The sequence below is a fragment of the Paenibacillus sp. OT2-17 genome (genome assembly GCF_009827695.1).
Classification (GTDB): domain Bacteria; phylum Bacillota; class Bacilli; order Paenibacillales; family Paenibacillaceae; genus Paenibacillus; species Paenibacillus polymyxa_B.
The window spans coordinates 57672-115342 of record NZ_WUDQ01000002.1 but is presented as its reverse complement, the minus strand read 5'-3'; the positions used below and the strand labels follow the sequence as shown (position 1 = coordinate 115342).

General features: G+C 46.8%; 51 protein-coding genes, 1 pseudogene and 1 riboswitch (2 of these 53 cut by a window edge). Of the genes and pseudogenes, 36 read left to right on the top strand and 16 right to left on the bottom strand.

The window, feature by feature from the left end:
- Positions 1-970, top strand: the 3' portion of a protein-coding gene (locus tag GRP75_RS01690; protein ID WP_160788445.1) for a glycosyltransferase 87 family protein. Its footprint begins 791 nt before the window's first position; 970 of the gene's 1761 nt are visible here — the last part of the coding sequence; the start codon falls outside the window, past its left edge; its stop codon occupies positions 968-970.
- 131 nt (positions 971-1101) lie between these two features.
- Here GRP75_RS01690 and GRP75_RS01685 read toward each other — a convergent pair whose 3' ends face one another.
- The 4 genes from GRP75_RS01685 to GRP75_RS01670 form a co-directional block, all read right to left on the bottom strand.
- Positions 1102-1806, bottom strand: coding sequence for a Crp/Fnr family transcriptional regulator (locus GRP75_RS01685; protein ID WP_048481570.1), 705 nt, complete (start codon positions 1804-1806; stop codon positions 1102-1104).
- 61 nt (positions 1807-1867) lie between these two features.
- Positions 1868-2038, bottom strand: coding sequence for a rubredoxin (rd, locus tag GRP75_RS01680; protein ID WP_007432984.1), 171 nt, complete (start codon positions 2036-2038; stop codon positions 1868-1870).
- A gap of 2 nt (positions 2039-2040) precedes the next feature.
- Entirely contained in the window at positions 2041-3234 is a 1194-nt protein-coding gene (locus tag GRP75_RS01675) for an NAD(P)/FAD-dependent oxidoreductase (RefSeq protein ID WP_160788444.1), read from the bottom strand.
- Between the two features lie 36 nt (positions 3235-3270).
- Positions 3271-4506, bottom strand: a complete 1236-nt coding sequence (locus GRP75_RS01670; protein ID WP_160788443.1) for an FprA family A-type flavoprotein — start codon at positions 4504-4506, stop codon at positions 3271-3273.
- Positions 4507-4730: 224 nt separating this feature from the next.
- Between GRP75_RS01670 and GRP75_RS01665 the strand changes: the two genes are divergently transcribed.
- The 9 genes and pseudogenes from GRP75_RS01665 to GRP75_RS01625 all read left to right on the top strand — a co-directional run bounded on the left by GRP75_RS01665 (position 4731) and on the right by GRP75_RS01625 (position 17965).
- Positions 4731-5072, top strand: coding sequence for a cupin domain-containing protein (locus tag GRP75_RS01665; protein ID WP_025721355.1), 342 nt, complete (start codon positions 4731-4733; stop codon positions 5070-5072).
- 114 nt (positions 5073-5186) lie between these two features.
- Entirely contained in the window at positions 5187-5960 is a 774-nt protein-coding gene (locus GRP75_RS01660; RefSeq protein ID WP_028540834.1) for a class I SAM-dependent methyltransferase, read from the top strand.
- 273 nt (positions 5961-6233) lie between these two features.
- Positions 6234-7839: pseudogene (locus GRP75_RS01655) on the top strand (response regulator transcription factor).
- A complete protein-coding gene (locus GRP75_RS01650; protein WP_160788442.1) occupies positions 7836-9599 on the top strand; it encodes a sensor histidine kinase in 1764 nt (587 codons plus the stop codon). The pseudogene GRP75_RS01655 and the gene GRP75_RS01650 overlap by 4 nt, the downstream one beginning before the upstream one ends.
- A 211-nt stretch (positions 9600-9810) precedes the next feature.
- Entirely contained in the window at positions 9811-11478 is a 1668-nt protein-coding gene (locus GRP75_RS01645) for an ABC transporter substrate-binding protein (protein WP_028540827.1), read from the top strand.
- Between the two features lie 14 nt (positions 11479-11492).
- Positions 11493-12473: an ABC transporter permease gene (locus GRP75_RS01640; protein ID WP_023990911.1), complete on the top strand. Its 981-nt coding sequence runs from the start codon at positions 11493-11495 to the stop codon at positions 12471-12473.
- A gap of 630 nt (positions 12474-13103) precedes the next feature.
- Positions 13104-14027, top strand: a complete 924-nt coding sequence (locus GRP75_RS01635) for a carbohydrate ABC transporter permease (protein WP_028540826.1) — start codon at positions 13104-13106, stop codon at positions 14025-14027.
- A 61-nt stretch (positions 14028-14088) separates the two neighbouring features.
- Entirely contained in the window at positions 14089-16221 is a 2133-nt protein-coding gene (locus GRP75_RS01630; RefSeq protein ID WP_160788441.1) for an endo-1,4-beta-xylanase, read from the top strand.
- A gap of 52 nt (positions 16222-16273) precedes the next feature.
- Positions 16274-17965: a glycoside hydrolase family 43 protein gene (locus tag GRP75_RS01625; protein ID WP_160788440.1), complete on the top strand. Its 1692-nt coding sequence runs from the start codon at positions 16274-16276 to the stop codon at positions 17963-17965.
- A 121-nt stretch (positions 17966-18086) separates the two neighbouring features.
- Here the strand turns inward: GRP75_RS01625 and hxlB are convergent, their stop codons facing one another.
- Positions 18087-18644, bottom strand: coding sequence for a 6-phospho-3-hexuloisomerase (hxlB, locus tag GRP75_RS01620; RefSeq protein WP_023990908.1), 558 nt, complete (start codon positions 18642-18644; stop codon positions 18087-18089).
- 5 nt (positions 18645-18649) lie between these two features.
- On the bottom strand, positions 18650-19285 hold the full coding sequence (gene hxlA, locus GRP75_RS01615; RefSeq protein WP_013312540.1) for a 3-hexulose-6-phosphate synthase: 636 nt from the start codon (positions 19283-19285) through the stop codon (positions 18650-18652).
- Between the two features lie 562 nt (positions 19286-19847).
- Between hxlA and GRP75_RS01610 the strand changes: the two genes are divergently transcribed.
- Positions 19848-20723, top strand: a complete 876-nt coding sequence (locus GRP75_RS01610) for a DNA-binding protein (protein ID WP_076264544.1) — start codon at positions 19848-19850, stop codon at positions 20721-20723.
- A 187-nt stretch (positions 20724-20910) separates the two neighbouring features.
- On the opposite strand, the gene GRP75_RS01605 is transcribed toward GRP75_RS01610, so the two are convergent.
- Together GRP75_RS01605 and pepT are read right to left on the bottom strand one after the other, a co-directional pair.
- Complete coding sequence (locus GRP75_RS01605; protein ID WP_023990905.1) at positions 20911-21747, bottom strand: methyl-accepting chemotaxis protein; 837 nt, start codon at positions 21745-21747, stop codon at positions 20911-20913.
- Between the two features lie 200 nt (positions 21748-21947).
- A complete protein-coding gene (gene pepT, locus GRP75_RS01600; RefSeq protein ID WP_160788439.1) occupies positions 21948-23183 on the bottom strand; it encodes a peptidase T in 1236 nt (411 codons plus the stop codon).
- Positions 23184-23362: 179 nt separating this feature from the next.
- On the opposite strand from pepT, the gene GRP75_RS01595 reads away from it, so the two are divergent.
- The 5 genes from GRP75_RS01595 to gpmA all read left to right on the top strand — a co-directional run bounded on the left by GRP75_RS01595 (position 23363) and on the right by gpmA (position 29225).
- Positions 23363-24427, top strand: a complete 1065-nt coding sequence (locus GRP75_RS01595; RefSeq protein WP_160788438.1) for a LacI family DNA-binding transcriptional regulator — start codon at positions 23363-23365, stop codon at positions 24425-24427.
- A gap of 200 nt (positions 24428-24627) precedes the next feature.
- The gene (locus GRP75_RS01590) at positions 24628-26922 is read left to right on the top strand and encodes a glycoside hydrolase family 2 protein (RefSeq protein ID WP_160788437.1); all 2295 of its coding nucleotides are present in this window, start codon (positions 24628-24630) and stop codon (positions 26920-26922) included.
- A gap of 243 nt (positions 26923-27165) precedes the next feature.
- A complete protein-coding gene (locus GRP75_RS01585) occupies positions 27166-27453 on the top strand; it encodes a hypothetical protein (protein WP_160788436.1) in 288 nt (95 codons plus the stop codon).
- 147 nt (positions 27454-27600) lie between these two features.
- Positions 27601-28341, top strand: coding sequence for a Bax inhibitor-1/YccA family protein (locus GRP75_RS01580; RefSeq protein ID WP_023990900.1), 741 nt, complete (start codon positions 27601-27603; stop codon positions 28339-28341).
- 134 nt (positions 28342-28475) lie between these two features.
- Entirely contained in the window at positions 28476-29225 is a 750-nt protein-coding gene (gene gpmA / locus GRP75_RS01575) for a 2,3-diphosphoglycerate-dependent phosphoglycerate mutase (protein ID WP_013312531.1), read from the top strand.
- Between the two features lie 64 nt (positions 29226-29289).
- Here the strand turns inward: gpmA and GRP75_RS01570 are convergent, their stop codons facing one another.
- The gene (locus tag GRP75_RS01570; RefSeq protein ID WP_160788435.1) at positions 29290-30783 is read right to left on the bottom strand and encodes an alpha-amylase; all 1494 of its coding nucleotides are present in this window, start codon (positions 30781-30783) and stop codon (positions 29290-29292) included.
- A gap of 262 nt (positions 30784-31045) precedes the next feature.
- On the opposite strand from GRP75_RS01570, the gene GRP75_RS01565 reads away from it, so the two are divergent.
- Complete coding sequence (locus tag GRP75_RS01565) at positions 31046-31873, top strand: HNH endonuclease (RefSeq protein WP_160788434.1); 828 nt, start codon at positions 31046-31048, stop codon at positions 31871-31873.
- Between the two features lie 24 nt (positions 31874-31897).
- Here the strand turns inward: GRP75_RS01565 and GRP75_RS01560 are convergent, their stop codons facing one another.
- A complete protein-coding gene (locus GRP75_RS01560) occupies positions 31898-32293 on the bottom strand; it encodes a rhodanese-like domain-containing protein (protein ID WP_023990896.1) in 396 nt (131 codons plus the stop codon).
- Positions 32294-32794: 501 nt separating this feature from the next.
- On the opposite strand from GRP75_RS01560, the gene GRP75_RS01555 reads away from it, so the two are divergent.
- Both GRP75_RS01555 and GRP75_RS01550 read left to right on the top strand, forming a co-directional pair.
- Entirely contained in the window at positions 32795-33226 is a 432-nt protein-coding gene (locus tag GRP75_RS01555; RefSeq protein WP_013312528.1) for a DUF1641 domain-containing protein, read from the top strand.
- Positions 33227-33253: 27 nt separating this feature from the next.
- On the top strand, positions 33254-34435 hold the full coding sequence (locus GRP75_RS01550; protein ID WP_023990895.1) for an NAD(P)/FAD-dependent oxidoreductase: 1182 nt from the start codon (positions 33254-33256) through the stop codon (positions 34433-34435).
- Between the two features lie 104 nt (positions 34436-34539).
- Here the strand turns inward: GRP75_RS01550 and GRP75_RS01545 are convergent, their stop codons facing one another.
- Entirely contained in the window at positions 34540-35496 is a 957-nt protein-coding gene (locus GRP75_RS01545; protein ID WP_483311083.1) for a LamG-like jellyroll fold domain-containing protein, read from the bottom strand.
- A gap of 296 nt (positions 35497-35792) precedes the next feature.
- On the opposite strand from GRP75_RS01545, the gene GRP75_RS01540 reads away from it, so the two are divergent.
- Both GRP75_RS01540 and GRP75_RS01535 read left to right on the top strand, forming a co-directional pair.
- Entirely contained in the window at positions 35793-36911 is a 1119-nt protein-coding gene (locus GRP75_RS01540) for a hypothetical protein (RefSeq protein WP_160788433.1), read from the top strand.
- Between the two features lie 52 nt (positions 36912-36963).
- On the top strand, positions 36964-37749 hold the full coding sequence (locus tag GRP75_RS01535; protein ID WP_104497636.1) for a copper amine oxidase N-terminal domain-containing protein: 786 nt from the start codon (positions 36964-36966) through the stop codon (positions 37747-37749).
- A 127-nt stretch (positions 37750-37876) separates the two neighbouring features.
- On the opposite strand, the gene GRP75_RS01530 is transcribed toward GRP75_RS01535, so the two are convergent.
- Together GRP75_RS01530 and GRP75_RS01525 are read right to left on the bottom strand one after the other, a co-directional pair.
- The gene (locus GRP75_RS01530) at positions 37877-38920 is read right to left on the bottom strand and encodes a stalk domain-containing protein (RefSeq protein ID WP_160788432.1); all 1044 of its coding nucleotides are present in this window, start codon (positions 38918-38920) and stop codon (positions 37877-37879) included.
- 255 nt (positions 38921-39175) lie between these two features.
- Positions 39176-39352 carry a CsbD family protein gene (locus GRP75_RS01525; RefSeq protein ID WP_013312524.1) on the bottom strand — a complete coding sequence of 59 codons (177 nt, stop codon included), beginning with the start codon at positions 39350-39352 and terminating at the stop codon, positions 39176-39178.
- Positions 39353-39508: 156 nt separating this feature from the next.
- On the opposite strand from GRP75_RS01525, the gene GRP75_RS01520 reads away from it, so the two are divergent.
- Complete coding sequence (locus tag GRP75_RS01520; RefSeq protein WP_013312523.1) at positions 39509-40024, top strand: DUF2179 domain-containing protein; 516 nt, start codon at positions 39509-39511, stop codon at positions 40022-40024.
- Between the two features lie 120 nt (positions 40025-40144).
- Positions 40145-40357: a cold-shock protein gene (locus GRP75_RS01515; protein ID WP_025721956.1), complete on the top strand. Its 213-nt coding sequence runs from the start codon at positions 40145-40147 to the stop codon at positions 40355-40357.
- Positions 40358-40511: 154 nt separating this feature from the next.
- Here GRP75_RS01515 and GRP75_RS01510 read toward each other — a convergent pair whose 3' ends face one another.
- The 3 genes from GRP75_RS01510 to GRP75_RS01500 all read right to left on the bottom strand — a co-directional run bounded on the left by GRP75_RS01510 (position 40512) and on the right by GRP75_RS01500 (position 44111).
- Positions 40512-41525, bottom strand: coding sequence for a substrate-binding domain-containing protein (locus GRP75_RS01510; protein WP_202403930.1), 1014 nt, complete (start codon positions 41523-41525; stop codon positions 40512-40514).
- A gap of 214 nt (positions 41526-41739) precedes the next feature.
- On the bottom strand, positions 41740-42939 hold the full coding sequence (locus tag GRP75_RS01505; RefSeq protein WP_160788430.1) for a glycoside hydrolase family 130 protein: 1200 nt from the start codon (positions 42937-42939) through the stop codon (positions 41740-41742).
- Positions 42936-44111, bottom strand: coding sequence for an AGE family epimerase/isomerase (locus tag GRP75_RS01500; protein ID WP_160788429.1), 1176 nt, complete (start codon positions 44109-44111; stop codon positions 42936-42938). The genes GRP75_RS01505 and GRP75_RS01500 overlap by 4 nt, the downstream gene beginning before the upstream one ends.
- Before the next feature lie 235 nt (positions 44112-44346).
- Between GRP75_RS01500 and GRP75_RS01495 the strand changes: the two genes are divergently transcribed.
- The 13 genes from GRP75_RS01495 to GRP75_RS01440 all read left to right on the top strand — a co-directional run.
- The gene (locus tag GRP75_RS01495) at positions 44347-45669 is read left to right on the top strand and encodes an ABC transporter substrate-binding protein (protein WP_160788428.1); all 1323 of its coding nucleotides are present in this window, start codon (positions 44347-44349) and stop codon (positions 45667-45669) included.
- Positions 45670-45735: 66 nt separating this feature from the next.
- The gene (locus tag GRP75_RS01490) at positions 45736-46620 is read left to right on the top strand and encodes a carbohydrate ABC transporter permease (RefSeq protein ID WP_053326360.1); all 885 of its coding nucleotides are present in this window, start codon (positions 45736-45738) and stop codon (positions 46618-46620) included.
- 2 nt (positions 46621-46622) lie between these two features.
- Positions 46623-47456 (top strand): carbohydrate ABC transporter permease, encoded by an 834-nt coding sequence (locus tag GRP75_RS01485; RefSeq protein WP_028540810.1) that lies wholly within the window; start codon positions 46623-46625, stop codon positions 47454-47456.
- Between the two features lie 60 nt (positions 47457-47516).
- On the top strand, positions 47517-48566 hold the full coding sequence (locus tag GRP75_RS01480) for a glycoside hydrolase family 130 protein (protein ID WP_023990882.1): 1050 nt from the start codon (positions 47517-47519) through the stop codon (positions 48564-48566).
- An 11-nt stretch (positions 48567-48577) separates the two neighbouring features.
- A complete protein-coding gene (locus tag GRP75_RS01475) occupies positions 48578-49537 on the top strand; it encodes an acetylxylan esterase (RefSeq protein WP_160788427.1) in 960 nt (319 codons plus the stop codon).
- A gap of 57 nt (positions 49538-49594) precedes the next feature.
- Positions 49595-49694, top strand: a riboswitch (purine riboswitch).
- Between the two features lie 69 nt (positions 49695-49763).
- Positions 49764-50942, top strand: coding sequence for an MFS transporter (locus GRP75_RS01470; protein ID WP_160788426.1), 1179 nt, complete (start codon positions 49764-49766; stop codon positions 50940-50942).
- Between the two features lie 80 nt (positions 50943-51022).
- Positions 51023-51166: an RAxF-45 family protein gene (locus tag GRP75_RS29085; RefSeq protein ID WP_016822706.1), complete on the top strand. Its 144-nt coding sequence runs from the start codon at positions 51023-51025 to the stop codon at positions 51164-51166.
- A 103-nt stretch (positions 51167-51269) separates the two neighbouring features.
- Positions 51270-53345 (top strand): ribosomal protection-like ABC-F family protein, encoded by a 2076-nt coding sequence (gene abc-f, locus GRP75_RS01465; RefSeq protein ID WP_160788425.1) that lies wholly within the window; start codon positions 51270-51272, stop codon positions 53343-53345.
- A gap of 345 nt (positions 53346-53690) precedes the next feature.
- Entirely contained in the window at positions 53691-54419 is a 729-nt protein-coding gene (locus tag GRP75_RS01460) for an ABC transporter ATP-binding protein (RefSeq protein ID WP_023990878.1), read from the top strand.
- On the top strand, positions 54416-55216 hold the full coding sequence (locus GRP75_RS01455) for an ABC transporter permease (protein WP_160788424.1): 801 nt from the start codon (positions 54416-54418) through the stop codon (positions 55214-55216). The genes GRP75_RS01460 and GRP75_RS01455 overlap by 4 nt, the downstream gene beginning before the upstream one ends.
- A 153-nt stretch (positions 55217-55369) precedes the next feature.
- The gene (locus GRP75_RS01450; RefSeq protein WP_160788423.1) at positions 55370-56602 is read left to right on the top strand and encodes an ABC transporter substrate-binding protein; all 1233 of its coding nucleotides are present in this window, start codon (positions 55370-55372) and stop codon (positions 56600-56602) included.
- Between the two features lie 13 nt (positions 56603-56615).
- Positions 56616-57482: a carbohydrate ABC transporter permease gene (locus GRP75_RS01445; protein WP_053326352.1), complete on the top strand. Its 867-nt coding sequence runs from the start codon at positions 56616-56618 to the stop codon at positions 57480-57482.
- Positions 57482-57671: the beginning of a carbohydrate ABC transporter permease gene (locus GRP75_RS01440; RefSeq protein ID WP_023990874.1), read on the top strand. It continues 635 nt past the right edge of the window; the window shows 190 of its 825 coding nt (coding positions 1-190); the start codon lies at positions 57482-57484; its stop codon lies off the right edge, out of view. Before GRP75_RS01445 ends, GRP75_RS01440 begins: the two co-directional genes overlap by 1 nt.

Here is a 57671-nt window from a genome sequence, read left to right as displayed (position 1 = left end):
CCGGTTGGCAAGCAAACGGGTCGGCTATGGAATAAGCCTTGGATTGGCTATATTCTACGTGTTTAACCCAGCTGTATTTATCAATTCGACCTTCTGGGGGCAGGTGGATTCTTTCTTTACTATGCTGATTGTGGGCATGATTGTGCTGCTTGTGGAAAACCGGGTCGGCTGGTCCGCCGTATTGTTTACGGTAGCCGTATTGATGAAGCCGCAGGGAATTATTTATGGGCCTGTTCTGTTCTTTGAGCTGCTGAGACAACGTAAAATACAGCCTTGGCTGTTGTCCATTGGCGGTGCCGTTATGACGACCATTCTGGTCATATTACCATTTTCGTGGGGGCAGGAGCCGTTATGGCTGCTTGACCTATACAAGGGAACGGTCGGCGAGTATCCGTATGCTTCGGTGAACGCATATAATTTCTTTGCACTGATCGGTGGCAATTATACGCAGGACACTACAACATTGTTCCTGTTCAGTTACCATACATGGGGTATGATCTGCATTGTGCTGGTGACTCTGTTTACGTGGTGGATGTATATCCGCAGTCGCAAACCACAATTTGCAGCGGCAGCTGCACTGGTGCTCATTGCAGGTGTATTTACCTTCGCTTCCAGCATGCATGAACGGTACTTGTTCCCTGCGGCCGCGTTAGCTGTACTAGCGTATCTGTATTTGCGGGATCGCAGATTTTTGTGGCTTGCGGGTGGATTCAGTCTTACCATTTTCCTGAACACCTTCAATATTTTCTATAGCTCCAACTCTCGGGATCAATACGGTATTATTTTGTGTGTGACATCATTGTTGAATGTGTTGTTGTTTGGGTATTTGGTCAAAGTAGTGTGGGATTGCTCCAAATCGACCACGATTGAGACTGCTCCTTCCACAGACAGAGTTTCGCCAGAACTTCCTTCAGCGCAGCCTGCATGGGGAGCGTCTTCCCAAGGTGTAAACACGACAATTGATAGTTAGTGGAGTATAAAATATGCTAAAAAACCGCCTTTTAACGAAATGGAAGTGGTTGATAGATCAACTGCAATCCATAAGTTAAAGAAGCGGTTTTTTGTTGTCCTCATGTTAGAGTAACATTGTATCTATGTGTCTCAATCCATATATTCGTTCAGTTTCTGTACATCGCAGATGGTAATCTCTCTTGTACCCTTGCTATGAATAATCCCCAGCTGTTCAAATTTTCCGAATTTGCGACTGATGGTTTCGCGGGTGACACCCACATAATTAGCCATTTCCTCGCGTGAAAGGGGGAGGTTTATTTTAATGTAGGAACCATCCGGCTTTCCATATTTATGTCCAAGCTCAAGAATCATATAGGCGATGCGGATTTCCGGGTCTTTGGTAGCTAGGCTTTGAGCCAGGTTTTCGGTATGTGCCAAGCGTTTAGTAATGGTTTTGAGCAGCTTCAAAGAGATATCGGGATTGTTGCGGATCAACTGCTCCATATCATCCTTGGTGAGCATACAAATATCAGTATCTTTTAAGGCATACGCACTAAAGTTACTCAGCTCATCGCTGTTAAATATGTTCAACTCGCCAAAAAAATCGCCAGTTGTCAGAATGTGCAGAATTTGTTCTTTCCCCTGAGGTGTCATTTTCAGCAGCTTCACATGTCCACTTTTAATAATGTACAGCGTATCGGATGCTTGTTCCTCCACAATCAAGGCCTCGCCTTTCTGATATTTTCGGTGTCGGATCATGGAGCTGACCTTACACAAATCTTCGCAGGACAAAGAGGAAAAGATAGGCACTTTGCGGGCACAGGGCTCCTTTTCGCACTGGCAGGGGCAGGACATCTCATTCACATTCATTCACTCCATTCATAAACCGGAAACTACAGGTTATAGCACATGGTTGTTATTCTGTATCATCTATTGGGGCAAAATGACTTTGATCCTCACCACAGACTGGACAAACCCAGTCTTCTGGAAGATCCTCAAACGCTGTACCGGGCATAACGTCTTCATCGGGGTCACCGATAGCAGGATCATAAATGTATCCACAGGGCTGACATACATATTTTTTCATCTCTAGTTCTCCTTGTCATTCAAAATTTTTGTAAGCTCTGGTGCGTCCGGTTTGAGTCCCTGCATGATGGCTGTTTTGTATGGTAGTGAAGCAAGGGCATCTCCAAAGCCAATCACGCCGCAGATAGAGCCGTTTTGTATGAACATACGTGTATAAGAAGTTTGATTTTTAGTAATCAGGCTGGTGTCGCAGACTTGTTCATCTACTAGACCGATGGAAAAGAGAGGAGATTCATAGCAGTTCGAAAGGGTTACAGGGAGGGGACGCTGATAGCTGACGGATGCGCCCGCCATATTAGCGCCTGCTATTTTTCCCTGCTCCATTGCGCTTTCCCATAACCCATCTACTCTACTCTGAAATTCGGCTGCATCACCTGCTGCATAGATATTGGCGGAGCTGGTCTCCATCTGCGCATTCACCAGAATGCCTTGTCCAATATCAAGGCCGATTTGGCGAGCAAGCTCCGTATTCGGTACAATTCCGATAGAGTACACGACATGCTCGCAGGGGATAACAGAGCCGTCCTGTAGTTCCACACCTTCTACGTGATCTGTGCCTTTAATACGATTTACGCCTTGCCCAAGGTGGATCTGAGTACCCTGTTCGGTCATCCGATCGGTCAAAATAGCGGAGGCCTTTTCATCTAGCTGACGGGGGATAAGCCGATGCGAAGCTTCCAGTATGGTTACAGCATATCCTGCTTGCTGGAAGGACCATGCGGTTTCCACGCCTTGAATACCGCCCCCGATGATACATATCCGGTCTCCCTGTCGCAATTCCGCTTTAAGGCGATCCGCATCTTGTCGAAAACGAATATTGTGAACGTTCCTTAGAGAAGCCCCATCTAGCACAAGCTTACGGTTGTGAGCTCCTGTACACAGCAGTAGCTTGTCATAAGCAACGGTTTGTCCATCTATTGTTTTGATAGTACAATCCTCTGGATGTATCTCGGTTATCTTGATGCCGGAATACACATGAATTCGTTGATTGGCAAACCATTTTTCCTTTTTGATCAGAATTTTGTCGCTGTGCAAATCAGTGAATAGTCCCTTGGAAAGTTTGACTCTGTTATACGGAAAGGATGCTTCCTCCCCGTAAATAGAAATTTCGGCCAGCTCATCTTGATCTCTAATCGCTTTTGCCGCGTTGACGGCGGCAACACTGCCTCCGATAATAACGTAATGTTGGTTACCCATTCAGTATCTCTCCTATTCGCTATACGCTACTGTGTTTTAAATAACACTAAGCAGTAGATCTGAGACAAATTCAGCGGCATTTTTAATTTTCTTCACTTTTTCATCTTCTGTAGGAGAGAAACGAATACGCACCGGGAATTCCACATGGGTCATACCCGTTGATTTGATTACATCTGAAGTGCTTTGGACCTTCATATTAGTACCATTCAAGTAATCCTGTACAACTTCAATGGCTTCCCCGCTCCAGCCGTAGGAACCAAAGGCAGCAGCCAGCTTGCCTTCCAGATTCATCTTTTGCATTTGTTGCAATAGGTCTTCCAATTTGCCCGTCATGTCGGCATATTTGGTAGAGCTACCGACGAAAACAGCATCTGCTGAGGCAATACTCTTCAATATTTCCGTTTCATCCGCTTTATCCACGTCCCATAGCTCCACCTGGATTTGGTTCTCCAAAAAGCAGTCCTTCAGGATGTTTGCCATTTTTTTAGTGTTATTTTTGAGGGTGGCATAGACAATCGCTACTTTTTTATCCTCCTTGGTTTCGGTACTCATAGAGGCGTACAAATCAATAAACTTGGCAATATCATGTCGGATCGCGAAGCCGTGGGAAGGTGCAATCATCTCAATTTCCAGATCGGCAACAGCTTCGATTAATGTGCGCACATATCTGCGATGTGGATGAATAATAGCCTGATAGTATCCGATAAAGTCCTCGGTGATATCAAAACCAGCCTCATCAGCAAATAGATGCTCTACAGCCACGTGTGTACTGAAAATATCGCAAGGGAACAAGATTTTATCTTCTATACAATACGTAATCATGGTTTCTTCTGTATGCAGATAAGGAGTTTCTTTGAATAGCAGCGTTTTGCCTCCAATGTCCAGTTGATCCCCATCCTTGATTACGAGGAAGTTGCGATGCTGAAGCTTGTACATTTGTTGAATTTCCGGAACGGCAATCTCAGTGCAGACAATCGTAGCGTTCGTTGCCTTGGAAGCAAGTGCCGCCAATCCGCCCGAGTGATCTGGTTCCGTGTGATTGACGATGATATATTGAATATCCAATGGATCGATCAATTCGGTTACAGCTTCGGCAAATTCTCTACCGAACGCCATATCTACGGTATCCACAATGGTTGGTTTTCCAGTTTTCAATAGATATGCATTATAGGTTGTACCCTTTGATAGTAGAAGACGATGAAAGGGAACCTCACGATTATCAATTTTTCCTACCCAATAAATATCCTTTGCCAGCTTGAATCCAGGCTTCATATGGAATAACCTCCTGCTTGTTTTGTTTATCTAACACAATTTGATTCTAGTTGGATGTGTCGATGAAAAAGATGATTGAAATCAAATTTTTAAATATTTTAAAAGTATTTTTACTTAAATTTAGTTTTGTGATTGCAATCACAAGGCGAGCGAAATAATCCAATACAATAAAGGTATTAATCCATCTTAAGCAAATTTAATTTCAAACAGGAGCGTGAACTAATATGAAAAAATCAAACCTCATTCAATTTCAGGAATATAAAGAAGCTGCGTTTACAAAACGAATTGTGCATAAGGAAGCCGACAATGTAATTTTTATTCTCAACTTTACTCCTAATGCCGAGCTACCAACACATAATCACCCAGGAGCGAATGTATATTTGCTTGTTCTTGAAGGCAGCGGGACTGTAACTGTGAACGGCGAAGCAACGGAAGTTGTCCAAGGGGATATCATTCATGTTACGGGAGATGAGCACTTTTCCTATCGTGGCGGTGCAGAGGCGAATTCCAGTCTGCATGTAGTGTTGACCCAAACGCCAAGTGAAAGCTATGCGCAGAACATATAAAAGAGGACACAGCAGCAACATGCTCATATAAAAAAAAAGAAAATAGTTATTTTTTTTCACTCGTATTGATAATGAATATCATTATCAAATTTTAAGGAGAGGTGTTAATAGCCAATGCAGACAGTAGATTACAAACAGGTGCCAGGGCACTGGATATTAGCAAGTCTCGGTAAGCGCGTGCTTAGGCCCGGAGGGTTAAAAACAACACGTTGGATGATAGAGGGACTTGACGTAACCGGGCAGGATGAGGTTATTGAGTTTGCCCCCGGATTGGGTATAACTGCCCAAATCACACTGCGGCTTAATCCCCGTCGTTATATTGCGATTGAACAGAATGAGAAGGCGGCTTCTATCGTAAAAACGTATGCAAGCGGAGCAAACCGGGAAGTTATTATTGCCGATGCTGAACAGGTTCCGTTGCCGGATGCCTCTGCGACGGTGGTATATGGGGAAGCCATGCTGACGATGCACACAAGAGCCAAGAAAGCGCAGATTATTTCGGAAGCCAGGCGGCTTTTGAAAACGGGCGGGAAGTATGCTATTCATGAGATGTGCCTTGCTTCTAACCATATTGAGCCTGCGCTCAGAAAACAAATTTACAAGGATTTGGCTACAGCCATGAGAGTTAATGCGACACCGTTGACGGTGTCAGAGTGGGAACAGCTGCTGAAAGAGGAAGGCTTTAAGGTCGTTAAAATCTATACGGTTCCCATGCACTTATTGCATCTGCCACGTATCATTCAGGACGAGGGCTGGTTGAGATTTGGAAAAATCGCCTTTAACCTTATGCGTAACCATGCTGCCCGGACAAGGGTTATGGGTATGCGCAAGCAGTTTGTAAAGTACGCCGACCATCTGCAAGCGGTCAGTATCATCGCTGAGCGATAGCCTGAATTCACGAATAAGAGAATAATAAAAGCTTTTTACGCAATAGCAAAAAAGGAGACGAACCCACATTCAGGGATTCGTCTCCTTTTTGTATATTTGCTGCTTTGGCTTGGCTGCTGGAGTGCACATGCTTTGCACCCCTCTATTCGTCATATATTAGGTATAACGAAAATTTCCAATTTCTGATGTTTTACATTACCATAGTGACTGAGATCATTGGAATAGTTAACCAAAATAATAAAATAGGCATACTTCAAAAGGAGGAAGCGTGTTATGAAGCTGCATCGAGCCATTGTGGTGGATGATGAAACCTTTACTCGCAAAGGGCTGCTTCAACTCATGGATTGGCAAGCCTGTGGTTTTGAAATCGTAGGAGAAGCTGATAACGGTGAGGATGCGCTGGAGCTAATCAGCCGTATTCACCCGGACCTGGTCATTACCGATATTCGTATGCCTGTGCTGGACGGATTAGAGCTGATTCGGTCTGTGCTCGAACAGAGTACAGAACATCCCGCATTTATTATTTTAAGCGGCTATAGTGATTTTGCTTATGCGCAGCAGGCAATCCGCTATGGGGTTCATGATTTTATGCTTAAGCCGATTGATGAGGGTGACTTTTCGGCTACACTGCGCAAGCTGAGTGAAAGACTGCATCGTGAACAACAGAATGCACAACGATATCAGAATCACCATGCAGGTGGGCTGTTAGAGACTGTGATGATGAACCCAGTGGATGATGTAGTGGTGACACAGTGGGAGCAGCAGCTACGGCTTGGGGAAGCCACGTATATGTACTATGTACTCGTCGAGCTGTGCCGATGGTGTCATGCTATCACTTTTTCAGTTCAGGGAGCTTATAGAGCAAGCGCTTCATCGTTTAATGGATGGCAAGTACCCTCTCTATGTTCATGAGCATCGTAACCGGATTGGTCTTATCGTACCGGACTTCTTTTTGGGGTGTTTTGAAGGCAAGGTCGAAGTTTTTATGAAAGCGCTACAACGAGAGATAGAGGGGATGAAGACACTAAAAGGTCAGCTGGGAAGTCGGGTTTTCGTTTATGCAGGAAAGCCTGTGAATCGGTTGCAGGATATCCAGCAGTCCTACGCCTGTGCGAAGGAAGCAGTGCTCCATAAATACATTTATGACAATAGCGGTATTGTTGTATATCTACGGGAGGGAATGCCACCACTTCACTATAAGACCATCCCTCAGGACGTACTGGATCGCTTGACGGAACAAGTTGAGGAACTGCGGTTGGATGAGCTGCGTGTGGCCGTGGATTATTTATTTAGTAGTTTTCGGGAGGAGTGTTATGCACCTGAGGCTATGAAAATGAGTCTGCATCAATGCTTACTTAGTATCGTTCGGGTCATTCAAAACATGCAGGGAAATGAGCGCTCACTTCAGTCACTAGAACCGATGATGAACTGGCAGGACATGAACCTGTCCCTGGGTGAACTACAGCGATTGTTTACAGCTTTTGCAGAGGAAAGTGGAAGGTATATTGGGGTTCTGCGCAAGGATTGTCAGCAAGGAGGCATCCAGCACATCCGTGCTTACATTGAGCAGCATGCCGCCGAGAATATAAGCCTGAAAAGTATTGCGGCTCGCTTTTACATGAACCCGGTATACCTCGGTCAATTGTTCAGAAAAACGTATGGTGTGTACTTTAACGAATTTCTGCTGAAATTGCGCGTTCAGGAGGCGAAACGCTTGTTGCGGCAGACGGATCTGCGGATTTATGAAATTGCTGAGCGCGTGGGCTTCGGCAGTTCAGACTATTTTGTTACCCAGTTTGAAAAGATGGCGCACGCCACGCCTAGTGAATACCGCAATAGCCTGAGTATTGGCGACGAGCCAGAGAGGGCCAGCGAATGAAGATGCTGAGAACGACTCTTGATCATGTGCGATTGCGGGATAAAATGCTGCTGCTTTATTTTCTCTGTGTTTTCACGCCTGTAGTGCTGACCAATCTTATTTTTTACCATGTCACCTCGCAAAACGTGAAGGAACAGCGTATGCAGGATATTTCGCGCGCACTGGAACAGATTAAAATTGAATTTTACCGTGAATTTGAAGATGCGATGGAAATCTCGTCTATCTTTTATACTGATCATCAGCTCAATGAGGTATTGGAAGAAACATATCCCCACCCTGCTGACTATATCGCCGCTTATGACTCTTATTTACGTCATATCTTGAACAACACTTACAGTCCTGCATACCATTCCGTAGGTGGAATTACGATCTACACCAATAATTCAACGCTGCTGAATTCCGGGGGAATCAGCTTTATAGATGAGGGAGTCAGAAGTTTGCCCTGGTATACCAAAATCTCGCCTGGACGCCAGTCCAAGCCTATATTTGTACGTACCGATGACAGCACAGGTGAACAGATGTACCCTTTTAGCCTGATTCGGCGGATGAACTACTTTTATTCCCAAAATGGTCGTGAAAAAATACTGAAAATAGAACTGCGAATGTCGTCCATTCGGGAGATTTTCAATAACCTGAATTTGCAGGGAAGTCTCTTTCTGCTGAACGAACGAGGGGGAATCGAATATACAACGGACCCCAAAGTGGATATAAACCACAAACATGTAGCCTATAACACTCTCAAGCTGCCCGAGGACACGATGGAGTTCAAGACGAATTATGTGCTTACGAGCAATCTGAATGGCTGGAGCATTGTGGCTGCGGTATCGAGAGATGCAGTGCTGTATGAAATGCAGGAATCTCGCAATTTTGTGCTCTTGTTAACCTGTGTAAATATGCTGCTGCCTACATTAATCATTATTTGGATTACACGTTCGTTGAACGTGAGGATTCATCGTATTTTAAAGCACATGAAGAAGGTGAAAAACCAGCATTTTGAGCTGATTCGCGGTACAGAGTCGCGAGATGAAATCGGGCAATTAACAGGTGAGTTTAATCGGATGACGCTGAAAATAAAGCGACTGATTAACGATGTCTATATGGCCGATATACAGCGAAAAAATCTGGAAATTCAGCGCAGACATGCTCAGTTGAATGCACTTCACAGCCAGATCAACCCGCATTTCCTGTTCAATGCGCTGGAGACGATTCGCATGCGGAGCTTGATGAAGCATGAGGATGAGACAGCGCGCATTATTCATAACATGGCACGGATTTTCCGCAATTCGCTGGTGTGGAACAAGGATCGGGTTACTTTACGGGAGGAGCTGGAGCTGATCCGTTGTTTTCTGGAAATCCAGCAATATCGCTTTGGTGAGCGAATACAGTACGAAGTGCAAGCGCGCTCTGAAGACCTGGACAATCTGCTTCCCAAAATGGTCGCGCTGACACTGGTTGAAAATGCAAGCATCCACGGCATTGAGCCGCTAAAGCATGGGGGACGCATTGAGATACATTTTGAGCATGAGGAAGGACAACTGATTCTAACGGTTCGGGATGATGGGGTGGGCATGTCTGAGGAACAGGTACAACGCTTATATGGTTACATGCAAAGGCAGGAAGAAATGGGTGAGCGTATAGGTCTACAAAATGTCATCTATCGTCTTAAACTTTACTACGGGAGCCGCTTTGAGCTTGCTATTCGCAGTGCACCCGGCGACGGTACGGAGAGTCGAATTAGGATTCCTGCGGATCGGGAGTGAGGGTAGACAGCAACGCCTATTTTGCTTTGAAGGACCTTTACCTATAGTTTTCTAAGTAACACCTTTAGATTGACAGGTGAACGAAATGAACAGCATTTTATAAAATGAAAGTGCTTACAATTTAGAGTGTGCGGGATTCTCAGTGCTTGAGGTACGTGCGCACGATATTCACACACAATCGACAAAAGAGGACGAAAGGGGAGGGTCTGGCATGACAAGCAAAAGGTTCGGAATCATCAGTCTGGTAATGGTTATGATGGCGTCTATGATCGCTGCTTGCTCAGGGAGCTCGGGCAAGGAGCCGGCGTCAGGAGATAGCAAGGAGAAGGTCACATTCACGTATTTTAATGCCACTGCGGGGAGGGACATTAATACCAATGAAACGCGGATCGGCAAAATCCTGGAGGATCAGACGGGGGTAAACTGGAAGCTGGAGCATTTGGTGGGTGATTCCAATACGAAGATTGGTACATTTATTGCCAGTAACGATTACCCGGATGTGATAGTACCGGATGGCACGATCGATAAGCTGCTGGATGCCGGGGCTTTTATTCCCCTGAATGATTTGATCGACAAGTATGGACCGAATATTAAGCGTGTATATGGACCGTACTACAACTTGATGAAGGCAGAGGATGGGAACATTTACTTTCTGCCGCTCAGTGCGGTGGTAGGCGATTATTTACCTGCGCCTAACTTAGAGCAAGGAGCCTTTTGGGTGCAACGCAGGGTATTAAAAGAAGCGGGATATCCAAAAATCAAAACACTTGACGAGTATTTAGCCCTGATTCGTAACTATGCGAAAAAGCATGCAGATGAGGGATTGACTGGGTACCTGGCGTTAACCACGCAGGATAGGTTTTATGCTCTTACGAACGCACCGATGCATCTGGCAGGCTATCCGAATGATGGCGGCACGATTATTGATATGAAAACACACCGGGCCACGGATTATGGAGATATGGAAATCACAAAGCGGTATCTGAAAGAGCTAAATCAGCTCAATGTAGAAGGCCTATTTGATAAATCGTCCTTTGTGGACAATTACGATCAATATCTGGCGAAGCTGACTTCGGGTAAGGTGCTGGGCTTTTTCGACTACCGCTGGCAGGCGGGGCAGGCCCTGAATAATCTGCAGGAGGCTTCCAAGCAATCGGGCAATGATGATATGGAGTATATAGGGCTGCCTGTTGTATACGACCAGAATATAAAGGATCAGTACATTGATCCGTCGTCATTCGTTAATAACCGAGGCATAGGAATTACGGTCAGTGCCAAGGACCCGGTACGTATCATCAAATTTTTTGACAACCTGCTGACCGACGAAAACCAGGTGTTATCCAACTGGGGAATCAAGGGAGAAACCTATGATGTAGATAAAAAAGGACGCTTTTACCGGACTGAGGAGCAAATTAAGCAGACTGGTCAGGACGCGTTCCGCGAATCATTCGGGTTCAAATATTTTGAATACAGTTGGCCGCGATACGGTAGCGGTTCCACCCTGCCTGACGGCAACTCCGTTGGTGCCGGACGGCAGCCGGAGGTTGCGCGTATGTCCTACACCGAGGGAGATAAAAAGCTACTAAAAGTCTATGGTGTAGAGTCCTTCTCGCAAATGTTTTCCGCACCAGACGAGCGCCCATGGTATCCAGCCTGGAGTATCCCAATTGCTCAAGGTTCACCTGCGCAGCTCTTCCAGCAAAAGAAGGGGGACCTGCAGCGCAAATATTTCCCGCGTTTGGTGCTGTCTGCACCGGAGCAGTTTGATGCGATATGGAGTGAATACACTACTGAATTCAACAAGCTGGATGTAAAGGCGTATGAGGAGCTGATCACGAAGGAGGTTGCCAAAAAAATCGAGAATCCCGGTAAAAAATAAAGGAGGAAGCAGCTATGGGCCACTCGTCACCACCAGCAGTCACGATCTCCCCGGATCAGTTGCCGCCCTCGCGGCGAACCGGCTTTAGGGGATTTATGCACAAGCTGAATCAGCAACGGGCACTGGTATGGATGTCCGTCCCTTTTTTAATCTGGCTGTTTATCTTCAAGTATTTGCCCATCTGGGGCTGGACAATTGCCTTTCAGGATTTTAAGCCTGCCCGCAAGTTGCTCGATCAGCAATGGGTCGGATTAAAACATTTCCATTTTCTATTTCAGGATGAACACTTTCTGCGGGTCATGCGCAATACGCTGGCGATGAGCTTTATTAATCTGGTGCTGGGCTTTGTCACCGCTATAACATTAGCGATTTTGCTGAATGAGCTTCGCCAGCTCGTATTTAAGCGGGTGGTACAGACGATCAGCTATCTACCGCATTTTATTTCGTGGGTGGTCGCGGCTAGTATCATCAGTACGGCGCTGTCTGCGGATGGCGGCATCATCAATGAGGTGCTGATGTGGCTGGGGTTGATTAAAGAGCCTATTCTGTGGCTGGGCGAGGGAAGCTATTTTTGGGGCATTCTCGGTGCATCGGAGGTATGGAAAAATGTCGGCTGGAACACCATCATTTATTTGGCCGCGATGACGATGATTGATCCCTCGCAGTATGAAGCGGCCGAGATGGATGGAGCAGGGCGTTTTCAGCGAATTTGGCATGTGACATTACCCGGATTGAAGCCTGTATTTATCATCCTGCTCATTATGAACATCGGCAATCTACTGGAATCCGGCTTTGAGCCGCAATACTTACTGGGCAACGGTATGAACGTGGATTACTCGGAGAATCTGGATATTTTCGTGCTGAAATATGGTATCCAGATGGGTAATTTCTCGCTTTCCATTGCTGCGGGGATGTTCAAAACGGTGGTCAGCTTCATCTTACTGTTTAGCGCCAATCATATTGCGAAGCGGTTAGGGGAGGAGAGGCTGTTCTAGAATAAAGGGAGTTATGGGGGGAGAAGGCTGCTCCGCGTGCGGATTGTTCTTCCGATCGCTGTTATCCCCGTATTTTCTTATTGGAATAAAGATCATAGGTTAAAATCCGGGGCTAGCTTATGCTTACGATGCGAGCTTTCCTCTGGAAAGCTTTTAGCCGAACGCTCCGCTTCTTCAGAACAATTCCGCCCGCTCCGCTGCTACCCGCCGTAAAGTCACTTTTTTTGAGAACTGAGGGTAGTGGCAAGGGGAGAGTTTAAGGAAGGCGCGTGACTCGCGCTTCCTTGGGTAAATGTGCCATCATGGTTGGCTCAGCTTCGCTATCGCTTGTTTTTAGGATTGTGCTAGTGGTGGTAACAGAAGGTGCATGCTCATGCATACTACAGGTGTAAGTCAGTGGATTTTTAGCAGGCCGCTTCGCTGACCTCATCAAAACCTTATCAAACGAACTAAAACATGACTTCTTATAGTACCAATAATATTTCACCAAGGTTAACTCCAATTGCCACTAATATAACCACTCAAAATAACAGTTCCAAGTAACAGCACCAACAAGCTCCAATAACAATTAGTTGAGTTAGGGTGCGCGATCCAAATGCCTAAACTATTTTTTAGAAAGGAGCGGAAGTCATGGGCAAAGGGAAGGCCGTACACGGGCGATTTCGGGCCCCCTCGGATCGAATTTTTGATGCGTGCAATATCGTGTTTATGCTCTGCCTGATGGTGTTCACGCTGTATCCGTTTTTAAATACGCTGGCGGTTTCGTTGAATGAAGCGAATGATTCGATTCGGGGCGGGATCTATTTGTGGCCGCGTGAATTCACGTGGAGTAATTATGAATATGTGTTCAAGGAAGCGACGATTTTCCATGCTACGCTGATTTCTGTATTACGTACGGTTGCGGGTACGGTGACCTCTGTGTTTTGCTGCGCGATGGTGGCGTATACGATCAGCCGGCCGGAATATGTGCTGCGCAAATTTGTTTCGATTGCTTTTATTTTAACGATGTATTTTAGCGGTGGATTGATTCCAAACTTTCTCCTGATTCGTGAGCTTGGGATGCTGGGGACTTTCTGGGTGTATGTCGTGCCGGGATTGATCGGGGTGTTTAATGTGATTGTCATTCGCTCCTTTATTGAGGGATTGCCGGAAGGGATTTTAGAGTCGGCGCGTATTGACGGGGCTGGGGAGTTTGCCACTTTTATGCGCATCGTTTTGCCGCTGTGTGTTCCCGTACTGGCGACGGTGTCGCTGTTTACAGCGGTCGCGCAATGGAATTCCTGGTTCGATGTGTTTTTGTACAATTCGTCATATGAGCAATGGAGCACTCTTCAATATGAGCTGATGAAAATACTGCAAAATTCCAACACGTCTGTTAACACTCAGGACTATGCGAGCCAATTCGCTGGTTCGGAAAATCTGGCGAAGTCGGTCACGCCTACCTCGATTCGGGCCACGATGACGATTGTCGCTTCAGTGCCTATTATTTTAGTTTATCCTTTTTTGCAAAAATACTTTGTGAAGGGTATGACCTTGGGAGGTGTCAAAGGATAGTAACTGAAATCCAATGGTGCCCAATACGAATTCAAAAAATTTGAGTGCGGGAGGGATTGCTTTGCGGCCATGTTGGGTTAAGCCTTTTTGTCTGGTGCTGGCTGGAGCGCTATTGTTATCGCCTGTTGGTTGGTGGGGAGCGTCTGTAGCGAAGGCAGCTACGTCTATAGAACATTCCCCGCCCGTTGCGGATATGGTGCTGTCAGCGGGTGATATCCATAAGACCATTGGAACGTATGGATTTGAGCAAGGAAACAGCGATGGCTGGAAGCCTCGGGGAACTTATACTCAAATTGCATCCGTTACGGAAGCAGCATATGGCGGCACGCATAGTCTGAAGGCAACCGCCCGCACAGCGGCTTGGAACGGGGCGGAGCTGGATGTGAAGTCGCTGTTGCAGCCGGATGTAGAGTATGAAATTAGTGGCTATGTGAAGCTAGATGGTCATTCTGCGGTTCCGAGCATGGTTAAACTTACAGTGGAGCAGCAGCCGACAGGTGGGACTACGACATGGAAGACGGTAGCGCAGACGGAGACGGCGGATACATCGTGGATCAAACTTCAGGGGAAATATACTTTTACCGGGGGGATGGATGCATTGAAGCTGTATGTGGAAAGCTCGAATCCCGCGCAGGCCTACTATGTGGATGAGGTAGAAATAACACAGGTATCGAAGACGCCAACGGAGCCGGCCAATGGTATCGTATCCGGGTTTGAAGATGGTACGGCTCAAGGATGGGTGTCCCGTATGGGAGCCGAGACCGTGCAGGTTTCGAATGCCGATGCACGAACCGGCTCATACAGTCTGCTGACAACAGGCAGACAAAAGACATATGCCGGCCCCAAGCTGGATGTGACTGCTACGATGCAAAAGGGCAGCCGATATACGGTCAGTGCCTGGGTGAAGCTGGCGCTGGGTGAGCAGCCTGCCAAGGTGAGGCTCAGCATACAGCGTGATCACCAAGGGGATAGTGCGTATGAAACTGTTGTAGGCGACACGGCTACTACGACAGGGGGGTGGATGCATTTGTCTGGTACGTATACGCTTGCGCATGATGCAGACACCGTTTCTATGTATTTGGAAACGGCAGAAGGAACGTCTTCCTTTTATATGGATGATTTCGAGCTGTCACTTGTACCGCCGCTGGCTATTGAAAAGGACATTCCTTCTTTGCATGGATTATATGGGGGACAGTTTAGCATTGGCACGGCGATTGAAGCTTTCCAGACCGAAGGGGCTTACGGAGAGTTGGTACAGAAGCATTTTAACAGCGTCGTTGCAGGGAATGCGATGAAGCCAATCTCCTTACAACCGTCCGAGGGACAGTTCCATTGGGAGGAAGCAGACCAAATTGTGCAGTTTGCTAGACAGCATGGACTAGAGATTCGCTTCCATACTTTGGTGTGGCATAACCAAACTGGAGATTGGATGTTCAAGGATAAGAATGGACAGCCGATGACGCCGACTGCTGAGAATAAAAAGCTTTTGCTGGATCGGCTGGAGACGCATATTCGCGCTGTTGCAGCCCGATATAAAAATGTCATCACCGATTGGGATGTGGTGAATGAGGTCATTGATCCTGATCAGCCGGATGGCATGCGCCGCAGCAAGTGGTATCAGATTACTGGTACTGATTATATTGAAAAAGCATTCCGTGTTACGAGGGAAGCGGCGGGCCCGAACGCACGACTATTCATTAACGATTACAACACACATGAGCCGAAGAAACGGGATTTTCTGTACAATTTGGTACGTGATCTGCTCGCTAAAGGCGTACCGATTGACGGGGTAGGCCACCAATCGCATATCCGCCTGGAGTTTCCCGCTATTAGCGAGATTGAGCAGTCCATAGAAAAGTTTGCTTCGCTTGGTCTGGATAATCAGATTACCGAGCTGGATATGGGTCTTTATTCCAATGACACAGATCGCTATGAAACGATTCCAGAATCTATGCTGATCCGGCAGGCTCACCGCTATCGGGCGCTGTTCGATATGTTTTCAAGGCAGCAGAATCATATCAGCAATGTGACGATTTGGGGTACGGATGATGGAAATACGTGGCTCAGCACGTTTCCGATAGCCCGGCTGGATAAGCCGCTACTATTCGACGAACGGTTAAAGGCCAAATATGCCTATTGGGCACTTGCTGATCCGTCCAAAGTCCCGCCGTTGCCAGCGGGGAATAACCAATGAATAGTTTGAATGAAACAGAGGAATAGAGCTGTTCAAAAGGAGAGCTGGAGCTATGGCTACCTTACGCTATACGAATCCGGTTGTCCCCGGATTTTATCCTGATCCGAGTGTGATACGCGTCGGAGAAGATTATTACATGGCGGCAAGCTCGTTTGAATACATGCCGGGCTTGCCCATTTTTCATAGCCGAAACCTGACCGATTGGCGGCAGATCGGGCATGCGTTGAACCGGCGCAGTCAGATTGATTTGTCCACTCGGAAAAGCTCGGAAGGCATATATGCGCCCACACTGCGCTATCATCAAGGTGTTTTTTATCTGATTACGACAGATGTGATGGGGATAGGTAATTTTTATATCACATCTGTGAACCCCGCTGGGCCTTGGTCAGACCCGATCTGTATTCCTTACGGGAATATAGATCCGTCTCTGCTATTGGATGACGATGGGAAAGTGTATGTGACCGTACAATCCGGGGCAGATGCCGAGTCGCATATTATCCAGTATGAGATTGATATCACTACAGGTCAGGCATTGACAGAGCCTATAGCGATTGCTCACGGGGATGGCGGCGTATGGACCGAAGGGCCGCATCTGTATCACATCGGCAGCCACTATTATTTGCTCTGCGCATGTGGCGGAACGGGGCGTGATCATCGAACACTCGTGTATCGTGCGGAGCGCCCTTACGGTCCGTTCGAGCGTATGACAGAGCCGATGCTCACGCATAACGCTCTCCCTGCACATCCGATTCAGAACACAGGTCATGCCGAATTGGTTGAGGACACTCGCGGGGACTGGTGGGCTTTTTTTCTCGGTGTCCGTCCGGTGGTGGACATCGAGCCTGTGGCTGACCGCTTGGAGGCTGTCGAGCCTCAGGCTGAGGTACCACCTTCGTATAGCGTGCTCGGACGCGAAACCTTTCTGGCCCCCGTCCGCTGGACAACGGACGGATGGCCTACGGCTGACAACAACGCAGGCACGGTGCAATTGCACATGTCTGTAGACCGTCAGCCATTCAGTCTGGCGGAGCAGGCTCGCCCGCCTGCTTCTGCGCCGCTCGCGCCTGCAAAGCGTCATAGCTGGCGCGATGACTTTGGTGGTCAGCGGCTGGCCTTCCGTTGGGCTGCTCCGCGCAGGCTGTGTGAAGCCTGCATCAGCCTGGAAGCGCGCCCCGGATGGCTAACGCTCATCGGCAATCGCCACACGCTGCTGGACGAAGCGCCGAGCGTATTCCTCGGCACCCGGCTGCGGCATCATCAGATCGCCGTCCGTAGCCGGCTTTATTTTCAACCACAGCATGAGGGCGAGGAAGCCGGCCTTGCGGTACGACTTAATGAGCACGGTCACTTTACGCTGGGTATTCGTCGGGATGGAGAAGGCAACATGCTTACTGTAGTGGTCTCGGTCGCAGATCAGGGAAAACGAACCGAATGGGTCTCTGTACCGCTGGCGGCTCCTGATATACCAAGCGGTGAAGGTATGGAGCTTCGCATCCTATCCGAGGCGTATCATTTCGCCTTATCTTATGCTGTGCGTCCAAGCAACTGGGTACCGCTCGCTACGGTTCCGGCTTTTGTAGTCTCATCTGAAAGCAATGGCGGTTTCACGGGAGCGCTGATTGGCATGTATGCTGTATCGACCGTCGCTGTAGATGAACCGGTATCTGTCGCCGCGACTCCCGCATACTTTCAATATTTCTCCTACGATGGCTTGGACTATATAAGCCATATAAGCCAAACCTGAAGAATAAACGTCCAAACGGTGTAGATAGGAAAGTCGCCTTATACAAGCATAAAAGCAGGCTGTCCTTCACATGTGACATGTAAAGGACAGCCTGCTTTGTTATCGTAAAGGAATTACATTTTTATTCCAAATTGGCGTGTTGGCCAAACATAGATTTGGAGGTCAGCTTGCGCAGCTCCATCGTTCTGAGTACCAATGCGTCACCGTATAACAGCAGGGTTTGCTCAAACAATGAGCCCATAGGCTGAATCGTTTGGTAGTCCTTGTTGGACGGGTCCTTGGCCGCACCAGGCAGCTTGACGATGATATCGGCCAGTTTGCCAATGGTGGAACCCGGGGAAGTGGTTAGAAGCGCCAGAGAGGCCCCAAGTTTCTTTGCTTTTTCTGCCATGGAGGTCAGGCTTTTGGTTTCACCAGAGCCTGAACCAATAATGAGTAGGTCGCCCTCGCCCAAACCAGGAGTTACGGTTTCCCCGACCACGTAAGCTTGAATCCCCATATGCATCAGCCGCATCGCCAGCGAGCGAATCATGAACCCTGAGCGGCCCGCACCTGCCACGAATACCTTATTCGCAGCGGCGATGGAGTGGATCAGCTGCTCCGATTCTGTATCACTGATCAATTGTGGAACCAATTGCAGCTCCTTGAGTACCTCGGATAAATATTGAGAGGTTTCCATTGGGATTAACCTTGTTTGATGAGCTGTTGCATTTGGGAAGCTACAGCCTTTTTGTCGTCCTCGCCAGTGATACCACCGCCGACGATAACCAGATCCGGTTGAGCCTTCACGACCTCAGCCAAGGTGCTCAGTTTAATACCGCCAGCCACGGCAGTTTTGGAGTTTTTCACGACTTTTTTGACGGTTTGCAGTGCTTCGAACGGGCTCTGTCCTTCAGCTTGCAGATCGTAGCCTGTATGCACACAGATGTAGTCAACGCCCAGAGCGTCGATTTCTTTCGCACGTTGCTCCAGGTTTTTAACACCGATCATGTCCACCAGGATTTTTTTGCCGCCTTGTTTTTTCGCTTCTTCTACTGCACCTTTAATTGTCGCATCTTCAGCTACAGCCAAAATCGTAACGATATCTGCACCAGCCTCGGAAGCTTTTAGCACTTCATAGCCCCCTGCATCCATAACCTTCAGGTCAGCCAGCACTTTCAGATTCGGGAATGCTTCTTTCATTGCTTTTACTGCATGAAGTCCTTCATTGATGACAATCGGTGTACCGATTTCTACGATATCAATATACGACTCTACTTCTTTTACCAATGCAATACCTTGCGGGATATCTACTAAGTCTAAAGCCAATTGAAGTTCCATGTTATTAACTTCACTCCTTAAGTGAATTTATATTTTGATGAACAGGTACATGCTCTGTTGAGTATTACTCTATACTTTGATTTCATGCACAGGTTTGATTGTAAGGCCCCGATATCCGATTGAAAAGTACGCACTAATTCGTAACGTAGTTACCCCGACGATACTATAGCATCATAAAAACCATTCATGAGAGAGCCTGCATTTTGTCTTCTTTAGCATTATTTCTATAAGGGGAGTCGATTATTCGTAACCAAGGATTTTGCAAAAATCCCATAAGCGACTTCCAATGAACAAGATATAGATCGAAATGGTTTAGTTCGTCTATATCTTGCACTTCGGAGCGACTGGAATCGAATTTTGCAAAATCCATAACCATACACAGCAATGTAAGGTTGCAAAAAAAAAGAAGGTAGCGATGATTAAATTGACTTCAAGTTAGGTTTTGACTATATTTGTAATATACTGGTATGCAAAAAATGGAGGCTAAGAGCATAACTACCCTGAAGAGTAGCCGCTGTGCTAAGGGGTAATCGCAATTTTCAGGATAGGGAGGCGGGTTTTAGTGGAAGAGGTCCTGAACCAAAGGGAAGCTATTTATTTGTTGTCGGACAGCCACGAACTCGATAAAGCTTGTGAGTTGTTTAGAATCAGCTACACACATAATGATTGGGATGAAGCGAACAAAGTAGCAGATTATCTGCATACGTTGGCTGAAAGCCTGTATCACACCCAACTGAGAAATGCTGCAGACGGCAAGTATGAGACATTGGACACCAAACACCCGCTAGTGTTTTATTATGCTTACAGTTATCTGGCGAAGTCTATTTACTATCAGAATATGGGAAAGTATGAGGAAGCCAGAAACTATATTATGAAGTATAGCGAAATGGGCTGGTTTATGGGGCTGGATCAGAGCGGTCACGAAGAAGTAGAGAGATTCCGTTTCCTCGCCAAGGCCAATTTATTTACGATTGAATTACTTTCGGGGAGAAGGGAACTTTTGCCTGAGTACGTTCAATTTCTTCACGACAATGAAGAGGAGCTACTTCCAGGATTGGTTGGTATTGCCGAAGCGGCTAACTTGAATAATTGGAATATAGACGACCTGCTGAACGATTTTGCTGATGATATTAAGATATTTGAAGGTTATGAAGATAGAGCAAACCGCGTATATTATTTAAAACTGGTCAACCAATTGGCCATTTACCATTTCAAGAAGAAGCAGTACTCCGCTGCCTTAAATTATGTCCTTGATTCTCTGCAATTCTCTGCCAGTGTAGAAGCGGATGCCGATTTCAGGACATTGGTTGCTCTGTTTGAAACTTATCGAGATTTGGCAACACCATCACAGCAAGAGCAATACCAAACCATTTTATTAAGGGGGCTTCATAATGAAAAAGGCATTAATCTCGGTAACTATGGTCTTGGCGTTTCTTAGTATTGCTCTTCCGGTGGGAAATATTTTGGGAGGGTTAGACCCAGTGTTTCCTTCAAATCATGGTGTTTTTTCTTATACTGCTTGAGTTTCAGATTTAGACCATCAAGCCCGATAGGGCTTTTGTACATAAAGGAGCACACTTTTACGCATTTTGCGATCAGTGTGCTCCCCTTTTTTATCCCAAGATTTATTTTATGGCATACGAAGTCAGGTCATTGGCCAGATGTTGCATCGTTTCACTCGCCTTTTGCATACGCTCCATCACTTCAGTGAAGGAGCCTACCAGAGTCGCCTGCTCCTGAGAAGAAGAAACAATTTGTTCAATTTCCTGCTCCATTTGACGAATGGAGTTTTGTACATCCTTAAGGGCTCCTTCAATATCGACCGTCGCCTTTTTGGATTCTACGGATAGCTTGCGCACCTCTTGAGCGACGATACCAAAGCCTGCTCCTGCTTCTCCTACACGTGCGGCTTCGATCGCTGCATTCAATCCAAGCAGGTTGGTCTGATCGGAAATTTCCTTGATGAACACAGCTACCTGATTGATTTTACCCGAGTTTTGTACGGCGATTTGAGTGTTTTTCAAAATCTGTTCACTGGTTGCCTGAAGCTCCTCGGAATGAGCCGCTACATGCTGTACCATATCAATGAGCTGCTCGGTGATGGAGCGATTCTCGGATACGATTTGATCCAGTTGATTTTTGTTAGTCAAATTATAAGAGGCCGCAAATGCTGCGATGACTTCACCTTTCTCGTCAAATACAGGGATACTGATCATATCAAGAGGAAACCCTAGAATTTCAGCAGGAATGTGGGTCAGGCTGGCCTCACGTCCATTTTTAAGCATGGCAAAATCTTTATAGTCCTCGAGCAGCTCCGAGCCTGTTTCAAAGCCGAGATCCATACCCTCCGATTGGGTATACATAAGGACATGAGTGCGGTCGAAGAGAGCAAGGGTCACTTTCTCACGCATAATCTGTTGTATGTAGGGAATGGCTGCAATTAATGCATCTATTGTATTCAAATAGATAACCTACCTTTCTTTACTAGATATATTTTTTATAGTCTCGTATATAGTTGTCGGTCTAAAGACGGATAAAAGTTATAAAGATATTGAAAATTTAAAGGGAAATGAAAGCTTCAGAAAAAAAGGCATACCGTTTCCATTACGGAACGATATGCCTTCTATTTAATCTTAACGTGTCAGTGCTGTGTATAGGTAGTTCACTTGCCGCGTTGCTCGAACAGTTGTGCGATTTCCACAATAACCTTGGTAGCAAGTACCATGTTGTCCACCGATACATATTCAAACTTACCGTGGTAATTTTCCCCACCTGTGAAAATATTCGGGGTAGGCAGTCCCATGTAGGATAGCTGTGAACCGTCTGTACCGCCACGAATCGGCTTGATAATAGGTTCGATATTCAGCTTTGTCATTGCTTCATAAGCGACATCGACGATATGCTTGACTGGCTCTATTTTCTCTTTCATGTTGTAATACTGATCTCTCAGCTCCAGCGCAATACGGTTTTCTCCATAAGCGGCCTGCAGCTCTTTGACTACATTTGTTAAATAAGCTTTCCGTTTTTCAAAGCTCTCGCGGTCAAAATCACGGATAATATAGTATAGCTTAGCTTGTTCTGCCGTGCCTGTAGACTCCAAGAGATGATAGAAGCCATCATATCCGTCTGTATATTCCGGGGCTTCGTTTGCAGGTAACCGACTATGCAGCTCCATAGCGATTTTGGCAGCGTGGATCATTTTGTTTTTAGCCGTACCGGGATGCACATTCACACCGTGAATGGTAATATGGGCGGCTGCGGCGTTAAAGCTCTCATACTCCAGTTCTCCGAGCGGTCCGCCGTCTACCGTATAGGCATATTCAGCGCCAAAAGCGGCTACATCAAAGCGTTCCGGTCCTCTTCCAATCTCTTCGTCCGGTGTAAAAGCAACGCGAATTTTGCCATGTTGAATTTCTGGATGGTCAATCAGGTAGTGGATAGCTGTCATGATTTCTGCGATCCCGGCTTTGTTGTCTGCACCGAGCAGGGTGGTACCATCTGTTGTGATCAGGGTGTGGCCTTTATATTGAGCCAGTTCGGGAAACTCACGTGGAGAAAGAACCACACCAAGCGAAGCATTCAGCGTGATATCGCCCCCATCATAGTTTTCCGTCAATTGCGGCTTTACCCCTGCGCCAGTCAGTTCGGTAGCCGTATCGAGGTGAGCGAGGAAACCAATGACGGGAACCTCTTTATCCGTATTGGAAGGAAGGGTTGCCATCACATAACCATGATCATCAATGGTTACGTCTGTCATACCAATGGCTTTCAATTCGCCCACCAAAAGGTTGCCCAATGTGAGCTGTCCGGGTGTAGTGGGGCAAGTGTGGCTGCTTTCATCAGATTGGGTATCTACCTGAACATATGTAGTCAGGCGGTCAATCAGTTCCTGTTTCATGTGTGTATCCTCCTTGGTGTCATTTCTATTATGGTACGTATTTTATCATGATTAGGCTTATAATATGAAAAAAATGGTTGACCCTTTTAGGAATGACGGGTTGTGTTGCACAGGGGAGACGAGTAAGATAATAGTAAAATAAAAGTAAAAATAGAGTAAAACCATTAAAGGAGCCTGCAATGCCTACGTTAAAAGATATCGCCCAGGAGGCAGAGGTTTCAATATCCACGGTCTCCCGAGTGCTGAATTATGATGAAACACTGTCTGTATCAGAGGAAACGCGACGTAAAATTTTTGAGGTTGCCGAGCGCATGAAATATACGACGGTTAAACGTAAAAATGGCGGTATTGGTCGTCAGCCCCGCAAGAAGGCAGAGGGACCCATCCGGTTGGGTATGGTGCACTGGTTTAGCGCGTACGAGGAACTGGAAGACCCTTATTATCTGTCTATCCGGTTTGGCGTGGAAAAAGAGTGCCGCCAAAGCGGGGCGCAGCTTGAGCGTATTTTCAGAAGAGAGGACCTGACTGCGCTGAAGGTGTCATCCGAAGGGCTACATGGGCTGATCGTGCTGGGGCATTTTAGCAGCGAAGAGGTAGAACGTATGCTGGAACTGCCCATTCCTTGCGTCTTTCTGGATCATCCGGTAGAGCGTACAGGGGCAGACTATGTGGTCATTGACCTTGCTCACGCTGCGGCTGATGCACTGGATTATTTGATGGGCGCAGGCCATCGTCACATCGGATATGTAGGTATGGGCAAGGATGAGCAGCCCCATGATTCCGAACGAGTCGAGCTAGATGCCCGCTATGAGACGTTTTTGCGGTATCAGGAACAGCACAGGCTGTGCACGTCGGATGATATTCATGTGTGCGGCGGAACGGCGGCAGACGGCTTCCGTGCGATGGAAGCGGCTATTTTGGCAGGACCAGAAAACCTGCCTACAGCCTTCTTTGTCGCGAGCGATTCGGTGGCTATTGGGGTGTTAAAGGCGCTGGAGCAGCATCACCTTGCGGTGCCGGAACGTATCTCAATTGTTGGCTTCAATGATATTCCGACAGCGGAATATTTGACCCCATCTCTGTCAACGGTCAAAACGCATACCGAACTGATGGGAGAAACGGGCGTTCAGCTCTTGCTGCATACGGTACGCAACGGTGCAAACGAGGTGGGGCGCAAGGTCATCATTCCGACCGAGCTAATGATTCGCAACAGCAGTGCGCCGCTACATACCGATACCCAATAAAATCGACGTTATTGATTTGGACAGCCCCGGCTTACCGGGGTTGTTTTTTTGATATAAAAAGATACAAAAATGGATTGACAATTGCCTTGTAAATGCTTACATTGAACATATATTTATTTTACTAAGTTTTACTCGTTATTTTTACTCAAATATTTTACTATGGTATAAGAGTGAAAAATAAAAGGTTGAGGTGACTGCCCATGCGTACCATTTTGCCGTTGAATGACCAATGGTTTTATCTTCCTGAATATGTCGAGAGCGAAGTAAGCGCAGGCATTGATGCAAGTCGGTATGAGCCAATTCAGCTGCCGCACACCAATGTAGAGCTTCCGTATAATTATTTTGACGACAAGGCATTTCAGTTTATTTCTACGTATAAAAGAGAGTTGAACATTCCGGCAGATGCCAAAGGTAAGCGAGTGTATGTTGATTTTGAAGGAGTCATGACCTATGCCCAGGTATTTCTAAACGGGGTAAAAGCGGGGGAGCATAAAGGTGGATATACACCGTTCAGCGTTGAATTGACCGAACTTGCCGAATATGGCGGCCCCAATGTGCTCACGGTCATTGTCGATTCCACGGAACGGGACGACATCCCTCCCTTTGGGGCAGTCATTGACTATCTGACCTACGGCGGTATTTACCGCGAAGTGCAGCTACGAATAGTGGAGCCTGTACACCTCGGAACGGTATTCATTCAGACACCAGAGCCGCTTGCGGCAAGCAAGACGGTGCACGTGGTCGTGGAGCTGGAGGGCATCAGCGATCAGCAGGACGACTTGACGGTCGCGCTGCAATTGCTGGACGGAGCGAGCGTGAAGGCGGAGACCGAGCTGGCAGCGATGACGGCGGCGGAAGTAACGCTGGAGCTGAAAGAGCTGGGCGGCCTGCAACTTTGGGATATAGATGATCCCAAGCTATATGAAGCGAAGCTGACGCTGCTACGAGGCGGAGAAGAGTTGGATCAGGTGACCGTGCGCTTTGGCTTCCGCGAGGCCGAATTTCAGCCGGACGGTTTTTACTTGAACGGGCGAAAGATCAAGCTACTCGGCTTGAACCGTCACCAGTCCTATCCGTACGTTGGCTATGCTATGCCTAAAAGAGCGCAGCGTCGTGATGCAGATGTGCTCAAGGAGGAGCTGGGGCTGAATATGGTACGGACATCCCACTACCCTCAGTCCCGTCATTTTCTAGACCGTTGTGATGAGATCGGATTGCTCGTTTTCGAAGAGATTCCGGGTTGGCAGCACATTGGCGGTGAAGCGTGGAAGGAGCAGGCGGTGAGGGACGTAGAGGACATGATTGTCCGTGATCGTAATCATCCCTCCATTGTAATCTGGGGGGTACGAATTAATGAGTCGCAGGATGACCATGATCTGTACACGCGTACCAATGAGCTAGCACGAAAGCTAGATCCGACCCGTGCTACGGGTGGTGTGCGTTATATTGTAGGCAGTGAGCTATTGGAAGATGTATATACGATAAATGATTTTGTTCATGATGGTGGGCACAAAAAATATTTGGCTAAGGAAATCCGCAATTTTGATACGTATGACGATACAGAAGGCGTAGATGGCGAAACGACAGGCTTGCGCCAGCCGTCTCTCGTTACAAAGCTGGATCATCCGGTCCCTTATCTGGTAACGGAATATAACGGGCATATGTACCCGACCAAGCGTTTTGACCAGGAGGAACGGGTAATGGAGCATGCACTGCGCCATACGCGGGTCCAAAATGCTTCCTATGCCGATGAGGGCATTGCTGGGGCGATTGGTTGGTGTGCTTTTGACTATAACACGCATGCTGATTTTGGTTCCGGTGATAAAATCTGCTACCACGGTGTCATGGATATGTTCCGCCTGCCTAAATTTGCAGCGAGTGTGTACCGGAGCCAGAAGAACGTCGAACAGGAAATCGTTATGGAGCCGGTCACTTACTGGTCGCGTGGTGAGCGAAATATTGGAGGCATCGTGCCGCTGGTTGTGTTCACCAATTGTGATGAGGTGGAGTTCATCTACGGTCATGAGCGCAAAGGTGTTTATCGTCCGAACCGAGAGAAGTACCCGGCGCTTCCTCATCCCCCTGTCGTGATCGACGAGCTGACAGGCCACTGGGGCATGAAGTGGGAAGACGCTGTATTCATTGGATACGTAGATGGGCAAGAAGTGACCCGCAAATACTATTCACGTAATCCGGTGCCGACAGAGCTGCGGGTAGCTGCAGATGATATGGTGCTGGAAGTTGGCGATTGGGACGTAACCCGAGTAGTAGTGGATGCTCTGGACGAATACGGCAATGCCCTGCCGTTCTATGCAGATCCTGTTTCGGTGGAGGTCGAGGGAGTGGGTGAATTGATCGGTCCTTCAAGCTTATCCTTAATTGGTGGACGCATTGCATTCTGGATTCGTACAAAGGGTGAGGCTGGCAATATCCGCGTGAAAGTTTCCGCGCCTTCTCGTTTCGGCTCGCAGGAATTGAGCATTCACGTGCAATAAGGAAGCAAAGGCAACATACAATCCTACTAGCCGCTTGTATACCGTTTGAGACTTCCATTATTTAAAAAAGGAGTTGTCCGCAGATTCTGTAAAGAATCTGAGAGGGCAACTCCTTTTTAGCATAGGTTAGGGTACGTTAATCTATGAGTCTTTTTAATTGTGTCTTATTACTGAGTCACTTAACGTTACGCTCGTAGATTGGAAGCATAGAATACACTATCAAGTGCAAGGGAGGTGAATCCTATGGCGATTCTATTACCTCAGCAATTCTATTCTCTCGCTGCGGGTGTGGGTAAATCCTTTTTTGAAAATTTGAAAGGCGGTAATAATGCTACAATTACCGTGAATAACACGGGTGCCAATCCGGTGGATCTGGTTGTTACACGTGTCAATGCTCCCGTGATCACGTATGTTATCCCGGCAGCCAATAGTCTGACGTTAGAAGTGGCTTTGTTGCTGGTAGCTGCTCTCCAAGCTACTCCAGCTGGAGCTGTGACAGGCACCATCCAAATTGCTACGGCTGATTTTTAACCTGTAACGACCTGACCCTCTAACTCTAGCTTTGCCGTGTGGCAAGGTTAGAGTTTTTTTGTTTGAAATTTTCTGAAACTTTTTTCATATTGTGCCGATATATACATATAGCATAGCAAACAACAACATCGAAAAGGAGTACCCTGTATGAGCTTTAGCAATCCAGTTTTACGTGATGACATCTTTTTGCGCGAAGATGAAAGAGAAGCTAGTGAACAACGCATGACCATCGGAGGAACGGTGAACAAAACGTTGCTTCTGCTGGTTCTGCTCATCGTCTCTGGCAGCATTACCTGGTACATGACCTACGAGGGAACTGTAGAGGTGCTATCCTTGCTGACGGCAGGCTTTATTGGTATGGCAGGCGTAGCACTTGCGATATCCTTTTTTCCAAAAACCGCTCCATTACTCTCTCCTGTATATGCGATTCTGAGTGGTTTTGCTTTGGGTGGCGTTTCAGCTTTTATGGAGTATGAGTACCCTGGAATTGTAGCCAATGCCATTTTGCTGACCGTGGGTATTTTGTTCTTGATGCTCTTTATGTACACACAGCGAATCATCAAGGTGACACGCGGCTTTATCTCATTCGTTGTCCTATGTACGATGGCGATTTTTCTGGTGACGCTGGTTGATTTTATTTTGAACTTTTTCGGTATGAATGTTCCGTATATCCATGAAACGGGTTGGCTGGGTATTGGTATTAGTTTATTTATCGTGATCATTGCGGCTTTGAATCTGCTGGTTGATTTCAATTTTATTGAAGAGCAAGCAGATCAAGGTGCACCCAAATATATGGAATGGTATGGTGCTTTTGCATTGCTGGTGACTCTAGTATGGCTGTATGTACGGATTTTGGATCTGTTGGCCAAGTTCAGTAAGAGGGACTAAGTGCAGAGTGAGAAGAAAAGGATGGCTGAACGCCGTCCTTTTTTGTATTAAATAGACGGTTTAAAAATTGCATTTTACGTTAAATACATAGAAGTTGGGTAAAACATAAAGACAGACAGGAGAGGAGTGAGTGCATGTATCAAGTGGTGCTGGTTAGGCATGGACAGAGCGTGTATAACCGACAAAACCTGTTTACGGGCTGGACGGACGTGGACCTGACTGAACAAGGGACTCATGAGGCCATTGAGGCGGGACGTATTCTCAAGGAGGCTGGTTATACGTTTGATTTGGCATTTGCCTCTGTGCTAAAACGATCTATCCGCACGCTGTATCACATCTTGGATGAGCTGGATCATCTGTGGATACCTGTGCAGAAGTCATGGAAGCTGAATGAACGCCATTACGGTGCTCTTCAAGGGCTTAGCAAGCTGGATTCCGCCGTGCAATACGGCGAGGAGCAAGTTCATATCTGGCGGCGTAGTCTGACGGTGCGGCCGCCCATGCTGGATGAGAAGGACGAGCGGAGTCCGCATCGGGAAGAGCGTTATCGCAATATTAAGCCAGAAGAGCTGCCGCTTGGGGAAAGTTTGGAGGACACAGTGCATCGGGTCGGTGAGTTTTGGAAGCAGCGGATTGTACCTTTGATTCTCAAAAAGGATCGAGTTATTATTTCTGCACATGGCAATACTTTACGGGCCTTAATCAAGTATATGGAGAATTTGGACGAAACCGCATTACTGGATTTGAATATTCCGACAGGCATTCCACTGGTGTACGAGCTGGATGAGCATATAGATCCCATCCGGCGCTTTTATCTCGGTGATCCGAGTCATGTAGAGGCTAAGAAGCAGGCCGTGGCCAACCAAAGCAAGGTGACGGAGTGACTTTTCATACACAAAGAGGACAGGGCGCTTCCTCGCATCCTGTCCTCTTTGTGTTGGGTATAGATTAAGCGTTCGCTTCTTCTTCTGTTTCCTGGCTGTCTTCCTCTGCGGGAAGTGCCCACACCGATACACTGCCGGCACGAACGGGAAATATGCCGTAGCCATCCTGCTCAATCTTTACGGTATGATCGTGACGCCCGGTCATATCTATCCATTCTTCCGCTGCATGTTGTTTGCCTACGAACATGCGCTTTTCTCCGTCATTTGCGTTGGTGATCACCACAGCACATCCAGAGCCTTCCAGCTCAGGCACGCCTTGACGAACCCATCCAATCGTATGGGGATCATCGAAATAATCTTTTTGTTCACCATAAGCTTTATGGTACCGGGCATATAGAAGCGGGTCTAGCTCAGCTTGCTTGCCTTTCACGGGCGTTTGCCCCTGAATACCGTAGTAATCGCCATAGAATACGCAGGGATAACCGTCCTTGCGCAGCAAGATAAGTGCATAGGCGCTGGGCTTAAACCAGTCCTCCACCCAGGATTCGAGCGCTTCGTGCGGCTGGGAATCATGATTATCGACAAAAGTAACCGAGTTCAGGGGATGGGTATGAACAAGCGTATCCTCGAAAATGGTGCTTAGATCGAAATCCTTGCCACCCAAAGAAGCGCTATGTAGTTTGTAGTGGAGGGATACGTCAAACAGGTCGATTTTATAATCAATGGTATCCAGGAACTTTTGACATGATTCCAGATCCGGTTTCCAAAACTCGCCTACCATATAAAAATCCTGCCCGCGTTTTTTAATCATTTCTGTAGCAAATTCTCGTACAAATTCATGATTAATATGCTTGATTGCATCCAGACGGAATCCGTTGCATTGCAGAGTATCCACCAGCCATTTGCCCCAGCGGATCATCTCTTTGCGCACATCCTGATGATTATAGTCAATATTGGCGAACATTAAATAATCATAATTGCCGAATTCATCATCTACATTTTCGCTCCAGCTTTTATTTTTACCTAAAATACGATAGATTCCTGTCCGGTCCTGGCTCGCATCGTAATCCGTTCCGTTAAAATGTTCAAAGTTCCATTGAAAAGTGGAATACTGACCTTGACGGCCGGGGAACGTAAATTTAGTCCAGCCTTCGATATCAAAAGGCTCGGAAATGACCTCATTGCGGTTATCCGGGTTGACCTCGACGACCTTGAATACTTCGGTTTCATCCGCGCCAGCCTTATGGTTCATAACCAGATCGACATAGACGGCCACACCGTGGCGAACGCAGGCGGCAACAGCCTCCAGCAGGTCTTCCCTGGTTCCGTATTTGGTGCGCACGGCGCCTTTTTGGTCAAATTCGCCCAGATCGTAAAGGTCATAGACGCCGTATCCCGTATCCTCGGGCGACTGGCCTTTGGTGACAGGTGGAATCCATATCGCGTCAATTCCTTTGGCCTTCAGTTCCGGTGCCAGGCGGGCAAGCTTCTTCCAGTGAGAACCGTCAGCTTCGACATTCCACTCGAAAAATTGCATCATCGTATGGTTCCTTTTCATGTGCGTCCCTCCTTCATATATAACAAGTTACCCACCAAGTGAGGGGGGCTAAACGTCAGACGGTCAATATGATGCTGAATGAAGAACAAGGATCGCTGTATAACGTATGCTAAATCATTAAAATTTGTTATACCTGAGTGTTCATAATGGCTCAATAGCTAGAAAAGGGAACGTGAAAACGGTAAAATGAATCTAACTTAACAATAGTTCGGGTTTTGGGCAAACCGTGGAGCGCGAGCAACAGAGGAAAGGAGGAGTGGACGTGACAGAACCGCAGCAGAACAAGGGTGAAGCGAGCAAACCGCTGATTAAAAAATGTACGTATTGTCAGGAAATGAAACCTTTAACGGACTTTCAGCGCAGAACGGGTCGCCGGGCTGGTCCTTATTCCCGGCGTGGTCCTTGCCGTTCCTGCCGGGGGTTGGCCCCGCAAGAACGTGCGGCTACGTCCGCTCCTTCCGGCGAGGAAGCGAACCTCTCGGCTGCTCCCGTGACGCAGTATAGCCTTGAAGCAAATACGGCTGTGCACAGCCTGGAGGCGTCACTACCTATGGAGGCACAGCGCCCCCGCAGGAAGCCGGTCACGGATAAAGCGCGTGAGCGCCATCGGCAACGGGTTCGGCATCTGCTTAGCAGGCTGAAGCCTGCGGATACCCGGGCGTTGCGGCTCAATCGCAATGGCATGATTCGGCTAAGAGGTAAAACCGATCAGGGGAGACGCTGGCATCAAGAGATTGAGCTTGATCTGGCCATGACCCTGGTCAGAGAGCGTATGGCGGTGATTGTTAATCCTTACACCGTGCGCAGACTGTATAGCAACAAGGAATTTCGCCAATATGTGCTTAAGCGTGACCGCTATACTTGCTTTTTTTGCGGGGGCTACGGCGACACGATTGATCATTTACTGCCTCGGGCAAAAGGGGGGCATACGACGCCGGTCAATTGTGTATGTGCTTGCAATGAATGCAATCAAGTTAAGGCTGCCCGCGATGTAGATGAGTTCATTGAATCTGGTGTGCTGCAGCCGTCTCCTGATGATTTCGAAGCACCTGATAATCCTGATACTTCTGAAGACACCCTACATACGTAGGGCGATTCTTGGAGCGTAGGTCCCTTAGTACAGTTCTACTTCAAAGCCGGATTCCTTCCAGGCTGTTGTTCCGCCTTCGATAAAAGCTACATTGGTAAAGCCCATCTGCTGGAGTGTATAAGCTGCCAATGCAGCTTGTCCGCCTGCCCCACAAGTGGTGATAATCGGTCGGTTGCGGTCACGTAGACGTTCGTCACGCAAATCCTGTGGAACCTCCAAGTCAGCGCGGATGGGCAGCATGCCCAATGAAATATTGGCGCTTCCGCGAATCAGACCGCAAGCGCCTGCATCATGGGAGTCCTGTACATCGATAACGAATGTATCAGGATTTGCCTCCATTCGCTGACGTGCCTCCTGTGAATCAATGCCTTGAACGTGCTGTCTCGCCTCTTGAACCATATCTCCAAATGTTTTAGCCATCGTTTTAAACCTCCGTATGAATATATTTTGTGTTATTTTCATATTATCGAACTGAAACGTACGCTCTCTATTACCCTCCTCTAGCATAAAATGACCCTTTTTTTAAGGGAAACTTGGACAAAAATCGAGCTTATTCTAATTTTTATCTAAAATAACAATAAAAATTTTGCAGAAATTTGTGCAAATTTAAAATTTCTTCGACGATTGTGTTGTGAAAGGTGTAATATAGAGGTATAGGGTTCCGTTTCGGCCTGTTGTAGTCACGAAGGAGCGCTTCGTGGGATATTCCGCAGCAGTAACAACAGAATACCGTCTGAGCAATATACAATTGGCATCTGCGATAAATCAGTCTTGCCCTTTAGGGTATAGGCCGGTTTTAGCTGTGCTTCTTGCATGTTTAAGGGCGTGAATTCAATGCACGTTTTATTGCTAGAGTTTATGGATACAGGTTACGAGAAAGGAATGGACTTCTATTTTCACAGTAAAGGAGGACGTTCACGCATGTCTGAAAACCAACAAGAGGTGGCAGTAACACAAGAAGCTACCAAAGAGTCTCGGGATGTATTGGACCAATTGATGAAACCGGAGGTTCAGCAATCGCTGACCGTGCTGGTAGAAAATCTGCCCAAGTTGACTGAGATGGTTACTTTGATGACCGATGCTTATGATGTAGCTCGCAGTCTGGCGACTGACCCTGTCTTTATCGGAGATATGAAAAGCTCCATGGGAGAGTTTGTGAAGCCTGTTACAGATTCGGCTAAAGGATTGGCTTCTGCTGCAATTGAAGCAAATGACCGTGTACAAACTACGGACGGCAGTGTAGGTCTGTTTGGCCTGCTCAAAATGCTTAAAGATCCGAATGTACAAAAAACGCTGCGTTTCAGCCAGGCTTTCCTGGATATTCTGAATGAGCGCCAACGCGAAAGCAAATAATTACCTGATCAAGAACGGAGGATGGACATGTCGAAGCAAATTTTGATCTTGGGCGGCGGATACGGCGGATTGCTGGCCGCTCTTACAGCACGCCAGCATATGGACGCTAGCCAAGCAACCATTACAGTGGTTAACCGCTTTGCGTCGCACCAAATTATTACGGAACTGCACCGTTTGGCGGCAGGTACAATTGCTGAAAAAGCTGTTGCGCTTCCTTTGGAAAAACTGCTGCGTAACAAGGAAATTATCCTGAAAGTGGATACTGTTTCCGAAATCAAGCCTGACGATAAAAAAGTAACCTTGGCCAGTGGCGCTACGTTGAGCTATGACGCTCTCGTTATTTCCCTGGGCAGTGAAACGGCTTACTTCGGTATTCCAGGACTGCAAGAGCATAGCTTCACGCTGAAATCAGTGGCAGAAGCCAATCGTATTCGCGCACATGTGGAAGCTCGTCTGGATGCTTACAAGCAATCCGGTAACCAAGCGGACGCTACAATCGTTATCGGTGGTGGCGGTCTGACTGGCGTTGAGCTGGTGGGCGAATATGCTGACAAATTGCCTGCAATTTGTCGCGAAAAAGGTATTAACTACGAAGATATCAACTTGTATTGCGTAGAAGCTGGACCATCTATTTTGGCAGGCTTCCCTCAACCACTGGTTGATCGTGCAGTAACAAGCCTTGAAAAACGTGGCGTTCAAATCGTAGCGGGTGTTCCGATTACAGAAATGAAAGCTGACGAAGTTCTCTTGAAAGACGGACGTTCGATCAAAACGAACACACTGATCTGGACAGGCGGCGTACAAGGTAATGCACTGGTTGGCGCATCTGGTATCGAAGTAAACCGTGGTCGCGCAACTGTGAATGGTGCGCTGCAATCGACTTCTCACGAAGACATCTTCCTCGCTGGCGACAGTGCAGTGGTGTTCCCGAGTGAAGGCGAGCGTCCATACCCACCAACTGCACAGTTGGCTTGGCAAATGGGCGAATTAGTTGGTTACAACATCTTCGCTTATTTCAACGGAGCGAAAATGGAACGCTTTACACCAGTATTCTCCGGTACACTGGGCAGCTTGGGCAGAACAGACGCGATTGGTACTGTAGGCGCGAATGGCACCCAACTGAAAGGCGCTGTAGCCACTTTGATGAAGGAAGGCAGTAACATCCGTTACTTGTCTCACATCAAAGGACTTTTTGCATTGGCCTATTAATATTTCTTACATTTTATATGGTTCATTGGAAGAGAGCGCTATTCAGCGCTCTCTTTTTTGTAGCTTTTCTTTTCGACACTAGCGATACTCACGATTCATTAGTCTTAATTCACTTTCATCTTCGCTAACTCTGCCACCTGTGGAGGGGGGAGCGCCCCTTCAAATATACTCAGCTCATCAATAGATCCTTTGAACGCAGGGTCCCACCAGTTGACACCTAAGCTGAATGTTCCAGATTTGGAGGTAAAGACATCTGGGAATCCTGAGCCGGTAAATTGAAGCTTGCCATTCACATACACAGCTAACACCCCACGATCTACAGTGAAGGCGAGATGGGTCCATTCATTTGTTTTGATCTTTAGGCCAGTACTGCCTGTATACCAAGATGAGCTGCCGGATCTGGGACCCTCAAGCTTGCCTTCCTTAATGAGTTGTTGAATTGGCGTATTTGTCCACTTTTTATCCACTTTGCTATCTTTATCGAATGCAGTCTCCTTCGTAAAACCAGTGTGGATAATGGTATCCACATATTGATATGGACCCTCGATTTTGGGTGCAACTGCAATGCCGATCGCGGAACGAATGTAGGTGGAAGATGCACTATAATAAATCATATATGCCCCTTTTGTCCCATCCTCATTGACATAATGCTCATTCCAAAATACATCGGGCGCCCATACCGAGAATCCTCCCTTACTGTCCGCATTATTCTCACCCGCCCAAGCGAGAGATCCAGCCAGATTCTTCGATAAATCCCCGTAAAGTGTGTTCCCAGGCGTATTGTAATCGTTTGCAAAAGAAGTCCAGTTTGTAAGATCTTTTGACTTCGCCGCAGAGATGTGTGACCCAAATACATAATAAGTGTCACCGTCTTTGACAGTGGAAGGGTCATGAACCGATACATTAGAGAAGGTTGGCGCATCCTGCTTATTGTTCTGGTCTGGCACCGTTGCCGCCGCGTCTATTGCACCTAATGGTGCGCTTGCGATTGCTAATAATAATGTTAGTGTTATTGCAATACTTTTCCTGACTTTACGTTTAACAAACTTCTCATTATACACATTTGTCCCTTTCTAAATTGGAATACAGTGATATATTCTGCTTTTATCGCTAAATACCTTTATATTTATAAATATTATTAATGTATTTATGGGTTATAGATGCAAGGAAGGTTTTAGTATCTAAGCGACCTTGACGCCACTGCTTCACACTTTCTTTTTATACGTAGTTGATCCTTCTATACACTATGATATGTAAAATACTATGCTCTATTTTTAGGTAAAATTTATAAATTATGGTTGACTCTATATATTTGTGGAGGTATGCTAGTTTCGAAAAATAACTAGGAGGTTTGTGTATGTTTAGGAAAAAAAAGTTTTTAGGCATGGGGTTAGCAACCATTCTCATGTGCTCCTCACTTTCGGGAAGTCTTGCCTATGCGGAATCGAAATCTAGTACGTACGATGCTTCATTTTTTGAAAATCTCAAACAGCGGGCTATTGTCCATGAACTTCAAGAACACCAGATTGCCGTTAATCCAAAAGCATCTATTGCTGAACTACTGAATACAGCGGATAGTACATCACTAAAGAGTAAGAATAATAGTGATCTACAACAAAATCTGGAGAAGCTTAACAAATCGGAATACATATATCTTACGCTCGATGGAGAAGTATACAGCTCAGAAAAAGGTTATGTAGGTATGGCGGATAAAGTTGAATCAAAAGAAGATAGTGTAACGGATGCTACTTATATGAAAACAAACTCTTTGAGTGAACCAAGCAACAATCATGATGTTTCCATATCAAGTAAAAATAATCCCACTCCATCGCAAGTGAGTGGAGGAACAACAGGAGCTTTTTCAAGGGTTCAGTTGAAATTTGACGGATTCGATGGTGTGACTGGGAATTTTTGGCTTCCCTATGTTCATAGATTGGGAGATGGAGAGCAGCCGTGGTTCTACTTCGGCTTTGATTCAGCAAAAGGACGGGGAGTTGAAGGAGGATTTTCTTACCAGACTGGTCGGAAAGTTTGGCAGGGATATGTTAGAAACAGTAATCGGTTTGAATATTCTTACGGAACATGGTCAGAGGGAGCAGAAATCAAACCTATGAAATTCTACATTGACTCTAATTCTGGCGATTCTTATCTAATAGTTGGCTCCGAGAAAATTGTCGCTATGATGACTTTTTTTGATGAATCTGATTTTCCTTCGTTGTCTCTTAAAAGAGTTTTTTCAATAGCGAAAAATAACTTTGATGGGAACAATATTTATGGGGCGATAAGTGGGGATTTTTATAATTTACTAGTTTCTAAGGTGAACTCAGATTACTACTATTCTTGGGGGGATTACCCTGAATATTCATTGTGGGACGGGGAAAAATGGCATGGAACTATTGCTTGGCCTACTTATTATATTAAGTACTATGATCCCGACACTAGGATGGCTAGTTGGATTCAAAACCAAAATAGATGATTATCACATTTTTATGAATGGTAACTACGTTATAAGTTTATAGGAGAACGGTATGAAAACTAATTTTTTAATATGTTTTCTAATTACTTTATTGTGTTTAAATCCAATAGTAGGGGACGCAACTGCTAAATCTCAAGAAATCCCTATTCATTTTAAAGTAAACGATTTCTACATTTTATATACTCAACCTGAACCACCATTTGTTGATCCTAAAGGAAGGTTGTTAATTCCCCTCAAAGCGGTAAAAGATTTACTGGGAGGTAAGGTGGCGTACAATGCTATGAATAAAACGGCAACGGTAAATTTATTGGGGCGTAGCGTAGTAGTCACCATTGGATCAAGAGATATTTCTATTAATGATGAGCCTGTAACAATGGATACCGTACCTGTTATAAAAGAGAATGCTATGTTTCTCCCTATTTCGGTGTTGGTCAAGGATACGGATGCCAAGATGCAATGGGACTCAGAACGGGGCTTACTGAAGTTGGAACATGATAGTTTTAATAAAAGTCAGGTGCTTCTTAGCTTTTTGGGGCAAGATCTTGCGGAGGTAACGAATAAGGAAGCCTTTGACCTACACAGTTATGAATGGAATGGTGTAGGAAAGCTAATAATTCACGCAAACTATGAAGAAAGCTTGAAATTTTCCAAGAAACAAGTGGACATCCGCCCTTTAATAATGTATGGGAAAACATTTACTATGGATCCTTACTCTAAATCTATACCAGGAAGCAAAATTCAATGTACAGGAAAAGGGAAGCTGACGTTAAAACGCGATTTCGGGAATATGGGTGAAAAGGTGCAATATATTATTGCAGCGGGACGACTTGTTGATTAGAGCGAAGAGTAAATTATACTGTATAACTTAACCTCACGGTATATAATAAAGAGAGACCGGATCCATAATGATCCGGTCTCTCTTTATATGAATATTTTGATTAGTATAATATAAACAAGTCATAATCTTAGAAGGTAATGATTTGACTGCTGTTCCCTTTATTGCGTACAGTTCCATCGACTCTATCAATGGACTCTTCGTCTTTAAGAAAATCAATAATGCCATCTGTCAGGTTGCTTCTTTGTAAATTTGACATCTTGTTCCAATCATCCGGATTTACATACACATCCACGTTAGCTTTATTGCTGTCGCCTCTTACGCTGAAATCAAAGCCGTATCCGGCGTAGCTGCTGTATCTGTTGAATAAATCACGTTGGATACTGCTTGCGTCGAAAGATGTACCTACTTTTTTAATCGTAACATCGCCTCTGCTATTGGTTGTAAAGGTTGCTAATTTATCTCTATTACTAGAGTTCTTAACCGTACCTTCAACCTCGGCATCTTTGTACTCTTTCAAAATATCTTCAACGATATCTTCCAGATAGGTTCTTTGTTTGCTGCTGGATAAACCTTCCCATCTGGATTTCGTCATTTCGATGGTCACTGTAATATCGTTTTTGTTGCCACTGAGCTCAATATCCGAATTAGTATCGTAGGCATCGCTGTGATCATCGTTCAGCTTCTTTTGAAGATCTTTCAAGGTGCTAGAGCTATTTTTGCTTGCTTCATCTTTTAGCGTCTGGTTGTCTTTTTGCAATTGAGCAATGGTAGCGTCCTTCGTCGTGTTCGCTGCTTTCGCAGTGTTGAGCTCCTGAGTCAGCGTCGTAATTTGATTGTTCAGTGCTGTAACCGTAGATTGATCAATAGGAACGCCGTTGTCGGCAATGACTACGCGTTTGTTTGTTCCATCCCATGTTACTTTTTTATCCAAAGCTGTACCTGCCAGCTTCAGCGGGATATACGTCACGCCATCCAGTAGAAATGGTTCTGTTTTAGCATCAGCAGGAACCTCGGTTCCGTTGTAGATAATTTTAATATTGTTATATACTGCTTGGATCGGCTTAGTTACTTGTGCAGCATATGTAGATTGGCTGAAAAGAGCCCCGGATATGGCCAAGGCGGATACGGCAGTGATGATGACAGGTTTCTTCATGGACTTCAATGATTTCATTCGTCGGTCTACCCCTTTATTTAAGAATTATAGCCTGGTTCATAGACTAGAGTAACATTAATGCCTACAAAATCCAACAGCTTGGAGAGTCATTATGGGTTGTGCCTATACTAGTTAGACGCAAAAGCGGCTGCAAAAGTTTCCCTGTTTGCGTAAATATTTTTCCAAAAGTATCCGAACAACACAAAACAAGCCCGCTGCACAAGACAGCGAGACTTGTTGGTAAAACAGTGCGCCGAGGTTATCCATTCAGGATTATTTTCCGTCCTTCAGTTTGCCTGCTGTTTCCTGAAGATGGCCTTTGGCCTTATCTAGTTTACCTTCGGCTTGAAGGGACTTATTATCGGTAGCGTTCCCGATTTGGTCCTTGATTTCACCTTTGGCTTTGTTCACATTACCTTTAATTTTATCGCTAGTTCCGTTATCCTTCATGTTATAGCCCTCCTTATGTGATCGAACTTTCATTCAGCATGCTGTAGTTAGTCATTACCCGAGCGAGGGTAATACGAAACCAGAGGCTGTATATCACAGACGGGGGTATAATGTTGGATACGGGTTAAATCAGAACGTGAAGTGGGGAGTGAGCGCATGCTCAAAATTTTATTGTTTATTCTTGTTATTCAAATTATTTACGTATCGGCGTATACACTGCGCATGATTCTGACGCTGAAAGGACAGAAGTACATTGCTGCGCTCATTAGCACCGTGGAGGTTACGGTCTATGTGTTGGGCCTGAACGTTGTGCTTAAGTATCTGGATCAAGTGGCAAGTCTTGCAGTCTACGCCATTGGCTATGCATTGGGCATTCTTATTGGGGCATGGATTGAGGAAAAAATTGCTCTCGGTTATGTCACCGTTAAGGTGATCAGCAATGAGATCAATGGAGGAATTGCCAATGCGCTGCGGGACAAGGGATACGGCGTTACAGCCTGGCTGGGCAGTGGACGTGATGGAGAACGCCTGGTGATGGAAATTTTGGCTAAACGGAAAAACCAGAATAGGCTGTATCAGTCCATTCTGGAGCTGGATCCTAAGGCTTTTGTCATTACGGTAGAGCCGAAGCAATTTCATGGCGGCTTCTGGACCAAGGCTATCCGTAAATAAACATTTTGGTAAATTGCGCATATTTTTTGGACGTTAGAGCATATTAATACCCGGACAGGTGGAAATTAACAGTAAGCCGACAGGGGGATATTACCCTATAAAAACCGAGGGGGGATATAGATGTACAGACGCCAGGCCCCGGAAATCATTCCAGAGGAAAATACGGCTATTTGGTCGTGTACAAACGAGGGTTGCAACGGTTGGATGCGAACGGATTTCACCTTTTTGAACGAGCCGGCTTGTCCATTTTGCCAAGCCTCGATGGGGCAAGAAATGCGGATGCTGCCGATTCTCAATCGGGCGGGCAATTCCTTTGTCGCCCAGCGTTCCTAATCCAGGATTTTGCAAAATCTACAATTGAATGTGAGTACAATGATCACACTGCAGAATTTATGAACGTCAAAAGCCGCTCCAGCGACATGCTGAGCGGCTTTTGGTTGTGGAAATTAGAGTAGGGGTGACTTGTCCCAAGTAAGGTATGCGTTGATCATGGTCTCTGGATGGGCTTCACGGAATCACGATATACAATGTGTCCCTGCACCAAGACTCGACCAAAGCGGCTGCCGGGATGGCTTATTTTTTTCATCATCGAATCAATCGCGGTACGTGCCATCTGCTCGATGTCTACTCCGACCGTGGTCAGTTGCGGAACAATAAGAGTGGCGTATACATCGTTGTCAAAGCCGACCACAGAGCAGTCTTCAGGTACGCGGTATCCCAGGCCAATGAGCTTATGCACCAGATTGTGAGCGACCTGATCGCAGTTACATACAAAGGCAGTTGGTAGCGGCTGAGGAAGCTCCATTTCAACATAAGTACCCTCATCGTCCCGGTCACTGAGCACCCACTCGTTACGGAGGGGCAACCTGTGCTCCAGCAAGGATTTATAGTAGCCGAGGAAACGATCCTGAATACTACTGGTAGAATAGATATTACCCACATATGCAATATCCCGGTGTCCCTGGGCGATCAAATAGTTGGTCAGCTCGTAGGCTCCGTAAAAATTATCCGTCACCACGGAGTCGATATCGGCATGCTCGTCATAAAAATCGAGAAACATTTTGGGCAGGTCCATGGTTTGTACAAGCTCAATATATGGCTTGCTCACTTGGCCCAGGAGAATGAAGCCGTCCACCTTGCGGTCGTAATAGATACGTGGCAGATTAAGCTGTTCTTCGTCTTCGCGATGGAGGATGTGAAGGATGCCGTAGTAGCCGTATGGCTCCAGTGCCCGTGAAATTTGCTGGTAGATGTGCAGATAAAACGATTGGCCAGGGCCGGTAAAGCGTTCGGGAATGACAACACCAATGTTATAGGTGAGGCCCTCCTTCATGGACTTGGCAACGGTATTGAAACGATAACCCATTTCGCCCGCGAGCGTCTTAATACGCTCTTTTAGCTCCTCGCTAACCCCATCCTTGTCATTGAGCGCCTTCGACACGGTCACGCTGCTTACTCCCAGCTTATCTGCAATATCCCGCATCGTTACGTTGCTCTTCATTCCTGTTCCGCCTTCCAATTTTAAAAAGATAAGCATCTTGCCTAAATCCAGAGAATGGATGCAAAATGCTGGGGGAATATAGTAGTAGCTTAGCTGTTCTGTAAAGATACAAAGACTGGCAGCGTAGCTGCCCATAGAACAACAATTAGCCTGCGGGTAACAGTTGTTCTATGGATAGTATACATGGTTCCGCAAGCAGGATAAAGCCTGCGGCTTATGTCTGCTGAGAAGGACGGGAGTGCGCTTTCAATAGCGCTTCATTGTGATGAATCAGATCACGGCGAACAGCGGCGCTGCTGAGAGAGCGCAGCGGGTCGGATGGTGTATTGAAGGTGTAGTCCTCCAGTCGAGCGATGGTGGTCGTCGCCACGTGGATACGGGTATCACTAGATGCGTAGTAGATAAAGACTTCATCTTGCTCGTTAACAACAGCCCCGTTGCAAAAAATAACATTCGAAACGTCGCCCACGCGTTCCTCATCATAAGGAGCCAGGAAGTGCCCGCCAGGCTTGGCAATGACGCGCGTAGGGTCTTCCAGACTGGTGGCAAAGGTATACAGCACATACCGCAGCCCGGCGGCTGTATTGCGTACCCCGTGAGCGATATGAATCCAGCCGAGCTTCGTCTTAATCGGGGCGGGACCCTGCCCGTTCTTGGCTTCGTACACCGTATGATAGCAACGCTCATCAATGACGGTTTCGTGTTCAATCACGGGTTGTGTAATATCTTTGCACAGGCCGAAGGCGATGCCTCCGCCCGAGCCGGTGGAAATAAATCCGTCCTGGGGACGAGTATAGAAGGCATATTGACCGTCCACAAATTCAGGGTGCAGGACAACGTTGCGCTGCTGTGGGGATTGGGTAGTGATGTTGGGAAGCCGGGTCCATGTACGAAGATCACGAGTACGGACCAGTCCGGCCTGAGCGACAGCACTGGAGGTATCGTGAGGTGGTGCGTCAGGGTCTTTTTTCTCTGAGCAATAAATACCGTAAATCCAGCCGTCCTCATGCTTCACCAGCCGCATATCGTACATATTTGTTTCTTCTGGGTCGATATCCTCCCATACTAGGGGGGCGTCAATGAATCGAAATTGATCAATGCCGTTATCGCTCTCTGCTAAAGCGAAAAATGATTTTCGATCCAGTCCCTCGGTACGCGAAACAAGAATGTATTTTCCTTCATGATAGATTGCCCCTGGATTCAATGCCGCATTTACACCCAGCCGCTCCATGAAAAAGGGATTAGTTTGCGCATCCAGATCAAACCGCCAGTGAAGTGGAACATGATGGCGTGTGAGCACTGGATAGAGGTAGCGTTCGTAGATACCATTATAAAAGGTAGTTTTAACCTCATTGGGGCGTGTAATCAGTTCCTCTTGCTGCAACCGCAGCTCATTGTATTTGCTATGGATCATTGGTTTTCCATCCTTTCTAGCATTTCTATGCAAAATCGGCTGTTGTGATAAGGGCACTTCCAGGGTCCTGCAATCTCTCTCGCATCAGGCTTACCATCCGCTTGAACTGACCAGAACCATTCGCCTCCGGGGCGCGGATCGATGATATATTGCCGGGTATAGGACCATAGATTTTTCACAATTTGCAAAAAACGTTCGTCTTTTGTACGTTGAAACGCATTGTAAAAACCAACCATCCCCTCGGCCTGTACCCACCAGATACGTGAGGTGTCTACTCGCTCTCCTTCCCGCTCATTGATGAGCGATCCGTCTGGCTGAACAGCGCGCTCTGCTACCGCATTGGCAATATCCATCACCATATCCACGTATTCTGACGGGTAATAACCCAGCACACTCATAGCGTCCTCAATCAACCAGCTGGCTTCGATGTCGTGACCATATGAGGTCAGGTCAAGCAGAGAGCGCCATTCACGGTCGAAGAATACCCCCAATCGTCGGGCAGAAGCATCGTAAACACGATGATATAAAATATCCAGTACGTTCGTCAGCGCATTTCGAACCTCTTCATTTGGCCAGACGCGCAGCAATTGGGTATACGCCTCCAAAACATGAATATGCGTATTCATGGTGATATGCGCGGTAACCCCATTTTCGCTGAGTAGCTCATTAGGCTGCGTGTTCCACAAGCGGTCATATTGTTCGCCGTATGCCTGTCGGGTGCGATCATATCCTTTTTGCTCCAGCAAATGGAACAGCTCCATAGCTAGTGGTAATGCATTCGGGTCGTCTGTGGCACGTGCATGCTCTGCTATCGCATAGATCGCAAATGCCTGCGCGTATACATGCTTGCACGTGTCCACGGGTTGCCCGGTGTAGTCCACCATCCAGTACATTCCTCCATGTAATGGATCAAGCAGGTGATTCCGCAGGAATGTGAATGCATGTCGTGCGGCTTCTGCATAGGTATTTTCCCCTGTTACACGGGCAGCCGCCGAGAATGACCAGAGTAGCCGTGCAGTGGCAATCCCGCCTTTGTCGGCTTGGTTATGAGTGTGCAGATCCACATCCACCTCGCCGTAAAACCCACCGTGTGTCTCATCCTTCAGTCCAAGCCAGAATGGGAGTATGTGTTCCTTCCATTCCTGTCTAATTTCGTCCAGTAGTGTTTCCAAGAGACAAAGCCTCCTTCGGAAAATGAGTTATTAGGTTATCGTTAACTTTACAGAAGTATCATATCTAGGTGTTTGTAAACTGTCAACTATTCTCGTCTTGTGTTTATTTACAAGATAATAGCCCAGCGTACTGTACAAAAAAATAATGTAATTGACATAGTAAGCGTTATCATAATAAAATAATTTTTGTTAGCTTAACGATAACCTTATTCAAAAAAATGGGAGGGGTCGTTTTATGAAGTTGTCTAAAGTTTTGATGCCATTGTTGTCAGTGCTACTAGTAGCGGGTTTGTTTGCAGGCTGTGCTCCAAAAGCACCGGATACACCAGCAGCCAGCTCTGATCCAAAGGATGTGGAAGGTGAAATTACGGTTATCACACAGCGGACAGATATTGTGGATACGGTGTTTCAGGACTACGCCAAGGAATTTAACAAGCTTTATCCGAACGTGAAGGTCAATTTTCAGGCATTGGCCGACTATGAGGGCCAGATTAAAATCCGGATGGGGACCAGGGATTACGGAGATGTTTTGCTGATTCCTGGCAGTATTCCAGTTGAAGAGCTGCCCAACTTTTTCGAGCCGCTGGGTACTTATGAGGAGATGAAAAACAAGTATACCGGCCTTGAAGAACGTACGGTGGATCATAACAGTTACGGTATTCCAATTGCGATGGTTTACTCTGGTGTGATTTATAACAAAAAGGTGTTCAAGGACGCAGGAATCACGCAGCTTCCCAAAACACCGGACCAATTCCTAACAGCGTTACAGCAGATTAAGGACAAAACCAAGGCAGTGCCGCTGTTTACGAACTATGCCTCTGGTTGGGCACTGACCCAGTGGGAGTCTAGTCTGGCAACATTGGCGGGTACGAAGGAATACGTGAATATCACACAGCCAAATACAGATGACAATTTCACGAAAGGACAGCCCCACTATGAACTGTATAAGGTCCTGTACGATGCAGCTAAAAAAGGCCTGATTGAAAAAGATCCAACGACTACGGATTGGGAGACCTCCAAGGCGGATCTCGCTCAAGGCAAAATCGGTGCGATGGTACTTGGCTCTTGGGCGATTGACCAGATCAAAAGCACAGCTCCTAACAAGGAAGATATCGGTTTTATGCCTTTCCCGACGAATGCCTCGAAGGTACTTGTACCGCTAGCGGGTGATTTTAATCTCGGTATTAACGTAAACAGTGAAAATAAATCGGCGGCCCGTGCTTGGGTGGACTGGTTTACCGAAAAGTCCAACTATGCTGTAGAGCAGGCAGGCAGTATTAGTCCGCTGAAGGGTGCCCCAATGCCTAGCATTTTGAAGCAATACGAAGATCAGGGAGTCGTTTTTGAAACGCTTACTCCGTCTCAAAAAGGACAGGAAGGAATTGTTGATAAAATAGACAAAATGGGCGAAATTGGTTTGTGGCAGCCCGATTTCAAGAAACGCATTATTGAGGCAGCGGTTGGTAACCGCCCGGAATCGTATGACGCTATTATGAAAGACCTGAACGATGCATGGGTGAAGGCGCGTGCTGAAGTGGCTGCAAAGGAAGCAAAATAGCCATCTGAACTGACGAAAAAAAGGATCGACGTAGCAGTCGATGGACGGATAGCCAGGAGGTGCAGCATGTTAAAATTTTCGAATCTCAGCTACTCCAAACAAAGATTGGCGATTATTGTTGCCTTTTCATTTATTCCGCTAGCGCTGCTGATCACTTTTGCGTACTTGCCGGTGATCAATATGTTTAAATACAGCTTTTCGGACTGGAACGGCTATAGTAAGCGTCTGGAATATGTGGGTTTTGAAAACTATATCAAAATCTTTACCGACCCCGAGTATTTCTCGGTGTTTAAGGTCAGTCTGTATTACTTTGTAGCCACGTTTGTACAGATGGGTCTGGCCCTTTATTTTGCAACCATTCTCAGCTTTCAGACCTGGTTTAAAAATTTCTTTAAAGGCGTTTTATTTTTTCCTTCCCTAATGAACGGGGTGGCCATTGGTTTTATTTTTCTATTCTTTTTTAAGCCAGACGGCACGCTCGATACCCTGCTTCAGGCAGTGGGGCTGGGTTCGTATGTCAAGCTGTGGCTGGGCAACCCGGAGATTATCAATATTTCGCTGGCTGGCACGTCGATCTGGAGATACATGGGCTTTAACTTTATTGTGTTTCTGGGTGCGATTTCTTCCATATCCAGTGATTTGTATGAAGCAGCCGATATCGATGGAGCCAACCGCTGGCATCAGTTCCGCTCAATTATTTTGCCGAGCATCAAGCGGATTTTGCAGTTGAATCTCATCTTGGCAATTAGCGGTGCGGTCAGTGCATTCGATATTCCGTATATTATGACCGGTGGCTCCAACGGTAGCGAAACATTCGTCATTCAAACGCTTGATGTGGCATTCAAATACAGCAAGGTCGGTTTGGCCTCGGCGATGGCGGTTGTTCTGCTGCTGATCGTAATCGCTGTTACGCTGCTTCAACGGTTGCTAATTCGGGGAGAGGAGGACTAATCATGTATAAGCTGAAAATAATACTGGCTAGCAGCATCAAGTATGCGGCGCTACTACTAGGTGCGTTCATTGCACTGCTGCCGATTGTCGTCATTTTGTTTGCATCTTTGAAGACGAAGACTGAATATGCGGCAACCAGTCCTCTGACTCCCCCCGTGAACTGGCTGAATTGGGCTAACTATACCAAAGCCTTTATTAACGGAAATATGCTGACCGGATTTGTGAACACAGCTTTTATCCTGTTGATTTCGATCATCGGAGCCACGTTAACGGGTTCCATGATCGCGTATATTTTGAACCGTTTTAAATTTAAGGGCAAAAGTCTTATGCTCGGAGCGTTCCTGCTCGCGACCCTCATTCCGGGGGTAACGACTCAGGTATCGACATTTCAAATTATCAACAAGCTGGAGCTGTTTAACACGCCTTGGGCGGCAATCTTGCTGTATTTGGGAACGGATATTATTGCGGTGTATATTTTTCTGCAATTTCTGGATTCCATTGCGGTGGCGCTGGATGAATCGGCCATGCTGGATGGGGCCTCCTATCTGACGATCTACTGGCGCATTATCTTGCCCCTGCTGAAGCCTGCCATTGTGACGGTGATCATTATCAAGGGCGTTAATATTTACAACGACTTTTACACCCCGTTCCTGTATATGCCCAAAACAAGCCTTCAGGTTATATCGACGGCGCTGTTCAAGTTTAAAGGGCCATATGGCTCGCAATGGGAAGTTATTAGCGCGGGCATTATCATTGCCATTATTCCGACGCTGATTGCGTTTTTATCATTACAAAAATATATCTATAACGGATTCGCGCAGGGTTCAGTGAAATAGAATAACGGCGAAATAGAAAAATGATGAGATCAAGTATCTCGGTGAGAGGAGAATATACGTATGAGTAAATTGAATGTGGATTTGGATGTAGGTGACGTACGAATTGTGGGAGAAAGTCTGTCGAAAATGCCGTGGCAGGATAAGCCGGAAGGTAGCGAGGCTCCGGTGTGGAGGCATACTGAAAACCCAGTCATTGGACGCAATCCGGTGCCGGGTATTGCCCGTATTTTCAACAGTGCAGTAGCCCCGTATGAGGGACGGTTTGTAGGGGTATTCCGGGCTGAAACGATTAATGGACGTCCGCATTTGCATCTAGGCTGGAGTGACGACGGGTTGGCTTGGGACATTGAGACAGAACGTCTGCATTTGGTCGATGAGGAAGGAAGCGATTACCAGCCTAATTATGCTTACGATCCGCGTCTGGTCCGCGTGGAGGATACGTATTATATCATCTGGTGCACAGATTTTTACGGTGCAGCGTTGGGAATAGCACAAACAAAGGATTTTAAAAGCTTTGTACGATTGGAAAATCCGTTCCTGCCGTTTAATCGCAATGGTGTGCTGTTGCCCCGCAAGCTAAACGGAAACTTTATGTTGCTATCCCGTCCGAGCGACAGCGGACATACACCGTTTGGCGACATTTTTCTAAGTGAAAGTCCTGACTTGGTCTATTGGGGCAAGCACCGTCATGTCATGAGCAAGGGCGGACAGGGCTGGTGGCAATCGGTAAAGATTGGCGGCGGACCGGCCCCGATTGAGACGACCGAGGGTTGGCTGATGTTCTACCACGGGGTGACGGGCACGTGCAATGGGCTGGTATACAGTATGGGCGTAGCCGTTCTTGACCTGGATGATCCGTCTAAAGTTAAATATCGTTCCTCCAATTTCGTGCTGACCCCAGAGGAATGGTACGAAGAACGGGGCTTTGTGCCGAATGTGGTTTTCCCGTGTGCTACGCTGCATGATGCGGACACTGGGCGGATTGCGATTTATTATGGAGCCGCTGACACGTATGTAGGTATCGCATACACGACAGTAACTGACATTATGAAGTATGTTATCGCAACGGATGAAGTGGTCGCAGACGACCGCGAGTCGGGCCGGATGTAGGAGGAACTTGAATGCCAGAGGATATGTCTTTACAGCAATTGCAGTCATATATGGGGAGTAACCCGAAGCCGCCGGACTTTGACGCATACTGGGAACGGGCATTACAGGAGCTGGAGCGGCAGCCGCTTGATTATACACTGGAGCCTGCTGATTTTGTCTCTCCGATGGTGGAGTGTTACCATCTATATTTTACTGGAGTGGGCGGAGCGAAGGTTCATGGGAAGCTGGCTCGTCCTAAGCACCTTACGGAACAAGGTCCAGCGTTGGCCATGTTTCATGGATATTCCTGCGACAGTGGTGACTGGTTCGACAAGGTAAGCTATGCGGCACACGGATTCACCGTGCTGGCTATGGATTGCCGGGGGCAAGGAGGGCTATCAGAGGACAATTTGCAGGTTCAAGGAACGACGGTTCGCGGCCATATCATCCGGGGGATTGACGACCCGGACCCGGATCGGATGTATTACCGCAATGTATTTTTGGATACCGTGCAGACGGTACGCATTCTGATGTCTATGGAGCAGGTCGACCCTGAACGGATCGGCGCATTTGGCTGCTCCCAGGGAGGGGCCTTAACGGTTGCCTGCGCTGCATTGGAGCCACGTGTCCGTATGGCAGTTCCGGTATATCCATTTCTGTCGGACTATAAAAGATCTTGGGCGCTGGATGCCACTACATCTGCATATGAAGAACTGGTTTATTATTTTCGTTGGTTTGATCCGAATCATATGCGCGAGGAGGAGCTCTTTCACCGACTAGGCTACATCGATATTCAACATTTGGCAGATCGTATTCGTGGTCGTGTGTTGTTTGTGACAGGGCTGTCGGACACCATCTGTCCACCCTCCACGCAGTTTGCGGTGTACAATAAAATCGTATCAGACAAGGAAATACTCCTGTATCACGAATACGGTCATGAGTATCTACCCTATCTGTCGGATCGTGCCATGAGCGAATTTTTGCGGCTGTAGGGGGTTGAACTTAGCCACAGGCTCCTTTATAGTAATAGCTATAACCTTCGTGAATGCGTAATAAATGAATGCCCCATTTGTATAACCTCAATAATATGGTTTGAGGGTCTCTACCAGGAACCGATAAATCCTGATTACAAAAAGTGTACGTCTTGTACATTTCTTGTGGTCAGGATTTTTTTGCGTAATACGAGGGAATTTACATGACAGCAAAGGAGTTAATGTAATGAACTTCAAAGTAGTTATTTTAACGATTGCGACCTTTACGGTGGGTTTGGTGGAGCTGATTATCGGTGGTGTGCTACCCCAAATTGCACAGGATTTGAATGTCTCCGTAAGCACGGCAGGACAGCTTATCATGATCTATGCGCTCGTGTATGCTATTGCTGGGCCAACTTTGTTGGCGTTGACCGCCAAAATTGAACGAAAACGACTGTACCTGTGGTCGATGTTTATCTTTATTCTGGGAAGTCTGCTGGCCTTCTGGAGTCCGAATTATGCTGTCTTGTTTGTATCCCGTATCGTTACCGCTGCAAGCGGGTCGCTGATCGTGACATTGTCACTGACCATTGCAGTCAAAGTGGTGTCCAAGGCTTATCAGGCCCGTGTCCTTGGTGTCATCTCCATGGGGGTTAGCTCCTCCATCGTTCTAGGTATTCCAGCCGGGGTGCTGATTGGAAATGCGTTTGGCTGGCGGGTGCTTTTCCTGATCATTGCCTTGTTGACGGTCGTTGCTATGATCGTTATCAACTTGTTTATGGAGCGGATTCCGACGGAACATGTTGTGCCTATGCGCGATCAGCTGAAATCCTTAAAAAATGTTAAAGTCATCAGTGCTCATCTGGTGACCACGCTGACACTGGCGGGTCATTACACGTTATATGCGTATTTCACTCCGTTTTTAGAAAATATGATGGGCTTAAACGCTTCGTGGGTTAGTGTGGCCTATTTTGTCTTTGGGCTGGCGGCAGTGAGCGGCGGTTTTATTGGCGGCTCTTTGGCAGATCGGTTCGGCACAGCGAAAAGTATTTTAGTCGTCGTAGGCGTGTTTATCGCCGTGATGTTCCTGCTGCCATTCTCAATCCACTCGATTTATGTATTTGCGCCATTATTGATCATCTGGGGCATACTGAGTTGGGCCTTGTCGCCCCCGATGCAAAGTTATCTTATTGAAAATGCACCCGAATCGGGTAGTATTCAGCAAAGCTTTAATTTCTCCGCACTTCAGGTCGGGATCGCTCTCGGTTCTGCCTTGGGAGGTGTAGTGATTGAGAATAGTGAATCTGTTGCCACGAACGCTTGGGTGGGTGGGGCATTTGTGATTGTTGCTTTTGTCTGCGGCGTATTTTCGATTACCAGAGCCGGGACATCCCAGGCTGTTGGAGGGCACCATTCTGTTTCATAGTTTGCTGGACCATCACCCTCTTTTATAATACGAGCAAACATGTTATACTACACACAATTATGAAGAAGGAGGTGAGGTAGGTGAATCACGAGATGCTGAACAACCGTATTAGCCAGCTGCCGATTGCTATGGCTGGCATTGTTCATGCTTTTCCATACAACGGGAGAAGTCTGTCCAATTTTAATCATACGGTTGTAAACATCGCGAGAAGACGCCTACCTTAACTCGAACGGATTGCTGTATCTTCCGAAGAGTCGCGGGGTTGCTCCTGCGGCTCTTTTTGTGTTACCCGGGTAAGGGTCTTCCTAAAAAAAGGAGAGCCTGAACATGTATATAGTAAACGGCCAACAATTGAAAAAATACCACGCTGCCAATCTGATTTTGGATGGTGCATCGTTTGATATCCATACAGGAGAAAAGGTGGGACTCATCGGCCGCAACGGAAGCGGTAAAACCACCCTATTACGCCTAATTGCACGTTTGTCCCGCCCGGATGAAGGGCAGCTCGTCATCGCCAAGGATACGAAAATCGGCTATTTACCGCAAATTCCGGCGGAGTTTGAGAGTTTTACTGTGTACGAAACGCTGGCTTACGCCTATCGTGAGCTGAAGGATTGCCGCAATCAGATGAGCACACTGGAACGGGAAATGTCAGATCCGGTTGTGGCAGCAGACGTGGGCCTTCTGGAGAAGCTGCTGCAATCGTATGCTGCCTTGCAGGAACGGTTTGAGTGCAACGGCGGCTACGAAATGGATGCAAACATTGACCAGGTAGCGGATGGTCTACGTATTCCCAAAGGAATGTATACGCGCAGCTTCGGGTCGCTGTCGGGTGGAGAGAAAACAAAAATAGCGCTGGCATCACAGCTCATCGGGCGGCCGGATTTGTTGCTGCTGGATGAGCCGACCAACCATCTGGATTTGAAGGGGCTGGAATGGCTGGAGCAATTTTTGCAGGGCTACACAGGTGCGTGTGTGGTTGTATCTCATGATCGTTATTTTCTGGATCGGGTCGCCGTTAAAATGATTGAGCTTGAGGATGGCGAGGCGTTTACGTATTATACGAACTACAGCGGCTATGTTAAGGAAAAGGAAGAACGATTGCTACTGCAATTTGAAGATTATAAGGAACAGCAAAAGCGGATCAAAAAGATGAAAGAGGCCATTCGGCGTTTTGAAGAGTGGGGGCGCAATGGCGACAACGAAAAGTTTTTCAAAAAAGCAGCCTCCATTCGTAAGGCGTTGGAGCGTATGGAGCTGGTGAAGCGGCCTGTATTGGACCCGCAGGGGGCGGAATTTCACTTAAAGCTGGAGGATCGTTCCGGTCGCCGGGTGCTGCAGTTTGAAGAAATCGTTAAAGCCTATGGAGAGCGTCAGATATTAAACGGGGCAACGGGCAGCCTGGAATTCGGTGAAAAGGTGGCCTTGCTGGGCGATAACGGTTCAGGCAAAACGACGCTGCTCAAGCTGCTGCTTGGTCAGGAAAGCGCGGATGCAGGCACGGTCCAGTGGGGTGCGCGCGTGGAGTATGGATATTTGGCGCAGCAAGAGAGAGAACGGAATAGCCGGGCGACTGTGCTTGCTTACTTCAAGGAGGAAGCAGGGGTGGAAGAAGGTGAGGCACGCGGGTTGCTAGCGAAGTATTTGTTTTACGGTGCTGATGTGTTTAAGCCCGTGAGCATGCTGTCCGGTGGCGAATGGTCCCGCTTGCGGCTGGCGTTGCTGGTCATGAAAAAGCCAAATTTGTTGGTGCTGGATGAGCCGACGAACCATCTGGACATTGACTCACGCGAGGCGCTGGAGGAAGCATTAGACACCTACACGGGAACGGTACTGGCGATTTCACATGACCGCTATTTTGTGAATAAGCTGGCAGGACGCGTGTGGGAGCTGGAGGCTGGAAAGCTGACCTTTTATCTGGGCAGCTTTGATGAGTACCGAGCGAAGAAGCGGGAGCTGGAAAACGCTCATCTACAGAGCGAGGGGGGTACCGGGACGCGCCCGACATCTGCAAGCAGAGCCGCATCCGGTGGCGGCTCAGGCTCGGGCACAGCTGCACATTCCAGTGCAGCGAGCAATGGCACGGGGCCGGCTGCGCATACGGGAGCGACTGCGGGAGCCGATGCGAGCCGTGCACGCTCAAATCGCTTGGGTTCGCCCGCTGCCGGGTCTGGAGCCCGCGAAGCGAAGGCCGCGAAGCCATCACGCACGCCCGCTGCATCCAGCGAGCGGTTGGAGCGGGCCATCGCCGCCAAAGAAGCAGAATTGGCGGCGGCGGATACCGAGCTGGAGCTGCTCGGCACAAGCGGCAATACGATCCACATGGCGGAGCTGTGGGATGCGCGTGAGCGGTTGCAAGCCGAGCTGGACACGTTGCTCGGCGAGTGGGTTGAGCTGGAGTAGGTGACAGGCTAGTAGTTACTGGCTAGAAAACAGTTTATTTTATATAGAGGGTAGCCCTGAGGTAGAACGTTTACTGAAGGGCTACCTTTTTTGCAGTGAAAAGACAAAGATATCATCACAAAAATTAATGACCATTAATTAAGATAAATGGTATTGATATATTATTGTTATTATATTTTACATATAAAGAAAGTTGTTTGCATTTCGCAACATATGATACTTTTTAAATTGAATAAAATAATATGATTCATTGTTAAATGAAGTTTGTGTTATCCATCATGATCTTACATATCAAATGCACGCGTTGGAACTATGTTGTGATTTGTTATGGATGGAGGGAATAGTATGTCGGACTCCTTACTAGAGGTCAGTCAGGTAACGAAAAAAATGGGAAAAAGGCACTTGTTAGACCGTGTTTCTTTTAAACTTCAGAAAGGGAAGATATATGGATTCATCGGACCTAATGGAGCTGGTAAAACTACAATGATGCGAATCATGACCGGATTAATGCAGCCAACCAGCGGTTCTGTAAAGATAGCCTCATATGATGTACAGACGGATCGGGAAAAGGCGCTGTCCAAGGTGGGGGCTATTATTGAATCTCCGGTCTTTTTTGATTATATGACAGGCAGGCAGGTTTTGCGCAATTTGTCACGGTTACACTTTGAGATTGCGTCCTCAGATCGGGAGACACATATTGAAGAGTTGCTTACAAAGGTGAGGCTGGAAACACGGGGAGATGACAAGGTGAAAACCTATTCGCTGGGAATGAAGCAAAGGCTAGGTATTGCGCAGTCCATGCTGGGGACTCCTGAGCTTTTATTGCTGGATGAACCGTCCAATGGGCTGGATCCTATGGGAATGCAGGAGCTGAAAGATATTGTGCTTCAGCTACGTGATTCAGCGAATTATGCCTTTTTTATCTCCAGTCATCTGTTGGATGAACTGCAACAGATGTGTGATGAACTCGTTGTTATCAAAGAGGGCAGGCTAGTTTGGCAGGGACCTACTGATCAATTAGTAGAGGACGGCCAACGGCTAGAGGATGCTTTTATGGGATTGATGGGACTATGAAATCATTAATATACAGCGAGTTCGAGCGATTGTGGAGACGAAAGTGGTTCTGGCTCATGGTATTATGTATACCGATTCTAGCCTGTTCGACAGGAGTATATTTTTTGCGCACGATGAAGGTTCCTGTAGAGGTATTATCCTTAAACTTTGTCGTTACTGGTCTGCGTGAGAATTTGTTTTTAGTATGCAACATAGCTGTGGCTGCTTTAGCTGCTGCTGTATACACAGAGGAATTTCGAAGCGGGCAACTGCGTTTGTTATTTATGCGCCGATTTACCCGCGGACAGATTTTCTGGAGTAAACTGCTGGTTTTAAATGCTACTATTTTGTTTCTTCTCATTGTATTTGCAGTATCCTCGCAGGTGATCGTTGAAGTATGGACTCTTTCATATGATGTAAGTGATGCGGGGCTGTCCGGATCTCAAGGACTGCAGATGCTTAAATACTATGGTTGGGCGCTTGCCTCATTATTAGCAATAAGCTCCTTTTATTGTTTTATCGCTATGTATAGCAAAAGTGTAACGTATGCTATCGGTGTTTGTATGGTTTACAATCTGGGCTCTTTGTTGTTTGATTCATTGTATTTAAAATTGGTCTCTTTTGTTTCTCATATCCCATACCTATACAATGTGATCGCATTTATGGTTATTCCATATATGCAGCATACAGGATTAGATAGGTCCTTAATCGGGAATTCGTCTGTGGATAGGGCGATTATCACCGTGGTTAGTCTATATCTTATCTTTTTTACTTGGGGCGCATACCGTCGTTTTGTGACTGATGATTATCTGTATTAGGGGCTTCCGTAGCCTGAACATCATAAAAGTAAAAGAAAGATCCAACCGACCGCTTGAGGTCAGTTGGATCTTTTATCGTTTCTTTTCCATAAGGGACGGGTATTAATTGTCTAGTCCCGCATAGATTGACATAGGGGAAAAGGAGGTATGAGAATGTGGAGTTGGGTCAAAAAGTTGTCTACACTGGCGGCGATCCTTTTGTTGGTTGTTTTTGTAAGCGCATGCAACAAGGGCGATGCTTCAGGTAAGGTGAAAATTGAGTTTTTTCAAAACAAGCCGGAGGCCAAGGGTTCATTCGATAAGCTAATCTCTCAATTCAATCAGGAACATCCCAGTATTGAAGTGACACAGGTCAACCCGCCAGAGGCAGAGACCGTGTTATTGACCCGGGTTGTCAAAAACGATGTACCTGACATTGTGGGGCTTGGGGCCACAGATACCTACTCCATTTTGGCACAAAGCGGTATTTTTACGGATCTGGCGAATACAGAATTGCCACGTACGATTGACCCGATTTACCTCAAAATGCTTAAGGATGTGACCGGGGCCGATCCCGTGTATGGAATTCCTTATGCTGCGAATGCGAATGGTGTGATGTATAACAAAACGCTTTTTAAGGAAATGGGATTACAGGTGCCTAAAACGTGGGATGAGCTGATTGCAACGGCGCAAAAGATCAAGGCTGCTGGGAAAATCCCGTTCTATTTTACATATAAAGATGATTGGCAAACGAACCTCCCCTTTAATGCCCTGGGCCCGAATCTGGTGGGCATTGATTTTTTCCTGCAACGGCGTGAAAATCAGGTCACCTTTCAGGACAAGTACCGCGAGGTTGCTGAAAAGCAGCTGGAGCTATTGAAATACGGACATGGTGATAATTTTGGCAAAAACTATGCCGACGGTAATCGTGCCTTCGCTAACGGGCAGGGATTGATGTACATTCAGGGCTCGTGGGCCATATCTGAAATTCGCAAAGCCAACCCGAAAGTGGAGCTTGGTTTTTTCCCATTACCGACAGGGAATGACGAAAAGACGGTCAAACTGGTGTCCGGTATAGATACACTATTAGCCGTATCGGAGAGCACTCCGCATAAAAAGGAAGCCGAGGAGTTCATTGCCTTCTTGTTGAAGCCGGAGAACAGCAAGCAATACATTACAGAGCAAACGCTGTTTTCGGCGGTGAAGGGAGTTACGCAGGATGATCCGAGTGTGGCGGAGCTGTTGCCTTATTTTAAATCGGGCCGCGTCATTGATTTTGCCGATCACTATATTCCCAAAGCGGTCCAATTGAATTCTATTGTGCAGGCCTTCCTGCAAAACAGAGACATCGACGCTTATCTGGCCAAGCTAGACAGTGAGTGGAATAAGGTAGCTAACCGCCGATAGGAGAGGAGGAGACATGAATAAGCGACTAACGACTTTTTACTGGATGACGGTGCCGGCGGTGCTATTGTTTTTTGTATTTTTGACCTTGCCTGCCTTGCAGGGCTTTTATTATTCGCTTACGAACTGGAACGGCTTTGGTCATCAGTATCACTTTGTCGGGTTTAAGAACTATATTAATTTGTTTCAGGATGACAATGTGGGGAACGCATACTGGTTTACTTTCAAATTTGCGATTGTGGTTACCATTGCGACTAATATCCTTAGTTTGCTGATTGCGCTAGGGCTGAATGCTAAAATACGGTTTCGTAACTTTTTCCGCGGTATTTATTTTCTGCCTAATATTTTGAGCGTGCTAATCGTGGGTTACATATTCAATTACTTGTTCTCGAACGTGTTTACGATTTGGGGGCAAAATTTAGGGATTACCTCATTGTCGACGAACATTTTGGGCAGCGAACAACTGGCTTGGGTGGGGGTTGTCATCGTAGCTGTATGGCAGGGGATTGCCTTTAATACGATTCTCTATCTGGCCGGGCTGCAAACCATTCCGACAAGTCTGTATGAGGCGTCCAATTTGGACGGTGCGGGTAAATGGCGCGAATTCTGGAGCATTACCTTTCCGTTAATTGCTCCATTTTTTACGATCAATATGGTATTGGCGATGAAAAATTCCCTGATGGTGTTCGATCAGATCGTGGCTTTGACGAATGGCGGGCCGGGTCGGGCCACCCAGTCGATTTCCCACCTGATATACACCGGAGGCTTTAGAGGCGGAGAATTTGCTTATCAGTCGGCTAACTCTGTTATTTACTTTATTGTGATCGCGATCATTTCCATCTTACAGCTGCGATTCCTCCAGAGAAGGGAGATGGATAACTGATGAAAACAAGCAGACGTACCAACTGGCCTGTGCTGCTTCTGGTAGCGTTGGGGACAATATTTATTCTGTTTCCCCTCTATATGACGGTGACGATAGCACTTAAAAATCCCGAGCAGATGGCGCATTCCGCCTTTGCCTTTCCGACCGAGCTGCATTGGGAGAATTTTAGTCGTGCAGTGGAAATGACCA

What these genes read in the sequence shown, in the direction of transcription:
- GRP75_RS01685 (WP_048481570.1), bottom strand. Translation starts at nt 1,806, where the DNA reads ATGTCCTGCCCCTGCCAGTGCGAAAAGGAGCCCTGTGCCCGCAAAGTG.
- rd (WP_007432984.1), bottom strand. Translation starts at nt 2,038, where the DNA reads ATGAAAAAATATGTATGTCAGCCCTGTGGATACATTTATGATCCTGCT.
- GRP75_RS01675 (WP_160788444.1), bottom strand. Translation starts at nt 3,234, where the DNA reads ATGGGTAACCAACATTACGTTATTATCGGAGGCAGTGTTGCCGCCGTC.
- GRP75_RS01670 (WP_160788443.1), bottom strand. Translation starts at nt 4,506, where the DNA reads ATGAAGCCTGGATTCAAGCTGGCAAAGGATATTTATTGGGTAGGAAAA.
- GRP75_RS01665 (WP_025721355.1), top strand. Translation starts at nt 4,731, where the DNA reads ATGAAAAAATCAAACCTCATTCAATTTCAGGAATATAAAGAAGCTGCG.
- GRP75_RS01660 (WP_028540834.1), top strand. Translation starts at nt 5,187, where the DNA reads ATGCAGACAGTAGATTACAAACAGGTGCCAGGGCACTGGATATTAGCA.
- GRP75_RS01650 (WP_160788442.1), top strand. Translation starts at nt 7,836, where the DNA reads ATGAAGATGCTGAGAACGACTCTTGATCATGTGCGATTGCGGGATAAA.
- GRP75_RS01645 (WP_028540827.1), top strand. Translation starts at nt 9,811, where the DNA reads ATGACAAGCAAAAGGTTCGGAATCATCAGTCTGGTAATGGTTATGATG.
- GRP75_RS01640 (WP_023990911.1), top strand. Translation starts at nt 11,493, where the DNA reads ATGGGCCACTCGTCACCACCAGCAGTCACGATCTCCCCGGATCAGTTG.
- GRP75_RS01635 (WP_028540826.1), top strand. Translation starts at nt 13,104, where the DNA reads ATGGGCAAAGGGAAGGCCGTACACGGGCGATTTCGGGCCCCCTCGGAT.
- GRP75_RS01625 (WP_160788440.1), top strand. Translation starts at nt 16,274, where the DNA reads ATGGCTACCTTACGCTATACGAATCCGGTTGTCCCCGGATTTTATCCT.
- hxlB (WP_023990908.1), bottom strand. Translation starts at nt 18,644, where the DNA reads ATGGAAACCTCTCAATATTTATCCGAGGTACTCAAGGAGCTGCAATTG.
- hxlA (WP_013312540.1), bottom strand. Translation starts at nt 19,285, where the DNA reads ATGGAACTTCAATTGGCTTTAGACTTAGTAGATATCCCGCAAGGTATT.
- pepT (WP_160788439.1), bottom strand. Translation starts at nt 23,183, where the DNA reads ATGAAACAGGAACTGATTGACCGCCTGACTACATATGTTCAGGTAGAT.
- GRP75_RS01595 (WP_160788438.1), top strand. Translation starts at nt 23,363, where the DNA reads ATGCCTACGTTAAAAGATATCGCCCAGGAGGCAGAGGTTTCAATATCC.
- GRP75_RS01590 (WP_160788437.1), top strand. Translation starts at nt 24,628, where the DNA reads ATGCGTACCATTTTGCCGTTGAATGACCAATGGTTTTATCTTCCTGAA.
- GRP75_RS01585 (WP_160788436.1), top strand. Translation starts at nt 27,166, where the DNA reads ATGGCGATTCTATTACCTCAGCAATTCTATTCTCTCGCTGCGGGTGTG.
- GRP75_RS01580 (WP_023990900.1), top strand. Translation starts at nt 27,601, where the DNA reads ATGAGCTTTAGCAATCCAGTTTTACGTGATGACATCTTTTTGCGCGAA.
- gpmA (WP_013312531.1), top strand. Translation starts at nt 28,476, where the DNA reads ATGTATCAAGTGGTGCTGGTTAGGCATGGACAGAGCGTGTATAACCGA.
- GRP75_RS01570 (WP_160788435.1), bottom strand. Translation starts at nt 30,783, where the DNA reads ATGAAAAGGAACCATACGATGATGCAATTTTTCGAGTGGAATGTCGAA.
- GRP75_RS01560 (WP_023990896.1), bottom strand. Translation starts at nt 32,293, where the DNA reads ATGGCTAAAACATTTGGAGATATGGTTCAAGAGGCGAGACAGCACGTT.
- GRP75_RS01555 (WP_013312528.1), top strand. Translation starts at nt 32,795, where the DNA reads ATGTCTGAAAACCAACAAGAGGTGGCAGTAACACAAGAAGCTACCAAA.
- GRP75_RS01550 (WP_023990895.1), top strand. Translation starts at nt 33,254, where the DNA reads ATGTCGAAGCAAATTTTGATCTTGGGCGGCGGATACGGCGGATTGCTG.
- GRP75_RS01540 (WP_160788433.1), top strand. Translation starts at nt 35,793, where the DNA reads ATGTTTAGGAAAAAAAAGTTTTTAGGCATGGGGTTAGCAACCATTCTC.
- GRP75_RS01535 (WP_104497636.1), top strand. Translation starts at nt 36,964, where the DNA reads ATGAAAACTAATTTTTTAATATGTTTTCTAATTACTTTATTGTGTTTA.
- GRP75_RS01530 (WP_160788432.1), bottom strand. Translation starts at nt 38,920, where the DNA reads ATGAAATCATTGAAGTCCATGAAGAAACCTGTCATCATCACTGCCGTA.
- GRP75_RS01525 (WP_013312524.1), bottom strand. Translation starts at nt 39,352, where the DNA reads ATGAAGGATAACGGAACTAGCGATAAAATTAAAGGTAATGTGAACAAA.
- GRP75_RS01520 (WP_013312523.1), top strand. Translation starts at nt 39,509, where the DNA reads ATGCTCAAAATTTTATTGTTTATTCTTGTTATTCAAATTATTTACGTA.
- GRP75_RS01515 (WP_025721956.1), top strand. Translation starts at nt 40,145, where the DNA reads ATGTACAGACGCCAGGCCCCGGAAATCATTCCAGAGGAAAATACGGCT.
- GRP75_RS01510 (WP_202403930.1), bottom strand. Translation starts at nt 41,525, where the DNA reads ATGAAGAGCAACGTAACGATGCGGGATATTGCAGATAAGCTGGGAGTA.
- GRP75_RS01505 (WP_160788430.1), bottom strand. Translation starts at nt 42,939, where the DNA reads ATGATCCATAGCAAATACAATGAGCTGCGGTTGCAGCAAGAGGAACTG.
- GRP75_RS01495 (WP_160788428.1), top strand. Translation starts at nt 44,347, where the DNA reads ATGAAGTTGTCTAAAGTTTTGATGCCATTGTTGTCAGTGCTACTAGTA.
- GRP75_RS01490 (WP_053326360.1), top strand. Translation starts at nt 45,736, where the DNA reads ATGTTAAAATTTTCGAATCTCAGCTACTCCAAACAAAGATTGGCGATT.
- GRP75_RS01485 (WP_028540810.1), top strand. Translation starts at nt 46,623, where the DNA reads ATGTATAAGCTGAAAATAATACTGGCTAGCAGCATCAAGTATGCGGCG.
- GRP75_RS01480 (WP_023990882.1), top strand. Translation starts at nt 47,517, where the DNA reads ATGAGTAAATTGAATGTGGATTTGGATGTAGGTGACGTACGAATTGTG.
- GRP75_RS01475 (WP_160788427.1), top strand. Translation starts at nt 48,578, where the DNA reads ATGCCAGAGGATATGTCTTTACAGCAATTGCAGTCATATATGGGGAGT.
- GRP75_RS01470 (WP_160788426.1), top strand. Translation starts at nt 49,764, where the DNA reads ATGAACTTCAAAGTAGTTATTTTAACGATTGCGACCTTTACGGTGGGT.
- abc-f (WP_160788425.1), top strand. Translation starts at nt 51,270, where the DNA reads ATGTATATAGTAAACGGCCAACAATTGAAAAAATACCACGCTGCCAAT.
- GRP75_RS01460 (WP_023990878.1), top strand. Translation starts at nt 53,691, where the DNA reads ATGTCGGACTCCTTACTAGAGGTCAGTCAGGTAACGAAAAAAATGGGA.
- GRP75_RS01455 (WP_160788424.1), top strand. Translation starts at nt 54,416, where the DNA reads ATGAAATCATTAATATACAGCGAGTTCGAGCGATTGTGGAGACGAAAG.
- GRP75_RS01450 (WP_160788423.1), top strand. Translation starts at nt 55,370, where the DNA reads ATGTGGAGTTGGGTCAAAAAGTTGTCTACACTGGCGGCGATCCTTTTG.
- GRP75_RS01445 (WP_053326352.1), top strand. Translation starts at nt 56,616, where the DNA reads ATGAATAAGCGACTAACGACTTTTTACTGGATGACGGTGCCGGCGGTG.